Annotated in this window: 53 protein-coding genes, 1 tRNA gene and 1 riboswitch; of the genes, 23 read left to right on the top strand and 31 right to left on the bottom strand. The window is 46.5% G+C overall.

Annotated elements, in window-relative coordinates; translation table 11 throughout:
* Positions 1 to 185 (bottom strand): transposase (locus L5L94_RS21015; RefSeq protein WP_263164954.1); only part of this gene is annotated, 185 nt, incomplete at its 3' end.
* A gap of 371 nt (positions 186 to 556) precedes the next feature.
* Here L5L94_RS21015 and L5L94_RS21010 point away from each other — a divergent pair.
* Positions 557 to 1,726: a GGDEF domain-containing protein gene (locus L5L94_RS21010; RefSeq protein ID WP_263140820.1), complete on the top strand. Its 1,170-nt coding sequence runs from the start codon at positions 557 to 559 to the stop codon at positions 1,724 to 1,726.
* Between the two features lie 26 nt (positions 1,727 to 1,752).
* On the opposite strand, the gene L5L94_RS21005 is transcribed toward L5L94_RS21010, so the two are convergent.
* From L5L94_RS21005 to L5L94_RS20990, 4 genes are read right to left on the bottom strand one after another with little or no spacing between them, the layout of a single operon-like run.
* The gene (locus L5L94_RS21005) at positions 1,753 to 2,445 is read right to left on the bottom strand and encodes a TIGR01621 family pseudouridine synthase (RefSeq protein WP_263164952.1); all 693 of its coding nucleotides are present in this window, start codon (positions 2,443 to 2,445) and stop codon (positions 1,753 to 1,755) included.
* 33 nt (positions 2,446 to 2,478) lie between these two features.
* Positions 2,479 to 3,735, bottom strand: a complete 1,257-nt coding sequence (locus tag L5L94_RS21000) for a sensor histidine kinase (RefSeq protein WP_263164950.1) — start codon at positions 3,733 to 3,735, stop codon at positions 2,479 to 2,481.
* A gap of 49 nt (positions 3,736 to 3,784) precedes the next feature.
* Positions 3,785 to 4,462, bottom strand: coding sequence for a response regulator transcription factor (locus L5L94_RS20995; protein WP_006079763.1), 678 nt, complete (start codon positions 4,460 to 4,462; stop codon positions 3,785 to 3,787).
* Positions 4,463 to 4,522: 60 nt separating this feature from the next.
* Complete coding sequence (locus tag L5L94_RS20990) at positions 4,523 to 5,044, bottom strand: hypothetical protein (RefSeq protein ID WP_131524044.1); 522 nt, start codon at positions 5,042 to 5,044, stop codon at positions 4,523 to 4,525.
* A 484-nt stretch (positions 5,045 to 5,528) separates the two neighbouring features.
* Here L5L94_RS20990 and L5L94_RS20985 point away from each other — a divergent pair, with 484 nt between their 5' ends.
* A complete protein-coding gene (locus L5L94_RS20985) occupies positions 5,529 to 5,690 on the top strand; it encodes a hypothetical protein (RefSeq protein WP_263164948.1) in 162 nt (53 codons plus the stop codon).
* Between the two features lie 14 nt (positions 5,691 to 5,704).
* On the opposite strand, the gene L5L94_RS20980 is transcribed toward L5L94_RS20985, so the two are convergent.
* The 7 genes from L5L94_RS20980 to moaA form a co-directional block, all read right to left on the bottom strand.
* Positions 5,705 to 6,808, bottom strand: coding sequence for an ABC transporter ATP-binding protein (locus L5L94_RS20980; RefSeq protein WP_263164946.1), 1,104 nt, complete (start codon positions 6,806 to 6,808; stop codon positions 5,705 to 5,707).
* Positions 6,789 to 7,469: a molybdate ABC transporter permease subunit gene (modB, locus tag L5L94_RS20975; protein WP_263164944.1), complete on the bottom strand. Its 681-nt coding sequence runs from the start codon at positions 7,467 to 7,469 to the stop codon at positions 6,789 to 6,791. The genes L5L94_RS20980 and modB overlap by 20 nt, the downstream gene beginning before the upstream one ends.
* Before the next feature lie 8 nt (positions 7,470 to 7,477).
* Positions 7,478 to 8,278 (bottom strand): molybdate ABC transporter substrate-binding protein, encoded by an 801-nt coding sequence (gene modA, locus L5L94_RS20970; RefSeq protein ID WP_263164942.1) that lies wholly within the window; start codon positions 8,276 to 8,278, stop codon positions 7,478 to 7,480.
* A 77-nt stretch (positions 8,279 to 8,355) separates the two neighbouring features.
* Positions 8,356 to 8,823 (bottom strand): molybdopterin synthase catalytic subunit MoaE, encoded by a 468-nt coding sequence (gene moaE / locus L5L94_RS20965; RefSeq protein WP_006079757.1) that lies wholly within the window; start codon positions 8,821 to 8,823, stop codon positions 8,356 to 8,358.
* A gap of 1 nt (position 8,824) precedes the next feature.
* Complete coding sequence (gene moaD, locus L5L94_RS20960) at positions 8,825 to 9,076, bottom strand: molybdopterin synthase sulfur carrier subunit (RefSeq protein WP_006079756.1); 252 nt, start codon at positions 9,074 to 9,076, stop codon at positions 8,825 to 8,827.
* Positions 9,077 to 9,192: 116 nt separating this feature from the next.
* On the bottom strand, positions 9,193 to 9,669 hold the full coding sequence (moaC, locus tag L5L94_RS20955; protein WP_006079755.1) for a cyclic pyranopterin monophosphate synthase MoaC: 477 nt from the start codon (positions 9,667 to 9,669) through the stop codon (positions 9,193 to 9,195).
* 96 nt (positions 9,670 to 9,765) lie between these two features.
* Positions 9,766 to 10,746 (bottom strand): GTP 3',8-cyclase MoaA, encoded by a 981-nt coding sequence (gene moaA, locus L5L94_RS20950; protein ID WP_263164940.1) that lies wholly within the window; start codon positions 10,744 to 10,746, stop codon positions 9,766 to 9,768.
* Positions 10,734 to 10,867, bottom strand: a riboswitch (molybdenum cofactor riboswitch). (Overlaps the previous gene by 13 nt.)
* Before the next feature lie 247 nt (positions 10,868 to 11,114).
* Between moaA and L5L94_RS20945 the strand changes: the two genes are divergently transcribed.
* Together L5L94_RS20945 and L5L94_RS20940 are read left to right on the top strand one after the other, a co-directional pair.
* The gene (locus L5L94_RS20945; RefSeq protein ID WP_263164939.1) at positions 11,115 to 12,764 is read left to right on the top strand and encodes an electron transfer flavoprotein-ubiquinone oxidoreductase; all 1,650 of its coding nucleotides are present in this window, start codon (positions 11,115 to 11,117) and stop codon (positions 12,762 to 12,764) included.
* A 347-nt stretch (positions 12,765 to 13,111) separates the two neighbouring features.
* A complete protein-coding gene (locus L5L94_RS20940) occupies positions 13,112 to 15,028 on the top strand; it encodes a methyl-accepting chemotaxis protein (protein WP_105251080.1) in 1,917 nt (638 codons plus the stop codon).
* Positions 15,029 to 15,104: 76 nt separating this feature from the next.
* Here the strand turns inward: L5L94_RS20940 and L5L94_RS20935 are convergent, their stop codons facing one another.
* The 5 genes from L5L94_RS20935 to L5L94_RS20915 form a co-directional block, all read right to left on the bottom strand.
* Complete coding sequence (locus L5L94_RS20935) at positions 15,105 to 15,461, bottom strand: DUF4870 domain-containing protein (RefSeq protein ID WP_105251079.1); 357 nt, start codon at positions 15,459 to 15,461, stop codon at positions 15,105 to 15,107.
* A gap of 36 nt (positions 15,462 to 15,497) precedes the next feature.
* Positions 15,498 to 16,193 carry an MOSC domain-containing protein gene (locus L5L94_RS20930; RefSeq protein ID WP_198572493.1) on the bottom strand — a complete coding sequence of 232 codons (696 nt, stop codon included), beginning with the start codon at positions 16,191 to 16,193 and terminating at the stop codon, positions 15,498 to 15,500.
* A 135-nt stretch (positions 16,194 to 16,328) separates the two neighbouring features.
* Positions 16,329 to 17,789: a diguanylate cyclase gene (locus L5L94_RS20925; protein ID WP_105251077.1), complete on the bottom strand. Its 1,461-nt coding sequence runs from the start codon at positions 17,787 to 17,789 to the stop codon at positions 16,329 to 16,331.
* Between the two features lie 314 nt (positions 17,790 to 18,103).
* Positions 18,104 to 18,955, bottom strand: coding sequence for a PfkB family carbohydrate kinase (locus tag L5L94_RS20920; protein WP_263147868.1), 852 nt, complete (start codon positions 18,953 to 18,955; stop codon positions 18,104 to 18,106).
* Between the two features lie 459 nt (positions 18,956 to 19,414).
* Positions 19,415 to 19,810, bottom strand: coding sequence for a hypothetical protein (locus tag L5L94_RS20915; RefSeq protein WP_105251074.1), 396 nt, complete (start codon positions 19,808 to 19,810; stop codon positions 19,415 to 19,417).
* 365 nt (positions 19,811 to 20,175) lie between these two features.
* Here L5L94_RS20915 and ovoA point away from each other — a divergent pair, with 365 nt between their 5' ends.
* Positions 20,176 to 22,290 (top strand): 5-histidylcysteine sulfoxide synthase, encoded by a 2,115-nt coding sequence (ovoA, locus tag L5L94_RS20910; protein WP_263164937.1) that lies wholly within the window; start codon positions 20,176 to 20,178, stop codon positions 22,288 to 22,290.
* 141 nt (positions 22,291 to 22,431) lie between these two features.
* Here the strand turns inward: ovoA and L5L94_RS20905 are convergent, their stop codons facing one another.
* Positions 22,432 to 24,387, bottom strand: coding sequence for a methyl-accepting chemotaxis protein (locus L5L94_RS20905; RefSeq protein ID WP_263164936.1), 1,956 nt, complete (start codon positions 24,385 to 24,387; stop codon positions 22,432 to 22,434).
* Between the two features lie 358 nt (positions 24,388 to 24,745).
* On the opposite strand from L5L94_RS20905, the gene L5L94_RS20900 reads away from it, so the two are divergent.
* From L5L94_RS20900 to glnG, 8 genes are all read left to right on the top strand, one after another.
* Entirely contained in the window at positions 24,746 to 25,057 is a 312-nt protein-coding gene (locus tag L5L94_RS20900; protein ID WP_219254978.1) for a pyrimidine/purine nucleoside phosphorylase, read from the top strand.
* 279 nt (positions 25,058 to 25,336) lie between these two features.
* Positions 25,337 to 25,933, top strand: coding sequence for a TetR/AcrR family transcriptional regulator (locus tag L5L94_RS20895; RefSeq protein WP_263164934.1), 597 nt, complete (start codon positions 25,337 to 25,339; stop codon positions 25,931 to 25,933).
* A 171-nt stretch (positions 25,934 to 26,104) separates the two neighbouring features.
* A complete protein-coding gene (locus L5L94_RS20890) occupies positions 26,105 to 27,262 on the top strand; it encodes an iron-containing alcohol dehydrogenase (RefSeq protein WP_263164932.1) in 1,158 nt (385 codons plus the stop codon).
* A 59-nt stretch (positions 27,263 to 27,321) separates the two neighbouring features.
* Positions 27,322 to 28,014, top strand: a complete 693-nt coding sequence (locus L5L94_RS20885) for a type 1 glutamine amidotransferase domain-containing protein (RefSeq protein ID WP_263164930.1) — start codon at positions 27,322 to 27,324, stop codon at positions 28,012 to 28,014.
* Between the two features lie 133 nt (positions 28,015 to 28,147).
* Complete coding sequence (locus L5L94_RS20880; RefSeq protein ID WP_168826402.1) at positions 28,148 to 28,774, top strand: glutathione S-transferase family protein; 627 nt, start codon at positions 28,148 to 28,150, stop codon at positions 28,772 to 28,774.
* 204 nt (positions 28,775 to 28,978) lie between these two features.
* Entirely contained in the window at positions 28,979 to 29,485 is a 507-nt protein-coding gene (locus L5L94_RS20875; RefSeq protein ID WP_198572485.1) for a DUF4124 domain-containing protein, read from the top strand.
* 153 nt (positions 29,486 to 29,638) lie between these two features.
* On the top strand, positions 29,639 to 30,685 hold the full coding sequence (gene glnL / locus L5L94_RS20870; protein ID WP_105251067.1) for a nitrogen regulation protein NR(II): 1,047 nt from the start codon (positions 29,639 to 29,641) through the stop codon (positions 30,683 to 30,685).
* A 38-nt stretch (positions 30,686 to 30,723) separates the two neighbouring features.
* The gene (gene glnG / locus L5L94_RS20865) at positions 30,724 to 32,136 is read left to right on the top strand and encodes a nitrogen regulation protein NR(I) (RefSeq protein WP_263164926.1); all 1,413 of its coding nucleotides are present in this window, start codon (positions 30,724 to 30,726) and stop codon (positions 32,134 to 32,136) included.
* Between the two features lie 145 nt (positions 32,137 to 32,281).
* Here the strand turns inward: glnG and L5L94_RS20860 are convergent, their stop codons facing one another.
* The 4 genes from L5L94_RS20860 to L5L94_RS20845 form a co-directional block, all read right to left on the bottom strand.
* Positions 32,282 to 32,839, bottom strand: coding sequence for a porin family protein (locus L5L94_RS20860; RefSeq protein ID WP_263164925.1), 558 nt, complete (start codon positions 32,837 to 32,839; stop codon positions 32,282 to 32,284).
* Positions 32,840 to 33,047: 208 nt separating this feature from the next.
* Complete coding sequence (locus L5L94_RS20855; protein ID WP_263164924.1) at positions 33,048 to 33,500, bottom strand: hypothetical protein; 453 nt, start codon at positions 33,498 to 33,500, stop codon at positions 33,048 to 33,050.
* A 14-nt stretch (positions 33,501 to 33,514) separates the two neighbouring features.
* Positions 33,515 to 34,405: a cation diffusion facilitator family transporter gene (locus L5L94_RS20850; protein ID WP_219251314.1), complete on the bottom strand. Its 891-nt coding sequence runs from the start codon at positions 34,403 to 34,405 to the stop codon at positions 33,515 to 33,517.
* Between the two features lie 51 nt (positions 34,406 to 34,456).
* Positions 34,457 to 34,966: a Spy/CpxP family protein refolding chaperone gene (locus L5L94_RS20845; RefSeq protein WP_113941370.1), complete on the bottom strand. Its 510-nt coding sequence runs from the start codon at positions 34,964 to 34,966 to the stop codon at positions 34,457 to 34,459.
* Positions 34,967 to 35,250: 284 nt separating this feature from the next.
* Between L5L94_RS20845 and L5L94_RS20840 the strand changes: the two genes are divergently transcribed.
* Both L5L94_RS20840 and L5L94_RS20835 read left to right on the top strand, forming a co-directional pair.
* Positions 35,251 to 35,937, top strand: a complete 687-nt coding sequence (locus L5L94_RS20840; protein ID WP_105251061.1) for a response regulator — start codon at positions 35,251 to 35,253, stop codon at positions 35,935 to 35,937.
* 14 nt (positions 35,938 to 35,951) lie between these two features.
* Positions 35,952 to 37,301: an ATP-binding protein gene (locus tag L5L94_RS20835; RefSeq protein ID WP_113941371.1), complete on the top strand. Its 1,350-nt coding sequence runs from the start codon at positions 35,952 to 35,954 to the stop codon at positions 37,299 to 37,301.
* Between the two features lie 93 nt (positions 37,302 to 37,394).
* Here L5L94_RS20835 and L5L94_RS20830 read toward each other — a convergent pair whose 3' ends face one another.
* The 4 genes from L5L94_RS20830 to L5L94_RS20815 all read right to left on the bottom strand — a co-directional run bounded on the left by L5L94_RS20830 (position 37,395) and on the right by L5L94_RS20815 (position 42,937).
* Positions 37,395 to 38,375, bottom strand: a complete 981-nt coding sequence (locus tag L5L94_RS20830; protein ID WP_263164923.1) for an MDR family oxidoreductase — start codon at positions 38,373 to 38,375, stop codon at positions 37,395 to 37,397.
* 173 nt (positions 38,376 to 38,548) lie between these two features.
* Positions 38,549 to 39,055: an ankyrin repeat domain-containing protein gene (locus L5L94_RS20825; protein WP_263164920.1), complete on the bottom strand. Its 507-nt coding sequence runs from the start codon at positions 39,053 to 39,055 to the stop codon at positions 38,549 to 38,551.
* A 177-nt stretch (positions 39,056 to 39,232) separates the two neighbouring features.
* The gene (locus L5L94_RS20820; protein WP_317629655.1) at positions 39,233 to 40,753 is read right to left on the bottom strand and encodes a catalase; all 1,521 of its coding nucleotides are present in this window, start codon (positions 40,751 to 40,753) and stop codon (positions 39,233 to 39,235) included.
* Between the two features lie 282 nt (positions 40,754 to 41,035).
* Positions 41,036 to 42,937, bottom strand: coding sequence for a sigma-54-dependent Fis family transcriptional regulator (locus L5L94_RS20815; protein WP_263164919.1), 1,902 nt, complete (start codon positions 42,935 to 42,937; stop codon positions 41,036 to 41,038).
* 380 nt (positions 42,938 to 43,317) lie between these two features.
* Between L5L94_RS20815 and L5L94_RS20810 the strand changes: the two genes are divergently transcribed.
* Positions 43,318 to 44,838, top strand: coding sequence for an aldehyde dehydrogenase family protein (locus tag L5L94_RS20810; protein ID WP_263164917.1), 1,521 nt, complete (start codon positions 43,318 to 43,320; stop codon positions 44,836 to 44,838).
* Positions 44,839 to 45,004: 166 nt separating this feature from the next.
* Here L5L94_RS20810 and L5L94_RS20805 read toward each other — a convergent pair whose 3' ends face one another.
* Both L5L94_RS20805 and L5L94_RS20800 read right to left on the bottom strand, forming a co-directional pair.
* Positions 45,005 to 45,508, bottom strand: a complete 504-nt coding sequence (locus L5L94_RS20805; RefSeq protein ID WP_263164915.1) for a hypothetical protein — start codon at positions 45,506 to 45,508, stop codon at positions 45,005 to 45,007.
* 84 nt (positions 45,509 to 45,592) lie between these two features.
* Complete coding sequence (locus L5L94_RS20800; protein WP_263164914.1) at positions 45,593 to 46,048, bottom strand: DUF2809 domain-containing protein; 456 nt, start codon at positions 46,046 to 46,048, stop codon at positions 45,593 to 45,595.
* Between the two features lie 216 nt (positions 46,049 to 46,264).
* Here L5L94_RS20800 and L5L94_RS20795 point away from each other — a divergent pair, with 216 nt between their 5' ends.
* The 7 genes from L5L94_RS20795 to L5L94_RS20765 all read left to right on the top strand — a co-directional run bounded on the left by L5L94_RS20795 (position 46,265) and on the right by L5L94_RS20765 (position 50,832).
* A complete protein-coding gene (locus L5L94_RS20795) occupies positions 46,265 to 46,852 on the top strand; it encodes a cytochrome b/b6 domain-containing protein (protein ID WP_263164912.1) in 588 nt (195 codons plus the stop codon).
* A 53-nt stretch (positions 46,853 to 46,905) separates the two neighbouring features.
* Positions 46,906 to 47,352 carry a DUF1924 domain-containing protein gene (locus L5L94_RS20790; protein WP_263164910.1) on the top strand — a complete coding sequence of 149 codons (447 nt, stop codon included), beginning with the start codon at positions 46,906 to 46,908 and terminating at the stop codon, positions 47,350 to 47,352.
* Positions 47,353 to 47,420: 68 nt separating this feature from the next.
* Positions 47,421 to 47,984, top strand: coding sequence for a diheme cytochrome c (locus L5L94_RS20785; RefSeq protein WP_263164908.1), 564 nt, complete (start codon positions 47,421 to 47,423; stop codon positions 47,982 to 47,984).
* Entirely contained in the window at positions 47,977 to 48,243 is a 267-nt protein-coding gene (locus tag L5L94_RS20780) for a PepSY domain-containing protein (protein WP_011787607.1), read from the top strand. Before L5L94_RS20785 ends, L5L94_RS20780 begins: the two co-directional genes overlap by 8 nt.
* Positions 48,243 to 48,902, top strand: coding sequence for a response regulator transcription factor (locus L5L94_RS20775; RefSeq protein WP_263164905.1), 660 nt, complete (start codon positions 48,243 to 48,245; stop codon positions 48,900 to 48,902). Before L5L94_RS20780 ends, L5L94_RS20775 begins: the two co-directional genes overlap by 1 nt.
* 4 nt (positions 48,903 to 48,906) lie before the next feature.
* Positions 48,907 to 50,223, top strand: coding sequence for a sensor histidine kinase (locus L5L94_RS20770; protein ID WP_263164903.1), 1,317 nt, complete (start codon positions 48,907 to 48,909; stop codon positions 50,221 to 50,223).
* A gap of 132 nt (positions 50,224 to 50,355) precedes the next feature.
* Positions 50,356 to 50,832: a GNAT family N-acetyltransferase gene (locus L5L94_RS20765; RefSeq protein ID WP_263164902.1), complete on the top strand. Its 477-nt coding sequence runs from the start codon at positions 50,356 to 50,358 to the stop codon at positions 50,830 to 50,832.
* Positions 50,833 to 50,928: 96 nt separating this feature from the next.
* On the opposite strand, the gene L5L94_RS20760 is transcribed toward L5L94_RS20765, so the two are convergent.
* The 3 genes from L5L94_RS20760 to L5L94_RS20750 form a co-directional block, all read right to left on the bottom strand.
* Positions 50,929 to 51,138, bottom strand: coding sequence for a hypothetical protein (locus L5L94_RS20760; protein WP_105251048.1), 210 nt, complete (start codon positions 51,136 to 51,138; stop codon positions 50,929 to 50,931).
* Between the two features lie 411 nt (positions 51,139 to 51,549).
* On the bottom strand, positions 51,550 to 52,062 hold the full coding sequence (locus L5L94_RS20755; RefSeq protein WP_063885021.1) for a DUF1993 family protein: 513 nt from the start codon (positions 52,060 to 52,062) through the stop codon (positions 51,550 to 51,552).
* A 378-nt stretch (positions 52,063 to 52,440) separates the two neighbouring features.
* Positions 52,441 to 52,517, bottom strand: a tRNA-Asp gene (locus L5L94_RS20750).
* Positions 52,518 to 52,626: the final 109 nt, after the last annotated feature.

Raw genomic sequence — 52,626 nt, 5'->3', positions numbered from 1 at the left:
CTAAAGACCGTGCTCCAATGACCGAACTCTTTAGGTAAATCTCGCCAAGGGATACCTGTTCTAAGGCGGTAAAGAATACCTTCGAATGTTTGTCTATGTTCAGGTTTGTCATAAACACGGCCTGTGCTTTTCATTAAATGAAATAGCTTTTCCCAGCGTGCATCGGTTAGCATAAGTCTTGGCATGGCTTGAGGTTATGGTTACTTTTGGCGAAGCAAATTATAACGTCTTGCCATGCTGTCTAAAAATTACTCTCGAAAGATCAACAGACCCTAAAAGTAGTTTATTTGTATCCATAACAGAACATCCTCAAAACGGAGATTGTAGGCAAATCAACAAGATCTAACTTCGCAGGAAGACTCAGAATTTGCAAACCTTTTAGTTTGCAAAGCGTAAATAATCCCAGTCACAACCTAAATGAAGGCCCTTACCATTCCCTAAAATGAAAAAGGATATTCAACCCATTATCTGTCCAGAGTAGACTAAGATAACCAGTAAACTCCAACCGAAAATCCCTAAAAGCATCTATAGTTAAAGAAAAATATGAAGTAAAAGAATGATATTTGATCCCCAAGCCTTATTACTCATCAAGTTTATTTGCCTGCTTACTAGCACGGCTGCCGTCGCATGGGGACTCATTGCACAACCTTTAAAAATTGCCACTCAAGCCAGTATGCGCTTTTCTCTGGCGAACTTGTTCGTCCTCCTTGGCATAATACTCAACAGCCAACGCACCGAAGCCTCCAGTTACTTTTTTTGGTTCTGCTCGGATATGGCGATTTTATTTGGCTTCATTCTAGCGCGTTGGGGAACGAAGGCGCTTTTTAGACTCAAGCCCAGCGTAAAATCGGATCTTATTCTTTTAGCACTCACCGCTGGTGTGATGCTTTTGGTTCCACCTAATTTCAGCTCCGAACGCATTTTGGCCATCGCATTCTCAGCCTGCGCCGCGCTCATTTTCGCCATGTTAACTCGAGATAACTATCTTGCCATCAAACGCGATACGGGAAATCGAGTTGCCATCGCTATGGCCATGCCCTTAGTCGCCATGGTGGGTATTTTTATCATTCGTATCTTTATCGCCTTACTCTCTCCCGAAGAAAGTCCGATGTTTATCGCCATGCACACGCAAGAAGCCATACCTGTGCTTTGGTTCTATGTATTTCTGGCCCTATTGATCAATATCGTGATGATAGGTAATGCCATGACGCGGCTTGTCAGTAAAATCCGCATGTTAGCGGAGCGGGACCAACTCACAGGCCTGTGGAATCGCCGTGCTATGCATAAGTTTTTAAACAATATCCATCAACGCTGGCTGCGGGATAAAGTACCTTACAGTATGATTTTATTGGATCTTGATCATTTTAAAGATATCAACGATCAATACGGGCACGATGCGGGCGATCTCGCCCTGCTGACGGCGGCGAGACTGTTTGGGTCGGTATTGCGAGAAAATGACGCCCTATGTCGTCACGGTGGAGAGGAGTTTCTGGTGATTTTACCCGCGACTGATGCACCCGCGGCCAGAGTCGTCGCCGAGAAATTGCATCAAGTACTTAAGGACAATTCATTTATCTGGCAAGGTGTTACGATAAAAATTCATGCCAGTTTAGGTTACGCCACGATTTATCAAGGATGCCAACCTGACAAACTACTCATTCAAGCAGACCAAGCTATGTACCGCGCAAAATCTGAGGGTCGAGACCGTATTTGCCAAGCTTGCTAGGCTTTTGCAACATAACGCTGCAAAGATTAATCTCCTTTCGCAGGCCAAGCCAAAGTATCGGGCTCACGCCATGAAACTAGCGCCTCAGTGACACCTTCAGCGTCAAAATGCTCACCTTGAGTCGGCAAATCCCGATAAGCGTAATCACGCCAACCTGTCACGTCATCACCATAGCGAAAATGCAGACAATAGGCATGCAGATAACACCGATCCGCTGCCCCACCGCCGTATAAATCATCCCCTAAAATGGGTACACCTAAACTCGCCAAGGCAACTCTTAATTGATGGGTTTTACCTGAGTGGGGTTTAAGCAAATATAAACGCAACCCCTCACCAACACTCAAGGAGAAAAACTGCGTAATCGCTGGATTCTCTTTAGTCCGCAGTAACTTAAACATGCTACGACGCGACTTTGCCATGTCACCAATCACCCAGCCTTGCTTCTTCTTCGGCTTGCCTTTCGCGAGGGCGAGGTAATATTTCTGCACTTTATGAGCGGTAAACAGCTCAGTAAATTGCTTGGCGGCGACCGCGCTCTTAGCCAGAATCAACAGACCGGACGTGGGTGTATCGAGTCGATGAACAGCAAAAAGCTTAATCCCTAAATCTTGCTCAGCCTGCGCCACCACGCCTGCAGTCCCATCCTGACTGTGGAAATGCACTTTGGCTGATTTGGAAATAACAATAAAATCAGCCTCATCGGCTATGATTCGATACATGGAGTACTCGGCGTTGTAATGCGGATCATCGACTTAAAACTGAATAGTGACGACTAAGCCAGGATGATTATCCGTGAGATTAATTTTGGCATTGTGCCGTGAGAGAATCGCTTTGACCATAGATAATCCTAAACCAGTGCCCTGTAAATGCCGGCTAGGGTCGAGGCGCACTAAACGTTCGAACACTCTTTCTTTACTCTCGTCTGGAATACCAGGGCCATTATCGCGGATCTGAATTTGTGGGCCTGACTGAATAATCTCAATCCGCGCACCTTGGCCAGAATACTTCATCGCATTATCGACAAGATTATATAAGGCTTGGAATAATAAGTATTTGTCCCCAAAAACCTTATGATCTGTCAGTAGCGATAAACTCAAGGTTTGCTCGTTAGATTCAGCCACAGCATCGGCCATATCCAATAAGTCAGTACACAGTTGCGCTAGGCTTAGCTCCTGCAAATCGAGTGTCTGCTGACCTTCTTCGATACGCGTGAGCGATAACATGGCATCAAATGTCGCTAAACAATGATCGAGCTCCTCGGTCAAAATGGCGCAACCTTCGCTAATCTCATTGCTCGACTTACTCGCTAACTCTTCAATACCAATACGGATATGTGACAGTGGAGTACGTAAATCATGGGCGATATTATCGGTCGCACCACGCACTGCCATCAGGTTATTTTCGAGAATATCCAGCACATTATTAAACTGCAGCGCCAACATATCGAACTCATCCTGACGCCAACTCAAGGGTAAGCGGGTGTCATAGTGACCGCGTTCAATCTGTTCACTCAAGCGGTTGTATTGCACTAATCGACGTAAAATCGCCTTAGAAAACAGATAGCCGAGCGCTAAAGTCAACACTACGGTAAGCATGACAGCCGTCGCGGCGGCACTGATAAACTTATCAATTAACGTCGCTAAGTTATCGGTACGGGTCGCAATCAACACTGGGCCGTAGCGGGTCATCACTAGGCCGCCAGTAAGAATATGCAGCTTATCCGGGCCACCGGTTAAGATAGGAAAATCCCGCGTTTGCGGCAGCATGGGCATGCCTTCGGGCATAAAGCTCAAGGCACCGACCATATCGTAGCTATTACGCCAAGCGATCAGGGCCGTTTGTGGATCGGCGGCGCGGATTTGAGCGGCAAAACTACGGCGATCAACCGTTAGGGCAAGTTGCTGATAACGTTGGGTCTCTGACTCTAAATATTGAGTCACTTGATACTGCTGCTCGATGATCAACTGCCGATAGAGGGCAAATAGCAACGCCCCGATGATCACTATCACTAAGGTCGAAAAAACGATTGTGATGCGCCAGGCGCTGCTTTGGTAAGGCTTAATGCCTTTGTCGTAAGCGATAACCCGCTCCCCTCACGGTTTCGATAAGCTCGCCATGGCCTAACTCTTCAAATTTACGGCGTAATTTTGCGATATGCACATCGATGACGTTCGTGCGCGGATCGAAGTGATAATCCCACACTGCTTCGAACAATAAGGTGCGGCTAATAACTTGATTAGCATGTTCCATCAGATACTTAAGTAACTGGAACTCTTTTGGCTGTAGCATCAACTCCTGCCCGTCTAAAGTGACATTACGGGTCAGTAACTCCATCTTCAAACCACCAACAACGAGATCAGTTGTCACAGGCACAGATTGCCCACGGTGCATCAGTTTTTCAGCGCGAACTAATAACTCGGAGAAAGCAAACGGCTTAGTCATATAGTCGTCGCCACCTGCCCGCAAGCCTTTTACTCGCTCATCGACGTGCGCTAAAGCGGATAAAATCAGCACTGGTGTTTGATTACCCGTAGCCCTTAAGGCGGCCAGCAATTTTAAGCCATCGAGTTGAGGTAACATGCGGTCGAGGATCACGAGATCGTACTGACTACTCGTCGCAAGTGACAGGCCTTGATGGCCATCGCTCGCCGTTTCGATATTGTGGCCCTGCTCAAGAAATCCTTTGACGATGTAATCAATCGTCGTCGCATCATCTTCAACTAAAAGTATTTTCATCTGTATGTTGCGCTCCTCAATCTTAAGCACTCGTGTGAGCACTCGATTGACTTAGATATTTCAATCCCACTTGAGTAAAGGTAACGGTCGTAAATTTTCGACATCAAAGGCCAACTTAAACTTACCCGTATCGTCTAACAGCTTAAGTTCTAAGTAACTGATACCTAAGTCGTGGTCTAACTTTGCTTCGGTTAAGAAGGCTTTATGATCTTTAGTGGCCTTAATGATTAGACCTGAAAAGGTTTGATCTTTTGCCGCGATCATACGCGTTGCCTCAACCTCACCCAGATCATCGGCGCTTACTTTACTCGCCTTTTGTTTCAGTAACTTACCATCACGGGCACGATATTCAAACCGCGTTATAGAGTTTGCTAAAGGATTAATCAACTCAAATTGATAGACTAATTCACCCTCTTGCTCTTCCATATGAAATTCGGCAATCACACCGGAGAACCCTTTTTCAATCTGCTGCATAACGCTCAACGGCGGTACATAGTCTCCACCCGCAAACATCGAATACATGCTCTGAGCCGCCGTTGCGACACCAGATACCAACATGAATCCTAGCAACCATAGTCTCATGGCCCCTCCATATAAATCAGCTAAGTTTGTATCTTATGAGACAATCAGTTAGAAGTCGATGGACCTATTGCGCCTGTATGCAATTCCAAGCTAATCCCTCACAATTTACCACTGGATATAGCATCACACTGTGTCAGCGTTAACTCTGGTTCGGCCATCAATTGATCTGAAATCCAACGTCAACAGAACCTAAATCGCTGATAAGCCAAACACTCAATCATTTTGTGGCTAATGTGCTAAGTCTACCTAATACCAACTTAAACGCCGATGGAAACAAGATTAAGCTTTGATCATCTGGGGATTTTTAAACATGACATTTTCAGTGATAACCCTCAATTTCGCCATTTAGAATCAAGAGGATTGAATTTTAGCGGGTATTTTAGTCTATCTGTGTCATTAAAAAGTGGGATTGGCAAATAAATCGCCCTCGACTAAAGTCAGATAACTTAGCGTCAGGTAACGGTATTTTTAAATCGGAGCGAAAATGAAACCAGTCATGCGATGGATAAGCTTAAGCTTGTTATTAATAGCAGCATTAAGCGCTTATGCCTATGGCAGCGCCACCAGTGTATTGGTGTTCATCATCTTAGGCATGCTATTGGAAGGGACATTTTGGATTGGATTGCTGGGTAAAAAACGTCATTAGAGTGCGATATCACGTTATTCCAAAATATGAATTTGTTCGGATTTGAGTGCCACTGTGGTTTGCATTCCTTTTGTGAGTGCAAGTTTTTGGGCAAAATGCAGCGAGACTTCGGTGTTAAGTTGTAACTGAGTACCTGTGATATAGCAGATAAGCCGGACCGATTCGCCCATCACCAGCATAGCGTCGATAGTGACATCTAACTTATTAAAGCTGCGGCATAAACGCCCTTTGGAAATCGAATTAAACCGAATACCTTGGTTGGGGATAACCCAACGAACTCGACTTCCCACAGGGCGATCTTTGCCATAGTCGCAGGCAATTAACTGTTCGCCAAACTTAAGCCAAGTGAGGTCTTTTGTGCTGTCTTGAAACACCACTTCACCGTCGAAAATATTCCTTAGCCCCATCTGCCGCGCCACCGCTTCATTGCGAGGCCGCGACAACACCTCGAAAGGTGCGCCCTGCTGTAGCATCTTCCCTTGGCTGATCAAAATCATCGAATCGGCTAGCAACAAAGCTTCATTTAAGTCATGGGTAACCATGATCACTGGGCAGAGTAACTGCTCTTTGAGGCGCGCCAGTTCGAGATATAAACGCTCGCGGGTTTCCCTGTCTACCGCCGAAAAAGGCTCATCGAGTAATAATACTGAAGGTTCGCGGGCAAGTGCCCGGGCAAGCGCGACCCGCTGACGCTGACCGCCCGATAAATGCGCTGGCAATCTATCGGGTAGGCCTTGTAGGTTGACTCGCTCAAGCCAATCTTTCGCGCGTACAATGCGCTCAGATTTAGGGATATGGTCAAGTCCAGCGACTACGTTTTCCAAGGCAGTGAGATTCGGAAATAAGCCAAAATGCTGCGGCATATAACCGATATGGCGTTGCTGCGGGCTTAAGGCGATGCGCGCTTTATCATCAAACCAAGGCCGTTCGCCAAAATGGATTTGGCCCGTATCGGGATGATTTAATCCAGCGATCATCCGTAGCAAGGTCGTTTTGCCACCGCCAGACGGCCCCACCACAGCGAGCACTTCGCCAGCTTTACAACGAAAATCAGCGTTGAGTTTAATGTATTTATGGTTTTGGATCTGACACTGCAGATCAGCGATGATTTGCGCCACGCTGACCTCCTAAACGCCGTGATAAACTGGTAGTCAGCGCCAAAGCCGTTACCGCAAACAGTAATAACACTAATGACATAGTGCCTGCGGCATTAAAATCGAAGGCTTGCACACTGTCGTAGATAGAAATAGAAATTGTCTTAGTCTCGCCAGCGATATTGCCGCCCATCATCAACACAACGCCAAACTCGCCGAGCACATGGGAGAAACACAACACCAGCGCGGTTAGCACACCCGGCCACACCATAGGCAATTCAATCTTAAGCAATATTTTAAGTCGGCTCATGCCACAACAAGCTGCGGCATCGCGGACATCATTAGGTACAGTTTCAAAGGCGCGTTGTATCGGCTGCACTGCGAAGGGAATATTAACTAAAACGGAGGCGATAACCAGACCAGAAAAGTGAAACACGAGCTGCTGGCCAGTCAGTTGCTCTATCCATTGTCCGAGCCAACTCTGACTACCGAGCCCCACCAGCAAGTAATAGCCAATCACAGTCGGCGGTAACACTAAGGGCACCATGATCAGCGCTTCGACCCAAGATTTACCGACAAATTGGCGGTAGGCCAAAGCTCGCCCCGCGAGTATCGCAAGGGGGATCAGCACCAATACTGTGATGCTGCTGAGTTTGACCGATAACCACAGCGCCTGCCAATCCATTGGAATCCTTAACTTACTGGCAAACCAAAACCGTATTGAGTGAATACGGCGCGGGCGGCGTCTGACTGTAGATATTGGTAGAAACGCTCGGCGGTTGAGCTAGCCTTAGGCATTAACGCCATACGTTGATTCAGCGGACCATGGAGATCTGAGGGCAGAGCTAAATAATGACCGAGGGCCTGAAACTGCGGCGCAATTGCCAGTGATAAAGGAATAATTCCGCCTTGAGTAGAGCCGCTGATCGCAAACTGCGCCGCTTGGGAGGCGTTTTCGCCTAAGATCAACTTAGTTTGTAGCTCATCCCATAAACCGAGTTTTTTCAATAACTCTCGGGCGCGTTCACCGTAGGGTGCATGGTCAGGATTGGCAATCGCAAAACGCTCTAGCTGACCCGCGGCCATTAATGCTTTTAGGCCATTGAGTTCGATATCTAGTGCGAGCGGTGAATTTTTAGGGGCGACTAAGGCTAAACGGCCAACGGCATACTGCACGCCCTCGCCTTGGGTAAAACCGACTTTGTTCAGCTCGGCAATATAACGCTCATCGGCGCTCAGCAGCATTTCAAACGGCGCACCGTGTTGAATTTGCGCGACAAAATTTCCCGATGAACCATAAGAGACCCGTACTTTGAGACCCGTTTCTGCGGTGAAGTTTTTAACAATGTCATCCAAGGCAAACTTGATATTAGCCGCCGCGGCGATGGCAGGAATCGGCGCATTATCCACTGCGCGACTGGTCGATGGTACAACTGCTAAGCAAAACAGTAATACAAAACTAAGGGAGTGGAAGAAACGGGTCAAACTCTGCATTGGGTCACCTCAGTGCCGTGTTCGCGTTCATGTAGAGCTAGCAAGCTGCCTTGCCACTGCGCGTATTTTTGCTGTAATTAATCTTTGTGTTGCCACAGTTTGGCAGCTTGTTCATCGGCATCTTTCGCCTCAACCCAACTTTTACCTTGCTCGCCCGCTTCTAATTTCCAGAATGGCGCCTTGGTTTTTAGGAAGTCGATTAAGAATTCACAGGCCGCGAAGGCGGCTTTGCGATGGGCGCTGGTTACGCCGATAAATACAATTTGCTCACCTAAGGCCATAGTGCCCACGCGGTGAATCACAGTGACTTTGTTCAGTGGCCAGCGACTGCGCGCCTCGACAACGATTTGTTCTAGCACGGCTTCTGTCATGCCAGGATAGTGCTCTAAGGTTAAGTCAGTCACGGCGGCGCCATCATTAAAATCACGCACTTTACCGACGAAAGTGACTACGGCACCATCGCTATCATCTTGAGCCAACTGCCGATATTCGTCGGTCACACTAAAATCGACTTCTTGCACTCGAACTGCGGGTAATAAGCGCATATTAACCTCCGGTAACGGGTGGGAAAAAGGCGACTTCATCACCATCGTTTACAGGCGTATCCCATTGACTGATGGTCTGATTTACCGCTACCAGCAATTTGTCTGAGGTTAATACTTTAGCCCATTTATCGTCGGTGGCGGCCAGCGTCGCACGTAACGCTTCAGCGGTTTGTGTCTGCTCGCTCGCCTCTAGGCTTAATTTAGCTGTGCCCAATAATTCTCGAACTTGAGCAAAAAACAACACGTTAATCATAATCTTCTCTCGTTTTTGATCCGCTTAACTGACTCACCAATAGCGCGTCAGACTTAAGCTTGGACAGCTTCGCTCACTTGGTAATCTGCCGAGTGGCTAAAGCCTATTCTGTCAGGCTAAACCTTAAAATGTCCCGATTTGCCGCCACGTTTTTCTAGCAAACGGACTTGGGAGATCACCATATCTTTTTGCACGGCCTTGCACATGTCATAGATAGTTAACGCCGCCACTGAAGCTGCAGTTAACGCTTCCATCTCTACGCCCGTTTTGCCGGATAACTTGCACAGGCTAGTAATACGCACGCGGTTATGTTCAGGTTGTGCCTCTAAATCGACTTCAACTTTCGTTAGCATCAGCGGATGGCAGAGAGGGATAAGGTCTGAGGTTTTTTTCGCGGCTTGAATGCCCGCAATACGCGCGGTCGCAAACACATCCCCCTTGTGGTGGCTGCCACTCATGATCATCTCGAGTGTCGTGCTCGCCATCTCAATAAAAGCTTCTGCACGGGCTTCGCGCTCAGTAACGGCCTTTTCAGTTACATCGACCATATGGGCATTGCCATCGGCATTAATATGAGTAAATACATTGCTCATCGGAGCGATCCTTTAATTGAGGTCAAAACAGGGTACAAGGGAAATTGAGCTTTTACTCGCGCTAAATTGGCTATAGCCACAGACCTAAAATCAGGTCTAGCCGCCAATAGAGGCAAGATGCTGAGTGACACCTGTGATGCCTTGATGCAAGTAATGGGTTTCTTTCTTCTGGGCTAATTGACCGTGCAGACGCTCAATTAATTCCGCTTGCTGGTTAGAATGCTGTAGCAGATCACGTAAATCGACACCGGATTCCGTAAAGAGGCACAAGTGCAATTTACCCTTAGCAGATACCCGTAAACGGTTACAGGTAGCACAAAAATTATTGGCATAGGGCATGATCAAGCCGATACGGCCCTGATAATCGCTGCGGCTGAAATTTTGGGCTGGACCATCGGAGGCGCTTGGCGTATCTAATTGCCAGCTATCTGCCAGTAACTGCGCTTTGATGTCAGCGCCCGCTAGATGATGTGCTTCAAAATACTCACGACCAAGACCCGTTTCCATCAGCTCGATAAAACGCAGGTCGATTGGCGTGTGTTTAATCCAGTGTAAAAAACGTGGCAAATCTTTATCGTTTAAGCCTTTAAGCAGTACGGCGTTGATTTTTACTCGCTCGAAACCTGCTGACAAGGCGGCATCAATCCCCCGCATCACTTCATCAAACTTATTTTCGCCAGTGATCTGGTAAAACATTTTGGGATCTAAACTATCCACGGACACATTGATACGACGCAAGCCAGCATCGAACCATTCTTTGGCATGCTTTTCGAGTCGATATCCATTAGTGGTCGTCGCAATAGTATGAATGCGCGGGTTATCAGCGACGACACGAATGATGTCGGTAAAGTCTTTACGCAGGGTAGGTTCACCGCCTGTAATGCGGATTTTTTGGGTGCCGACTTGGCTAAATGCGGAGACTAAGTTTTCTATCTCATTGAGAGATAAGAATTTTGGTTTACCTTCAGGATGATAACCATCAGGGAGGCAGTAACTGCATTTGAAGTTACAAACGTCAGTGACTGACATCCGTAAATAGTGAAATTTTCGACCAAAGCTGTCTTGTAATTGAGACATGATCACCTTTCCAAGTGTGGGAGGTGAGAGCATTTCTTATCCCACCCCGGTGGCATTATTACCACGGCTACACCTCCATATCTTTCGACTTAGGCAGGCAAGCTCGGAGAACCGTCGTCGGTGATTATAGGCCGAAAGTACTCACTAGCTATACCCCTAAACAGGTATTTATTAACCTAGATCACGCTAGCGTGAATAATCTGTGACAGTCCTCACCTAAAGATTTGTATTGAATTAGACTAAACAGCAGCTTAATCCACTGTGACCTTATCTTATTTTCAGGTAAGGTGGTGCAAGCAATAAAACGCCCGTTTACAAACTACAACACTCGATAAAAATCGGGGAAACGTGAAGGAAGAGGTGAACTGATGGAACGCGAATCAATGGAATTCGATGTTGTTATCGTCGGTGCTGGTCCAGCTGGCTTGGCCACGGCATGTCGATTAATGCAAATATCACAGGATTCAGGTAAAGAAATTACCGTCTGTGTGGTAGAAAAAGGCTCAGAAGTGGGCGCGCATATTCTGTCAGGCGCTGTGTTCGAGACAAAAGTGCTAGACGAGCTATTCAGTGACTGGCGCGAAAAAGATGCTCCAATAAAAACCGCTGTCACCCACGACGAAATTTACCTACTCAGCTCAGCCACCGACGGCAGAGTCATGCCTAATGCTTTTGTGCCAAAAACCATGCACAACGACGGCAATTTTATTATCAGCGTCGGTAATCTATCCCGCTGGCTTGCCAATCGCGCAGAAGAACTCGGTGTCGAAATATTCCCCGGCTTTGCCACCAGTGAACTACTATTTAACGCCGATAACAGCGTTAAAGGTATTTTGATTGGCGATATGGGAGTGGGTGCCGATGGCGAACCCAAAGACAGCTTTATGCCAGGCATGGAGTTGCACGCTAAATATACCGTTTTCTCCGAGGGTTGCCGCGGCCACTTAGGCAAGCAACTTATCGAAAAATACCATTTAGATAATGGTAAAACACCACAGCATTACGGTTTAGGCTTCAAAGAAATTTGGAAAGTCCCCGCCGAACAACACGAACAAGGCAAAGTCGTTCACACTGGTGGCTGGCCATTAACCGAGGGCGCATCGGGTGGCGGCTTCCTTTATCACATGGAAGATAACCAAATTGCGGTCGGCCTTATTATTGATTTGAACTACAAAAATCCGCATCTGAGCCCATTTGACGAATTCCAGCGCTATAAAACCCACCCTGTGATTGCTAAGTATTTAACGGGTGGCGAACGCCTTAGTTATGGCGCACGCGCGATTACTAAAGGCGGCTTAAACTCGCTACCTAAGATGAGTTTTCCTGGCGGTCTTATCATAGGCTGCAACGCGGGTACGTTGAACTTTGCTAAAATCAAAGGCACTCACACTGCGATGAAGAGCGGGATTGTTGCAGCAGAAACCTTAGGTAAAGCCATGATGGCAGGGGTTGAAGGCGGTAAAGATCTCGACTGTTACCAAACCCACCTTGAAGAAAGCTGGCTATACGAAGAATTGCATAAATCCCGCAACTTTGGTCCAGCGATGCACAAATTTGGTACCTATTTAGGCGGCGCATTCAACTATATAGATCAAAACTGGTTTGGCGGAAAGTTCCCTATCACACTGCGTGATGAGCACCCAGACTATGCGCAAATGGCACCTGTGAGCGCTTACAGCAAGATTGATTATCCAAAACCCGATGGCAAGCTTAGCTTCGATAAACTGTCCTCAGTGTATCTGTCGAGCACTTATCATGAGGAAGATCAGCCCTGCCATTTACGTCTCAAGGACAGCAGCATTCCACTGGGCATTAACTTGACTCAGTTTAATGAGCCAGCACAGCGTTATTGCCCAGCCGGCGTGTATGAAATCGTCGAAGAGGCGGGTCAGCCCAAATTTGTGATCAATGCGCAAAACTGCATTCACTGCAAAACCTGCGACATTAAAGATCCTAGCCAAAATATCACTTGGGTTACGCCAGAAGGCGGTGGTGGTCCTAACTACCCCAATATGTAACTTGTCACCAATAAATGTTAATAGCGGCGCTCAATGGAGCGCCTTTTTTTCACCTTTGAAACAAACATCTCACTTTTTTGCTTGCCCTTATCTACGACATTGGCCACAATTGCCACACATAAAAGAGTTCGTTTTCAATCATCATCCCATTTCCATCTATACTCTACATAATTAGATCTACTGCAAGACCAACGGGTTAGGCCAAATAAATGTTTTATACGCTGTTTTATTCGGCATTCGGCCTAGACTAAGGTTAACTTTTCACATTCCTGTCCGATAATCTTTTACCGTACAAGAGTGCGTTGACCGATAACGCAAAACAGTCCAACACAGGCATATTGATATTTATGATATTTAATAACCTCACCATTAAGCAGAAAATTCTGTTAACAGTGACATTTGCAGTACTGCTGTCGACCATACTCGTCGGCGTATTAAGCCAACGTAGCGCTAAAAATGTCGTACAACAACGGATGTTAGGTTCGGAACTGCCGAGTTTGATGATGCAGATCCGCAATAAGATCGATCTCGACATCTCCACTTTAATGAATGCCGCAGAGCAATTGGCCAGCAGCCGCATGTTACTCCAATGGCTCGAAGATGGCAGACCACAGGCCCAAGAAACCCAAGTGGTTGCCCAACTGAAAGACATCACGCGTCAATATAAGCTAGCGCAAGCCTCCTACGCCGACAGACAAACTGCCGCCTACTACACTCAGGATGGATTTTTGCGCGTGCTAACCCCAGCGCAGGATGGCTGGTTTTTTGGTTACCGAGACAGTGGCCAAGAACGTATGTTAAACGTATTCACTGAGGCCAACGGCGAAGTCAAACTCTTCATCAACTACCAGCAACCTAATGGTCGCGGCTTAGTCGGGCTTGCTAAATCACTCGATGACATGGTGCGTTTGCTGAGCTCGTTTAAGATTGAAGAAACCGGTTTAGTCTACTTAGTGGATGCTAAAGGTGAGGTAAAACTCCACCCAGATACGAGCCAAATTGGTAAGAGCAGCCTAAGCAACTTATACAAGGATGCGAGTTCAAGCTCATTATTAAACCGCAGCGATTTCAATCTGATCAATACCAAAATCAATGGCGAAAACATGCTGGTTGCCAGTAGTTATATCGCATCTATGGATTGGTACTTAGTCGCACAGGTGCCAGAGGCCGAAGTATTCGCACTATTAACCGAAGCGGCTTATCAGATCTTAATCTGGACGCTAATCATTGCAGCGGGCTTTATTGTTCTCGCCATCGTGGTGGCAGGTTCTGTGAGTCGTCCTATTGCACAAGTTGCCGCTATGTTCCACGACATAGGCGAAGGTGAAGGTGACTTACGCCAACGTCTACCTGTCAATGGTGAAGATGAAATTGCGCAACTCGCCAAGGGATTTAACAGCTTTATCAGCAAGATACAGGAATCTGTCATCGAAGTGGCACAAACCAGCGAACAGCTCGGTTTCTCGGCTAAGGATGTGTCGAATCAGGCACAGCAAACCTTAGAAGACAGCCACGAGCAGAAAGATCGCACTATGATGGTGGTAACGGCCATTAATGAAATGGGCGCGACGGTTAACGAAATTGCCAGTAATGCCGCCCAAGCTGCGGTTGCCGCCAGAGATGCAGATACTGAAGCCAGCAGCGGCCAAGTTGTGGTAACCCGTGCCCGCGATACCATTAACCAATTGTCGAAAGACGTTGGCCAAGTGGGTGAAGTGATTGAGTCCCTCGCGACCCACACTAAATCCATCGGTGGTATTTTAGATGTGATCCGCGCTATCTCTGAGCAGACTAACTTGTTAGCCCTCAACGCGGCCATTGAAGCAGCACGTGCCGGCGAAGCTGGACGCGGATTTGCTGTCGTAGCCGATGAAGTGCGTAACTTAGCCTCACGCACAGCAGCATCGACCAATGAAGTGCAAGGCATGATCGACAAGCTGCAATCGGAAGCCAGCCGCGCGGTTAATGCGATGGCCCAGAGTCGTACCCGCTCCCACGAAGGCGTTGTGGCCGTCGATGAAGCCAGTAAATCGTTAATTGGCATTAGCGATCGCATTGGTCTTATCAGCGACATGAACATCCAAGTTGCTGCGGCAACGGAAGAACAATCCACAGTTGTGGAGGACATCAACCGTAACGTCACTGAAATCAATGACATTACTCAACGTACTGCCAATACTGCACAAGCGGCGGCACAGGCGAGTTTAGCCTTGAATCAACTGTCACACCGCTTAGATACCTTAGTGGCCAAGTTTAAGGTGTAAAACCTTAAAACTTACGCCATAAAAAACGCCTTAGATGTTTCCATCTAAGGCGTTTTTCTTTAACTCGCAGAGGTAATTAATCCATAGCAATAAATTTAATCGTTAATGGATAGCGATACACTTTACCTTCGCTGGCCTTAATAATCGCCAGCACAGTGCACACCAAATCGAATATGCCGAGTATGGCTAAAAAGATGAAACCAATGCCGACCAAAGCTAATACGCCACTGATAATCACATAAATCAACAGGCTCAATTTAAAGTTCAAACAACTACGGCCACATTGATCGACAAATGCGGACTCTTCACGCTTCATCAGCCAAATGATCAAAGGACCAAGAATAGAGCCCAACGGCACTAAGTATCCAATAAAACTTGAGGCGTATACCAGTAAGCCAAAATCTTTATCACTTTTTGTAACGGGTTCAATCATAGGTCATCCCTGTTTTATCATTTTGAATATAAAGCCTTATTTTCCACTCGGCCCATATAAACGCATTTGCCAATCTTCTACTGTCTGTAATGCTAAGCGGCGTTGTAGGCTATTAACCCAACTCAGCGCTAATCCCTCGCAGGAAGCTAAACGATCATAGGCACTGGCATTAAACGTTGGCGAGAAATAGAGTGACATGGCCTCGGCAACACTGATATCAGTACGACGCTCAACTAATTCAATCCTATCGTTTAACTGAATAATCCCTGGGGTTAAGATTCTATAAAACCAACCACATAATTGGCTTTGCTGCATGGCGAGTGCGAATTCTCTGTGGCCAAATTGCAGATTCAATTTAAAACAAGGTGAACGCGGCTGAGTCACTTGCACTTTTACTGCGCCAATTTGCAAGATATCGCCAATATTGACTTGAGTTTCGTTCAGTCCAACTGTGCTAATGTTCTCTCCCATGCTGGGCGCATCTTCGAGCTGGGTGATTAAGTCCCAACGACGATATTGGCCGTAGTGCTCGCGGGGGAAATGATGTAGCACGCGATCAAGGCCGCCATGGTGTTTTGGATCGGCCTGCGCGTCCCCTTCAACATGGTCGATATGCACTAACAGTTGTTGAGCCGCTTGCTTACCATCAATCCCCGTAGCAACACCGGACATTTCTTGAAGATGGGTTCCTAAGTACAATCCAGACAATTTATTAATCAACAACTTTGACATCTGCAACTCCAAATCAATGACCTATCGCGCATTACTGTCAGAGTGTAAACCGCGATACGCCAATAACACAATCAACCCGCGCCATAACCCACAAAGGTAGGCTAAACATTGCTGCCAAGAAGAACCGAGTAAAGTCTATGAATGATTTAACACCACTTGATTTCGGCCCGCTTCTTTTGCCTGATACAAGGCCAGATCGGCACGTTTGATAAGGTCCTCCGCAGGCTCTTGCACTTGATGCTCAGCAACACCAATACTGGCAGTAATAGAAATGTGTAATCCATTCACTTTAATTTCCCGCTGGGAAATGAGGTCACGGATCTGTTCTGCCAGTTCTGCCGCTCGGGATAAATCCATCTCAGGAAGTAAAATTAAAAACTCCTCACCGCCCCAGCGACATAAAATATCCTGTTGTTGTAGTAAGCCACGCAGCATATTAGTCATGGTTTTTAATACTAAGTCACCAATCCCATGCCCATAACTGTCGTTCACTTTTTTAAAGTGGTCGATATCCAGCAAGAGTATTGAAATCGGCGATTGTGTCAGCTTAGCTTTATCTAACGCCTGCCTAAAGTACTCATCAAACACCTGACGGTTAGCGGCGCCAGTGAGCTTATCAGTAGACGCCATAATTTCTAGTTTGCGCTGATAACGACCTAAGGTCATGTTGGAGATGAATAAAATACCTAGGGTCACCATTAGGCTTAACGCCAAATTACCCCAAAACGTATTTAACAGTTCCCGCTCTTGTGGCGCATCCTCCTGCTCAACAATCAAATACCACTTAAACTCAGGAACTAAGCGACTATTGAGATAAACCGTTTTCCCGTTTTTCTGATAGCTGAAGGCGGCACTTGGGCTGGTTAAAATACGCGTAGCCAAATTATCAAGCCCTACGTTCGTTTGCAGCGAATCCGTACCGTCATATTGATCGCCATGCAAAGTGACATTACCTTGCCGATCGGTAAAGAACACTCGGCGGTTATAACGCTTTTGATATAACTCAATTAAGGCTTTAACCTTTTCAACCGCCAACCCCACACCGGTAACACCAATAAATTTCCCTTCAAAATCAAAAACTTTATAGTTAACAAATACGGTTGTCTTACTGCGGTCTGCCGTATCGGCATCAATATTGACCTCATAATGTTCAGATTCAGGTAAAGAACGCACTCGAAAATACCAAGCATCGTCAGGCTCTACATCTTGGATTTGTTTTAAAATGCCCGTGGAATGGTAATAATTTCGACTTTTCTCAGACACAAAAAAGCTAGTGACTGTACCGTATTTCTCTTGGATTTCCTTAAGGTAACGAATGAGTTTTTCGGGCTCTTGCTCATGACTTAAGGTCCAATCCCGAACAAAGGTATCCTGCGCCATCAAGGATGAAATAAAGATGGGTCGTAACAAATCCTGTTGAATTTCTGAATAAATATTGTCACTTGTGAGCGGTAAGGTATTGCTCTCTATTTGCTGGCTCAGTGAATCATGAGCCACTTTGTAACTGATACCGCTGGTCACTAAAAAGGCGACCAAAAGCAAAACAGACAGAAGCCAAATAAATTTATTTTTATCATTCCAAGCGTTATTGCCCATTCTCAACTCCAAAGACTACAGAACACCTTGAGTGGCTTATTATTTTAATTTAACGATAACTATTTTAGTTGAATAAATGTTAACGCAATTGTGCCATGGCCGCACAAGATTTCTGTCGTATTGGCGTTCTACGATGGAATAACTTTATTTTGAGCAAAAAAATGCCTCGTTGGGGAAACGAGGCAAAAAACATACTAACCAATAAATGGGAGAAAAGTACAAGAAAACGTTAAGGGACAAGCTATGCGCCACAAGACATACTCTAGCAAGGACGTATGACAAAAAGATGACTCAAACTGGTCGCCCGCAGATTTTCATGCGATTTGCTTCGCCTCTAAATACTGTTTTAGTGCCTCACCCGGAATAGAACTATCAGTTGCCACCGCAAATGCCGCCCAAATCGCCCCTTCTGCCATGGCCTCAGTAATCGACTGGCCGATGCAGAGACTGTGGATCAACCCTGCCGCATAGGCATCACCCGCGCCTGTGGTATCAACAACTGTGGCAGGGATAGCAGCAACATGCTGCACTTGATCATGCGTGTAAACCTTAGCCCCATTGATACCATCGGTGACAATAAAGTAACGCAGACAATCGCCACCAATGCTTTTGCCATATTCCCAAGATGCGCCATCACAACGCCCCTGAATATCACTCATGGAGGCCAATAAAATATGACAAGGTCTCTGTCTGTCGTCCTTGGCTAATTGCGCGACCACAAGACAATGTTCTAAAGCTGTTTTTGCCCAGCTGACAGAGCCTTCAGCGGAAGTATTAAAATACAACGCGTCCCATGGCTGCCATTTCGGCGGTACAGATAATTCAAATATGGGTCTTTGTGGCCGAATAATGGTGCGCTCGCCGTCTGGCGTCATTACAAGCAGCATTTCGCATGTATTGCCGGTGCGGCGCTGCACTAAGCGACAATCGAGCCCTTGCGTACTGGCTTCTGCAATGAGCCAATCCCCCATGTCATCACGGCCCACTTGACTCACCAGCGCGACGCTATGCCCAGCCCAGACTAAACCTAATCCGGTATTTGCCCCACCGCCGCCGAGCCTTTGGCCGCCATCTTGATAATGGAAACGTCCACCTGTTTTTAAAGGTTTATCAAGCAGTAAGATCCGATCACAGTTGAGATTGGCAACTAACAGAATATTAGCCATTACAAGGCTCCAAAGGGCAAAAAAGCATCAAGGCCAGAAGATAAAAACAAAGAAATATCAATCTAGAGCAAAATGCTCACAGGCACAATCCAATCATCGAGATAGAAACACTATAAGGATATGGCAGCGCCTTGATGTAAGCATTTGTCCCGAAGAAGATGAGGAAAACAGTTATCCACTCATACGGTATAACATAGCTGTGAACTCTAACACTTTGTTTAAAATCGATTTATAGAAAAGATAACGTCTCAGGACAAAAAGAAGCGTAACCATTTTGAAGCCGACTCGATTAATTATCAGTAGACATAGTTAAAATGCATGCTGGATACATATATTAAATTTATGAATGGAATCAAACAAGAATACCAATAACTTGCTGAACAAGTAAAAGTGCAGTCAACCTCGGATCCCGAGCGCTAACTGCACTTTGCCATCTAGTTACTCACGATAAACCTTCAATTACTTTATTGGCGTCAATGGTGATAAAGACGCAAATTGTACTGCTAATGTCCAATCTGTAATGACCATATCTGAAGGCTGCCAACTGTCATCAACCCACTCATAAACCAAGCCAGGGTTTTCCTCTGCGTTGACTAACAAACGCCGTCCATCTTGCAACACAAGCGTATAATCGAGCCCCTGCGCATCGACACTTTCAATGTCCCCCAAGACATTGTGCTTAATGGCCGAAATAGTTCCGGTTGCCTTAACGGCATCGTTTTCCTTTGCACCGCTGTAAAACTTTAACGCCTCGTTTGCGGCAGTCTTGTGAAAAACAAACTCCTCAGTCACACCCACTACGATCGACGGATCAAGCTCATACCAGGCGGGTATCCATAATGCGTTAATTGTCATCCCGTTATATCCTGCATAATAATTTTACGGACGGGATCATTCTGCCTTAACCCCGACAGAGAAAATACTCTTCAGGGATAAAATAATTTTAATCCCTGTAAGGGATAGCATCACTAAATTGAGCGCATCACTTTCTTTGTAAGATAATTCCAAACCAAAGGGTCATACCTGAGATGCTTTAAGCTCCAGCACTGATGTTGGACCCAATTGGTCTTTCTGTTAGTTTGTAAAACACTTTGCCTCAAACCGACACATTAAGCTGACAAAGTGATCCTGAGCTCAGTAATCGCGTATAGAGTCACACACGATAGATTAATCTTCCCATGCTTGCACCGCAGGCCGATAAATACGGAGTTTACTTGTCTATGGATAAGCCCATAACGCAACCCCCTCAAACCCTTAAGCTCATTGGTGAAACTGAGGCCGGAAAGCGTCAAGAGCTTAAGCAATACTTTAATCAGACATGGGCTTTATACGAGTCTCTGTTTGATTTGATCCAAGAAGATAGCGCCTATTACCTCAAAGCTGAGCCGCTGCGCCATCCGTTAATATTTTACTTTGGCCATACGGCCACTTTCTATATCAACAAACTCAAACTCGGTAAATTTCTCGATGAACGAGTAAACGACAACTTCGAATCCATGTTCGCCATTGGTGTCGATGAGATGTCTTGGGATGATTTGAACGAACAACATTATCCGTGGCCGGATGTGGCAGAGGTGCGCAGCTATCGCCAACAAGTTAATGCTGTCGTCAATCGTGTTATCGATGAAATGCCTCTAGCGTTACCTATCACTCAAAATAGCCCAGCTTGGATCATTTTGATGGGCATTGAACATGAGCGTATTCATTTAGAAACCTCATCGGTGATCATCCGCCAACTGCCGCTGGAATATGTCGCGCCCAACCACCTCTGGCCCGCGTGCCAAGACACCGCCCCTGCCGAGACCAACAGTTTATTGGCTGTAAAAGGGCAAAAAGTGACCTTAGGCAAAACTGAACAAGACCAAACCTACGGTTGGGATAATGAATACGGCCATAAAATATTTAACGTTAACGACTTTAAGGCTGCTAAATTCTTAGTCTCGAATCAAGAGTATCTCGCATTCGTCGAGGCTGGCGGCTATCGCTCACCCCAATTTTGGAATGAAGAAGGCCAAGCTTGGCTTGCCTATACCCAAGCACAAATGCCGCGTTTTTGGCGCTTAAGACAAGATAAATGGTGGCAACGTAACTTAGCAGAAGAAATCCCGCTGCCATTAAACTGGCCTGTTGAAGTGAATCAACTCGAAGCTAAGGCCTTCTGTAATTGGAAAGCCGAACAAAAGCAAAGCAATATACGTCTATTAACTGAAGCTGAGTGGTACATCTTACGTGAGAATGTGCCCGCCGATGCGCCCGATTGGCATGAAGTGCCGGGCAATATTGCTTTGGCTTATTACGCCTCTTCTTGCCCAGTGAATCGCTTCGAACATAATGGCTTTTTCGATATTGTCGGTAATGTTTGGCAATGGACAGAAACCGCAATCGACGGTTTTGACGGCTTCGCCGTACACCCACTTTACGATGATTTCTCCACCCCAACCTTCGATGGCAAACATAATCTCATCAAAGGCGGCTCGTGGATCTCTACGGGTAATGAGGCAATTGCTTCATCACGCTATGCGTTTCGTCGACATTTTTATCAACACGCGGGCTTTCGCTATGTGGAATCCACCCAAAATCCAGCTCAAATGGCCGAGGTCAATGTGTACGAAACGGATGAACTGATTTCCCAATACCTTGAATTCCACTATGGCGCCGAATATTTCGGGGTTGCTAACTTCTGCGTCAATGGTGTGCAGCAAGCGCTGAGTGAAATTCAATTGACTCATACAGCTAAAGCCCTCGATATCGGCTGCTCCGTTGGTCGCGCGAGTTTCGAACTGGCAAAAATGTTTGATCATGTTGATGGTATCGACTTCTCGGCGCGCTTTATTCAACAGGCCTATGCGCTGACAGAACAAGGTGAAAAACGTTACACCATACGTACCGAAGGCGACTTACAGGAATTTAAGAGTGCGAGTCTCGCGAAACTGGGATATGAGCTTGAGGCGAAAAAGGTCAACTTTATGCAAGGTGATGCCTGTAATTTAAAGCCCATCTACACAGGTTATGATTTGGTTTATGCCTCAAATCTTATCGACAGGTTAAACGAGCCTAAGCACTTTTTAACCAGTATTGCCCAGCGGATTAATCAAGGTGGATACCTTGTGGTTGCCTCGCCATACACTTGGCTTGAAGATTATACGCCCAAGGATAAATGGTTAGGTGGCGTTAAAGTCAAAGGAGAGAACTTCACCACCTTAGATGGCTTGACCGAAACCTTGATCGGCCAATTTGAGCTGGTCGCAGTGAAAGAAATTCCCTTCGTGATCCGCGAGACTAAACGTAAATTCCAACATTCCATCTCAGAAATGACAATTTGGCGTAAACGTTAATGCTCACTCATGGGATAACCAACTGAAGTCCTGATAAAAATATCCGCCAGAAATCCATTTCTGGCGGATGTGTAACATCCAGCTCAGTCACATTTACAGCACCAACTAAGGTGAGAACACTGTAAATGCAGCGAAAAATATCTACACCTTAAACTGTGCCGTTGTTAAACCAAGCTGATTTGCTAACCCCAACAGACTCCGCGTACTTGCTGCTACTTGGCTGATAGCCGCACTATTTTCCTCCGCCGCCACGCTTAAGCCAGCAATCCCCTGTGCAATCGTCGCCGAAACCGTTGTTTGTTCTTCCGCAGCGGTTGCAGTTTGAATCATTAATGCCTTTAAGGTTTCTAAGCGCAAAGCAATATCATCCACCGCGGTCTGCATTCCATCGGCATCTTCTGCGGTTTTAGAGGCTTCAGTGGAACAAGTCACACTATGCAACGCCAGCACACCTGACTGTTGCTGAATACCTTTTAACACTTGCCCAATATCCTGAGTCGCTAATTGAACCTTCACCGCTAACTGACGCACCTCATCGGCAACCACAGCAAATCCACGACCATGCTCGCCAGCTCTCGCTGCTTCAATCGCCGCATTAAGAGACAAGAGATTAGTTTGTTCCGCAATCGCATTTATCACAGCTAATACTGAGCCGATTTTCTGACTATCCGCCTCAAGACTGCCCACCTGTTGATGAATAGTTGCAAAACTGCTCAAGGTCACTTTTAAGCTTTTACGAGTACTGGCCAAGTTTTGCGAAAGAATTTCACTCGAATGGGTACAGGCGGACACTTCATCGGAGGATCTCATCGTATTCGTGCTGATTTCAGCTGCGGCATAACTCATTTCTTCAACTGCAGTGGCCAACATATCGGTTTCTTTGGCCTGCATCTGAATACTGCAATCGGCTTGGGTCATGGCGGCAGAGTTTTGTTCGGCGGCAGATTCAAGTTCATGCCCAACGCCCACCAGTTGACTGATGATTTCTTTGAGCTTAGTTTGCATCCGCGCCAACCAACTCATCAGGTGATTATCCGTTTGAACATGCGGTAAATTATGAGTTAAATCGCCAGAGGCGATCATACTGGTCAAGTTACACATGTCCTCAGGCTCACCGCCGAGCGGCTTTAATACAAACCCTGTAACTAACTTAGCGGCAGCGAACGCCAACACTAAGGCTACTGCACAAACAGATAAGCCGATAAACATCATACGGTAGGCGGGAGCAGCAATTTCACTCACATCAATTTCAGCCATCAAACCCCAACGCAAACCAAGCTCAACGACAGGAGAATAAGCGGATAAAACGGGATTATTGTTATAGTCATTCACTTGCATCACACCCGATTTACCTGCCAGCGCCTCCTTCACCGCCAGCGTATCAACACCATTCTGAGCTACCGTTCCCGCAAACGAAGCCGTAACAGTGCGATTAATGGGGTCAAGAAAAGAATCAGAACGCATGCGATTATTTGGGCCAATGAGATAAGTTTCACCACTTTGCCCCATACCCTCACGAATTTGCATAACTCTGTTAATGCGATCGATTGATACTTGAGCCGCCACCACCAATCTTTGTTGATTAAACTGAATCGACTGGCCAATAAATGCCGCCGGTTGACCATTTGAAGGCGCGTATGCGGAAAAATCTTGTAGTAATACTGTGCCCGCCGATCCCAATGCCTTATTGAATAACTGTGCTAATCCCGAATCATGGAAGGGTCCAGTACGCAAATTGGTACCGAAATCAGACTCCTTCGCCACTGTATATAAAACGGTGCCATCGTCACTAATAATAAATAGGTCATAAAAACCGAGGGATTTATTTAATGACTGCAAGATTTGATCTATGTCAGTAAGAGTATCGAGGCTTTTTTGGCTGGCAATTACGGCGCTGACGGCCTGCAGGTTATCGGAAAAGTCCTGAAACATACCAACAATCTGCCGTTGCTTGATCTCACGCACAGCTACTAAACGAGACTGAGCCTCGGCAAACAATTCATCCCGAGCAATGTAAGTCACTATTGCGGTGGCAAATATGAGGGGTAATAGGACAATCAATAAACTGATAAGCTGAATTTTACGAGTAAAACCCATGGTGAGACTCCTTGTCGCGCGTCGAATTCCATTCCTTCAATCTTTGCAGAATTAAACCTGCCTTAAAACTATAGGAGAAGAATCTCAGCTAAACAAAGCGGTGCCGACTATTTTCATCAAAAGTTCACTAAAATTCCGACAACTCATTATTTTTAAGTAGAAAAATGATTAATAACTTTAAATGACAGCCAAGCCATACCGACCATTTCAAACAAAATGATATAGTGGGAAATAAGCAATAAACCGAACGTTAGCATCAACTTATATTGAATGCGCACATCCATGCGACAAATGATGCATTGAAATTTATTAAATATGCATATAAATTCATCTCAAGCCAATTTATAGAGGATTAATAATGAGTTTACTCGAGCAAGTGTCAGTATCTAAAAAAGCCAACATCTACTTTGATGGCAAAGTGGCTAGCCGTAGCGTATTTTTTGCCGATGGCAGCAAGCAGACCTTAGGTGTTGTATTACCAGGGGAATATGAGTTCTCAACCTCCCAAGGCGAAATAATGGAAGTCACCAGTGGCCGTTTTGAGGTGTTGTTACCGGAGAGCTCTGTATGGCAGGAGTTTAGCGAAGGCACTCAATTTGAGCTGGCTGCGAATGTTAGCTTTAAAATCCGCAATACTGCCATTGCCGAATATTGCTGTAGCTACCTCTAATCATCTCGATTGAGTGGCAGTACGATTAATATTTCACATCAATCGTGAATCGAATGCTCACAGTGACGGTTTATCTCAGCACTGTGAGTATGTTGTCCACCCGACCATTTCACCATCAGAATGCCTTATCCGTCTGACATTTATCAATTTGGCAATTTTATTAACCTGGCTCAAGGCAGCGTAAAACTTACAATGCAAAGCATACTAAATCGAATGTATTGAAATCGCCGATAAAAACAACACTAGACGACCGGTCTAATTTGATTTATCCTAAACCCCATGAAAATTGAAACTCAATCCACTCGCCAGCACATTCTCGACATCGGCTACAAGCTGATCGTACGCAAAGGCTTCTCCAGCGTCGGCTTATCCCTACTGCTGCAGGCGGCCGAAGTGCCAAAAGGCTCGTTTTATCACTACTTCAAATCCAAAGAACAATTTGGCGAAGCGCTTATTACTGATTATTTTGAAAAATATCAATTAGATTTAGACGCATTATTCAATGACTCGACACTGACAGGACATCAACGCTTGATGCAATACTGGCAACAATGGTTGCACGTACAAGCCGATGGCTGCGTAGATCAAAAGTGTCTGGTCGTGAAACTCAGCGCCGAAGTGGCCGATTTATCCGAAGCCATGCGTGTTGCCTTATTGAAAGGTTCCGCCGGCATCATAGAGAGGTTAACGACTTGTGTTCAAGTGGGCATAACCGATAGATCAATCGCCCAGCAAGATCCGCAATCAACCGCTGAAATGTTGTATCACATGTGGTTAGGCGCCAGCTTAATGAACAAGTTGGGCCACAGCCCTGCGGCACTCGAACGTGCACTCGTAACGACTAAAGCCATTTTAACACCCAAAACGGTTCCTTAATTTAAACCGACTCAAAACTAATATTTGCTGATATCGATCAGCCCAGATTTTTAAAGAATACATTTTCACGCCCCAAAATTAGACGACTGGTCTACTAATTTAACGGGCGATTAATTAATGCAGCTCAATTAACGCTGCTCATTTAAAGTAATAATAGGAATAACATCATCCATGCTAAATTTTAACTATTACAACCCGACCCGCATCCGTTTTGGTAAAGACACTATCGCCGAAATTGATTCTCTAGTACCGAGCGATGCTAAAGTGATGATCCTCTTTGGCGGCAGCAGTGCTAGAAAAACAGGCACGTTAGACGAAGTTAAACAATCATTGGGCAATCGTTTCGTTGTCGAGTTCGATGGCATTGAGCCAAACCCAACCTATGAAACCTTAATGAAAGCCGTCGCCCAAGTGCGTGAGCAGAATATCGACTTCCTCCTCGCGGTTGGCGGTGGTTCGGTTATCGATGGCACTAAATTTGTTGCCGCTGCAGCGGTATTTGAAGGTGAACCTTGGGACATTCTCACTAGCTGGGGCGCCAATGTGACTCAAGCTATGCCTTTTGGCTCAGTCTTAACCTTACCTGCTACCGGTTCCGAAATGAACAACGCCAGCGTAGTGACCCGTAAATCACTACAGGCTAAACTGCCATTCCGTAATGATTTGGTTTATCCACAATTCTCAATACTCGATCCGACGAAAACCTTCACTCTGCCAGAACGCCAAGTGGCCAACGGTGTTGTCGATGCTTTTGTACATATCACAGAGCAATACCTCACTTACCCAGTTAACGCCGCCGTGCAGGACAGATTTGCCGAAGGTCTTTTACAAACCTTGATTGAGCTTGGTCCACAAGTGCTAGTTCAACCCGAAGATTACGACATTCGCGCTAACTTAATGTGGGTTGCCACTATGGCACTCAACGGCACGATTGGCGTCGGTGTTCCCCACGACTGGGCAACCCATATGATTGGCCATGAACTAACTGCACTTTACGATATCGACCATGCGCGCACATTGGCAATCGTACTGCCTGCTCTGTTGAAATGTACAAAAGAGGCTAAGCGCGAAAAGTTACTCCAATACGCAGACCGCGTGTGGCATATCAACACAGGTACAGATGACGAGCGCATCGATGCCGCTATTGCAAAAACCAAGGCTTTCTTCGAAGCCATGGGCATACCGACACATTTATCTGCCTATGATCTCGATGCCAGCCATGTTGATACCGTAGTGAAGCAGCTTGAACTGCACGGCATGGTGGCACTAGGCGAACATGGCAACATTGACCCAGCCATGAGCCGTAACATTTTGACCTTAGCCCTATAACGTCAAATGAACTAAACCCAAAGCTCACACGTATTGATGTGAGCAACTTAGGTAAAGGTATGAAAATGAATATATTAATGGTACTCACGTCGCATGATAAACTCGGTGATACCGGTTTAAAAACCGGCTTTTGGCTAGAAGAATTCGCCTCACCTTTTTATGTTTTTAAAGATAAAGGTTTTGACATTACCTTAGCCTCACCACTGGGCGGTCAACCACCACTCGATCCAAAAAGTGATGAGCCAGACTTTCAGACCGAAGCTACTGCGCGCTTTAGCAAAGATCCTGAGGCGCAAGCACTGCTAGCGAATACCACTCGCTTAAGTGAAATCAATGCAGCCGATTATGATGCGGTTTTCTATCCGGGCGGTCACGGCCCACTGTGGGATCTTGCCGAAGATAAACATTCTATCGTCTTGATTGAACAGTTTTATCAAGCCAATAAACCCCTAGGGCTCGTCTGTCATGCGCCTGCTGCATTGCTGCACCCTAAAACCAGTGATGGCAAGCCATTGGTCGGCGGCAAGCGTGTTACCGGTTTCAGCAACTCTGAAGAAGAAGCCGTGCAACTCACTCATGTCGTGCCATTTTTGGTTGAAGACATGCTGAAGAAAAATGGTGGCAATTATGTCAAAGGTGATGACTGGACAAGCTTTGTCGTCGCAGATGGCCATTTGATCACAGGCCAAAATCCGGGATCATCCGAAGCCGTAGCCGAAACCATAGTTGCGCAATTGAACGCGAGAGGCTAAGCGATAAATACGCGACGCTCAGCTTGAAATGAACAAAGACAGGCGCACAAGTGTGCTAAATACGTTAGAAAGAGCTGTCGCACCATAATAGTGCGACAGCCAAAATGTACTCTCACTGTCCAAAGGAAAGCCCATGATCACCTTGCACCATCTCAATAAATCACGCTCTAAACGTATCATCTGGTTGCTAGAGGAACTCGGTCAACCCTATGAAATTAAGAGTTATCAACGTGATAGCCAGACTTTTCTCGCGCCACCCGAACTTAAACAAATTCATCCGTTAGGCAAATCACCCGTTATCGAAATGGACGGTCAAGTGATAGCCGAATCGGGTGCGATCACCGAATATCTTATTGAAAAATATGCGGCGGATACCTTAGCCCCCGCCAGAGACAGCGCAGACTATGTCAGTTATCTGCAATGGCTACACTTTGCCGAAAGCTCAGCCATGCTGCCTTTGTTACTGCGTATGTTCGTGCAAAAGGACGGTTGTAAAACCAATTTCCTTGAAGGTTATGCTGCTATAGAAGTCAGTAAGATAAGCCATTACTTCAATGATATGTTGGCCGATAAAACCTATCTTGTTGCAGACAAGCTCACGGGTGCGGATATCATGATGTCCTTCGTGGTAGAGCTACTGGCGAACAGTGGCGATCTCGCGAAATTTGAACACATTGAACGCTATGCCACTCAATTATCCCAACATGCCGCTTGGGTCAAAGCGAGTGAGATCGAGAAACAACTCGATGCAAGCCTTTAATTGATGGATAGAATTCGGGCACATGTTAGTGCCCGAGCTTAACCCACTTTAACTAACCCCTGTTTCTGCCTCCCCATTTTCTATCGACTTTATACCTTCTCTGTGGTGACGTCCTTAACCACTTAGCGCAACAAACACCATGATTTTTGATGTAAAAGAGACTAATCTTGATTAACTCTATCTCAAGGCTACAGGGACTTTAGCATGCGTTCACTCACACTCATCGGCTTAGTGCTATTTAGCATGTTAGCGCAAGCGACTGTTTATAAATGGGTCGATAAAGATGGCAAAGTCCATTACTCCGATGAGCCGCAGCCAAATGCCCAAGTCGTTGAGCTAAAAGATAAGACCTTAAATCAAATTGCCCTTCCTCTACCCAAAACAGACTTAAACAGCTCAAATCAAGCAATTGAATCTATTCAATATCAAGTCAATATTACCTCTCCGACCGAAGAGGAAACCGTCAGAGATAACAATGGCGATTTCGACGTCGTTGCGACTATCACCCCAGAGCTAAAAAGTCAGTATTTGATGGCCCTAAAGCTCGATGGCAACCCCGTCGGTCAGCCGCAAATTGGCGGTACCTTCAAACTCAAAAACATCGACAGAGGTGAACATACCTTAGTCGTTGACGCTTTGACTCAAAACGGCAAAGTCTTTGCATCAAGTTCACCAAGAAAGATATTTCTTCATCAAGCAGCTAAGCGTTAATGTCACTATTTGTATAGTAAAAGTTAGTATAAAAACTTTAAATACATAAAGTTAGATTAACTCCTCCTGACTAAACCGTTTGATGAAGACAAGTTGCAGCTTGCACCAGATTGGTGCACCATAGTGGTGCAACCCTATTTCTAGGAACGGTCGATGGATAAAGAGACACTGCTCAATCATTTAGTTACCGCTGTACTTGTCATAGATAAGGATCTCAAGCCTTGTTATGCCAACGCAGCAGCAGAGCAATTATTAGGTGTTGGTAGCCATAGACTCGTAGAACAAACTTTGCCTGAGCACTATCAAATCCTCGGTGTCGACGCCAAGCTATTAATGGATGCAGTAACAGCCGGCCAAGGCTTAACGGTCAATACGGCAGCACTAGTCACGCTCGATGGCCAACATCATACCGTTGATTTAACCCTTATTCCCCTCGATGACGAGGCTGAACTCAGCCTGCTCGAACTGCGCCAAGTTGACCAACAAAGACGCATTCATCAGCAACTGAGTCAAGATGCACAGCAACAAGCGGCGCAGTTTTTGGTGCGCAACTTAGCCCATGAAATCAAGAATCCTTTAGGCGGCCTTCGCGGTGCGGCACAGCTATTATCGCGGGAGCTGGATGATCCGGCGCTGAAGGAATTCACTACGCTCATCATAGAGCAGGCCGATCGGCTGCGTAATTTAGTGGACCGTCTGCTCGGCCCCCAAAGGCCGACACAGCACAGTCTGCACAACATCCATCAAGTGGTGCAAAAGGTCTATAAGTTAGTTGAAATGGCGCTGCCCGCTAACATCCAGCTCAAACGGGATTACGATCCATCCATTCCCGATATCGAGATGGATCCTGACCAAATGCAGCAAGCTGTGCTGAACATTTTACAAAATGCGGTGCAGGCGCTTGAACATACGGGCGGCGAAATTTTGATCCGCACTCGCACTCAACACCAAGTCACCATAGGCTCACAGCGCCACAAGCTAGTGTTAACCCTATCGATTATCGACAACGGCCCCGGTATACCGCCTGAGCTAATGGACACATTATTTTATCCCATGGTGACAAGCCGTGAGCAAGGTTCAGGTTTAGGCCTCTCGATTGCCCATAATATTGCCCGTTTACACTCGGGAAGGATCGATTGCCTCTCCAGCGCAGGGCACACAGAATTTATCATTTCATTACCGATTTTAAGCGCTAAATAATTTCGACAGTACCTACCCATACCGTATGAGGAAGCAAGATGCGAATTAGTGAACAAGTGTGGATCCTCGACGATGACAGCTCGATACGCTGGGTACTCGAAAAGGCACTGCAAGGTGCTAAGCTCAGCACCGCCAGCTTTGCCGCCGCCGAATCCCTGTGGCAGGCATTAGAAATATCGCAACCGCACGTGATAGTGTCGGATATCCGTATGCCCGGCACGGATGGTTTAAGCCTACTCGAACGATTGCAGGTGCATTATCCCCATATTCCCGTGATCATTATGACAGCGCACTCAGACTTAGACAGTGCAGTGAGTGCCTATCAAGCGGGCGCATTTGAGTATCTGCCTAAACCCTTCGACATCGATGAGGCTATCTCTCTGGTTGAGCGCGCACTTACCCATGCCACTGAACAGAGCCCTGCACCCGCGCAAGAAACCCAAGTCAAAACACCCGAAATCATAGGTGAAGCGCCAGCGATGCAGGAAGTGTTTCGCGCCATAGGCAGACTTTCACGCTCATCCATCAGCGTGCTGATCAATGGGCAATCGGGTACGGGAAAAGAGTTAGTGGCAGGTGCGTTACACAAACACAGCCCACGTAAAGACAAGCCATTTATCGCGCTGAACATGGCTGCGATCCCTAAGGATTTAATCGAATCTGAGCTATTCGGCCACGAAAAAGGTGCCTTCACTGGCGCAGCCAATGTGCGCCAAGGTCGCTTCGAACAAGCAAACGGTGGCACGCTCTTTTTAGATGAAATCGGCGATATGCCATTAGACGTACAAACACGGTTACTCAGAGTGCTCGCCGATGGCCAGTTCTACCGCGTCGGAGGTCATAATGCGGTACAAGTCGATGTGCGTATCATAGCGGCGACCCACCAAGATCTTGAATTATTAGTACAAAAAGGTGGCTTTAGAGAGGACTTGTTCCATCGCCTCAACGTGATCCGTGTGCACTTGCCGCCACTATCACAAAGACGGGAAGACATTCCCCAGCTCGCTACCCATTTTCTCGCCTCTGCAGCAAAGGAAATTGGCGTGGAAACTAAGATCATGACCAAGGAGACTGCGGTAAAACTCTCCCAATTACCTTGGCCCGGTAATGTCCGACAACTCGAAAACACCTGTCGTTGGTTAACCGTAATGGCATCGGGGCAAGAAATTTTACCCCAAGATTTACCGCCAGAATTACTGAAAGACCCTGTGAGTGTCACCCACACGGCGAAAGGCAGCCAAGATTGGCAATCGGCACTGACTGAGTGGATAGACAAAAAACTCTCGGAAGGAAACAGCGATCTGTTAACTGAGGTGCAGCCCGCGTTCGAACGCATACTGCTAGAAACTGCGCTGCGCCATACCCAAGGCCATAAACAGGAAGCGGCGAAACGTTTAGGCTGGGGACGAAATACCTTAACGCGGAAATTAAAAGAACTGTCGATGGATTGAGTAGATAAAATAACGTTACTACTCGTTATATCAATACAAGCTTATTCATAATCAAACAATAAAAAGGGATATCTTCACATCCCTTTTTATTTGAAATTCATTTCATTTTCATTGGCATGAATTAAATATGCCAAATCTAAAAAAATTAGAATTGATAATGCATACCTACAGCGAATTGCTTAATATCAGTGTCAATATCTTTTAATCCTAAATAGCTACGGTCTGCATCTAAATCACCCGTAGTGACATCATAGCTTACACGGATATTTAAGTGTTCTGTTACGGCGGCATTAACACCTACACCATAAGTCCAACCAAAACCAGTAAAGTCTTCATCGTAACCATAGCCATCAACATTCACAGCCATAGATGCGATACCCACTTTGGCATAGGCAGAAAAAATATCATTAATTTGTGCAGTAAATTTAGGTGTGAAGCTTAATGCACCTGCACTAATATCAACATCCTTATCGCCTAAGTCACCAGTGGCAAACAGGTTAGCTTCTAAACCAAACCACTCATTGAAGTTATAGCCACCGTATACGCCTACACCAGTACCAGTTTCTGAACCATCAAAAGCATCAGCTGTGACTCTATTTAATGCACCACCCACATAAAATCCAGTAGTGTCGGTTGCTGCAGAGACTTGAGTGGCCGCTAATGCTGATAATAAAGAGATAGCAACAATTGATAATTTATTCATCATAATTCCCTAATGATTTAACGAAAGTATTAGACGGCGCGGATATTACAATAAGCAATTCAGAAGTGTCATGGTTTAAATTATCAAAATACAAATCATACAGCATTGATTCAGCTTGAGTTGGAAAATGGAAGTTATAGTTATTCGTTATGTAACAAAACCATATTTACTGTAAGTATTATTTTTTAAATTTAAACAACTAACGATTTTAACTTAGCACCCGCAACAATCCTATAAAACTTGCATATAGCCAACGGATGAGGGAACGACGCCTTATCACATCCAAACATTCGGATACGACAACTCTGCCAGATGCCACACAAGTAATACGTGTACGCCAAAGAAATAATGGCCAGACATGGACTCGATAAGCTTGGTTAGCAATGTCGAGATCAATTTTCTGCGGTAAGTAATAAAGATGTTTACGCAGGACTAACTGACTCCAAGCCCCCGCTATCACAGGAGATACGGTACTATCCGCTTGATTTACTATCGAAGGTTTCTGTTCCATCAGGAGCGTGATTTCTGTACTCATAGGAATGCTAATGTCAGAAATCACAGATTCGGCTATCAACTCAAAGCGAGTCGATAGCCTATGATAGCGGCATATCAATCGAGTGGAATGATCCCATCTGTGACTTTGCTTCTGCATCCATGCCATAGCTTGCCCTTAATTTATGTTTCGTTTACATCAGGTTTAACCGGATCTTGGTGAATAATCACCTCAGCATCTTCGAAGGCGGCTTTGACTCTTATCCCTGTTGTATCGGCAATATTGTGGGCTTCATTCAAACTCAAATTGCCATCGAGTTCTAAATGAAATTGAATAAAAACAGTTTTGCCTGCTTGACGAGTGCGTAAATCATGCAGCCCTTGCACCCGTGGATCTTCCATCGCGATTTGCGTGATTTGCTGGCGAGTTTCTTCGTCTAGCTCTCTGTCTAACAAGGCTTGAATTGAGCGATAACCTAAGCCAAAGGCTTGATGACCAATATAAAATGCAATCATTACCGCAAATAAACCGTCAGCCCACCACCAACCGTATTGCGCTAATACTAGTGCCAACAATACCGCACCATTAAGGAATAAATCTGATTTATAGTGCAGCGAATCAGCTTCAACCACAGTACTTTTTGTCGCCGCTAATGCGCGTTTCTGCAACATGACTAAAGCTAACGTCATCACAATCGCTATGATAGAAACAACTACACCTATGGTGGCATTTTCAACCGGAACAGGTGTTAATAGACGCTCGCCACCATAGAAAAGTAATAAAAATGCGGAGCCCATAATAAAGGCGGATTGCGCTAGAGACGCTAACGGCTCAGCCTTACCATGGCCATATCTGTGGTCATGATCCGGCGGCACAAGCGCGTAACGAATGGCAATAAAATTGATAATAGAAGCGAGAGCATCGGCAAAGGAATCCGTCAAAGATGCCAACATACTGGCAGAGCCGGAATAAAGCCAAGCGAACATCTTGATAAGAATAAGGATCAAAGCGGTAGCCACGGAAGCGCGGCTAGCCAGTTTGACCCAAAAATCGTATTGGGAAGTTTGAGTCATAAGGGATCTATCTTGGGAAGCTATGACCCTATTGTATATCAGCTAAGACGCTTAACCGCGAGGTTCTTTACCAGCTTGTGCTTCAAATCGCGCTTTAAACTTAGCTTGCTGCTCTGGTGTCAGCAGATTAAATATTTGATTATGCAGCTTCATACGCTCAATGGCTTGAGTTTGACGCTGCTCTTGCTGCGCACTCATCAGTGCCTTTGCTTGTGTTTCATCAAAACTTGGCGCGGTAATTAAGGCCTGCATCTCTGTGCGATGTGCCAAGCGTTCCTCTTTTGTTGGACGATTATCAGCGCGCGTAGCTTTCTGATCGGCAAACAACTTTTTGACGTCAGCTTTCTGGGCATCCGTTAAATCGAGCCCTTCAAACATACGATGCATGCCACCATGGTCCATATGTCGGCCGCCATGTTCCATGCGGTCGCCTTTATGGAATTCAGATTTAGAGAAGTCGCAGCCAGCATCCTTAGGTGCTGCATTAACTGCCGTCGCGAAAACCGCAGAACTCGCTAGAATGGCAAACAGGCTCGCTTTCAAAGGTGATAATGTTTTCATAGTGTTAACCTCGATGGTTCAACTTTAATATGGCAAGTAATAAGACACAGTGACGACCCTTTTAAGCCGAGTCACTTTCGACCCTGCCAGTCTAAACCCCTATATGTAAGTGAGGACGTTGCCTGAGTAAATCACTGTAAAGTTGCGGCAATAACTCTATTCTTTACTTTGGCTTACATTGCTACACAGCAATTGACATCAAAACAGGTATACTCAGCCAAAGCGCTAAAAGTGCCTATGATAAACTGGCACACGAGGCCACATTACAGAGATTAAGGAACAGTATGAGTCGGATATTATTAATCGATGACGATCTGGGTTTATCTGAGCTACTAGGGCAACTGCTCGAGTTAGAAGGGTTTCAATTAACCTTGGCCTACGACGGTAAACAAGGTTTAGATCTGGCACTGACTGCAGATTACGATCTGATCCTACTCGATGTAATGCTACCTAAATTAAACGGTTTTGAAGTGCTACGCGCACTGCGCCAACATAAACAAACCCCAGTATTAATGTTGACCGCCCGCGGCGATGAAATCGATCGCGTAGTTGGGCTTGAGATAGGCGCCGACGATTACCTGCCAAAACCATTTAATGACAGAGAATTAATTGCCCGTATCCGCGCCATTATTCGTCGTTCGAACTTAACAACCCAAGAAATCCATGCCGCGCCCGCCCAAGAGTTTGGCGATCTGCGCTTAGATCCATCGCGCCAAGAAGCTTACTGTAATGAGCAATTAATCATACTCACAGGCACTGAATTCACTCTACTGCACACCCTAGCACTACACGCTGGAGAGTTGATGAACAAGGAAGAGCTAAACGAGAAAGTGCTCGGCAAAAAACTCATGCCCTTCGATCGCAGCTTGGACATGCATTTATCGAATCTACGTAAAAAACTCCCCGAGCGTAGCGATGGTCGGCCAAGGGTGAAAACCATCCGTGGCAAAGGTTATATTTGGCTTCCATAACGGCGGTATCGACTGTGCCTAATCGTTTATTTATCAAATTATTGCTCGGATTTTGGCTTTGCAGCTCGCTAATAATTGCCTTAGTGGGTCTGCTACCATTGCTGCAACAAAATCACGACCGTGCGCCACTGCCACCTCACCTTGAAAAAGTCCTATCGACGATAGCTAAGCGCATTCAAGAAAACCCCGCCCTACTGGAATCCGATTTTCTTCGGCGCTGGGAAAGACACAGAGACATGGAAGGCAAACCTCTGCGGGTCTATCTTGTCAACAGCCAAGGCCAAGTGATCAACACCCATAGGGTGAGTCGCGGTGTACGCAGCTTTATGCTGATGGCAGATGAAGAAAAACAACCGATTAGCCATCAGTTTAAAGATGAGCTGGTGTTTGGTCCCTATCAATTTAATCTGGGCGCTGAAACCTATTCACTTTATGGTCGCCTACCAGATAACCATCCACGGCCTTGGTTCTTCTTCTTCGCCGAAAATAAGTTATTAACCTTAAGCCTAGCGATTTTCCTTTCGGGATTATTATGTGGCTTGCTCGCGTGGCATTTAGGTAAGGCATTAAATTCACTTAAAAAGAGTGCTAATGCCCTCGCAGAGGGCGACTTAAGTCACCGAGTCGATAAGTCCACCACTCAGCGCAACGATGAAATTGGTCAGCTCGCCACGGCTTTTAACAGCATGGCCGACTCCATCGAAGCTATGGTTAATAATCAGCAGCGGCTCATGGGGGATATTTCCCATGAACTACGCACCCCATTGACGCGGCTACAGTTATCCCTTGCCCTCGCCCGTAAAAAAGGTCAGCAGACCACCGAAACGGAACGCATAGGTTATGAAGCTGAGCAACTCGAAAAACTTATCAGTGAATTGTTAGAGCTCTCGCGGGTCAAGCTCAGTACTAACGAAACTAAAGTACATTTAGGCTTGGCCGAATCCCTGAGCCAAGTATTGGACGATGCGGAATTTGAAGCAGAACAGCAAGGTAAAAGCATTACTATCGATATCGATGAAGAAATTGAGTTAGCGCATTTTCCTAAATCACTTTCCCGCGCGATTGAAAACCTGCTGCGTAACGCGATCCGTTATGCCGCAAGCGATATTCACCTGCAGGCGAGTGCGACGGCTGATCAAGTACAAATTACCATAAAAGACGATGGACCTGGCATAGATGCCGCCGAACTCGATGCCATTTTTAAACCTTTCTACCGCCCCGACTCGGCAAGACAGAGAGAAAGTGGCGGCTGGGGACTTGGGCTGGCAATCACTGAAGCGGCGATTACCGCCCACAAAGGTAAGATTAAAGCCGAGAACCGTATACCAACGGGCCTTAAAGTGACGATTACACTGCCGAAATAGCCGATATGAAGAACAAGTACAGGAGGCAGAACTAATTAGTCGTAATTGGCAACACCTCAGTGTTGCCATCGTGTTAAAACGTAGGAAACGGGATTACAGCTTAACTAATACACGTCCAGTGACTTGGCCTTGGATAATTTTATTCGCGAAATCAGGCACCTCTGCCAGTGATATCTGCTGACAAGCTTGCTGATAAAAATGTTCGGGTAGTGCTTTAATCACAGCTTCCCACGCCGCTTTTCGCTTCTCAAATGGACAAGAAACGGAGTCGATTCCCAGTAGGCTAACACCCCGTAAAATAAACGGCATAACGGTTGTAGGTAATGCAAAACCGCCCGCTAAACCACAGATAGCGGCTGCACCACCGTATTGCATTTGCGCTAATGCTTTGGCGAGGATCTTGTTGCCAACGGTATCGACCACACCCGCCCAGCGCTGCGCCTCAAGCGGCTTAGCATCTTGTTCAAGCTCACTGCGATCAATCACTTCTGCGGCGCCAAGCTCCTTCAATAAAGGCGCATTCTGTTCAACTCGACCACTGCAGGCGACCACACGATAGCCAGCATTGGCGAGCAAAGTCACCGCCACAGAACCCACACCACCACTGGCACCTGTGACAAGAATATCCCCACTTTGCGGTGTTATCCCAGCCTGTTGCAGCGCTTGCACGCACAACATAGCCGTAAGCCCGGCCGTACCTATCATCATGGATTTAGCGGCATCACAACCTTGCGGCATGGGCACTAGCCAGTCGGCTTTAACTCGCGCTTTTTGCGCCATACCACCCCAGTGGTTTTCGCCCACGCCCCAGCCCGTCAAAATCACCTGATCGCCAACTTGGTATCTTGCATCCGTCGATTCGCGCACCACGCCCGCAAAATCGATGCCTGGTACCATAGGAAACTGACGAATGATTTTGCCAGCACCAGTAACAGCTAAACCATCTTTATAATTCAGCGAGGAATAGGCGACATCAACCAAGACTTCCCCTTCTGGCAAATCAGCTTCTGTGATTTGTGAAACTTGAGCAAACGTACGTTTATCTTCTTGCGTCAGTAGTAAGGCATCAAACATAAATCGCTCTCCGAAGGCCAAACCGTATTAAACGATATTCAAAAAGTTACCATAAAAGGCATAGACATCATTAACAAGCAGACTTATTGCTAATAGTAAATGCTGAGATCTAAACAGATTAAAGATAATGACCAAGAGTGATCGAGCGCAAGAGATGGCAAGATCTAGCGTCTTTATTGCTTTAAACTCGCCTGCTGTAAAGCGCCGCTTTGACCCCAGTAGCGGGCAAACTCAGTCAAGGTCATTCCGGCATTATTCGTTAGGTTCGCATCGCATTCTTTCGCGTATAGCCGCTTTACGATAGTGAATTCGGCCTTAATCACAGCGCCCATCATTGCCGTATTACCACGCTTATCTTGCAAACAAGCATTAGCACCATGCTCAAGCAATAAATCCGTTGCAGCCTCTTGGCCGTTATAAGCCGCCACCATTAGCGCGGTATAGGTTTGACTATTTCTCTGGTCAATAGGGAAGCCCGCATCGAGAAAATGCTCAAGCACTGTGATATCGCCGGTACGCGCTGCAGCAAAAAAGTAGTCCACCAGCAATTGTACTTGTGCGGTATCGGGCTCGTCCGTTTGACTCACAGTTGCGGGTGTCTGAGCCGAACCGGCCCCCATTGCCACCGACATACTCAGGGCCACAATAATCAATAATAAGATAGCAATAGTGTGTTTCATCAATGGCTTCCAGCACAGCTAAAATAGAGATTTAAACAATAAGAGGTGACGAAATGCCCGCAAGACGCCCTCTTAAACTGGGCAGAAAAGAGCTTGTTTACGTCTTGCGGGACTTACTGGGTTCGGACTGTTAACGCGCAAATCTCTGCGACCCAAACTGTCCTAAAAATAACGACATCAGATTGAACGCTGTTTAACCTCGGCCAGATCACCCTTTACGGCCTTGGTTAAACGCTCGCCAAACTCTGGGTCTGCACGATAAAAGTGACTGAGCATCTGATGTTTCACATTGGTATCGTTCACTTTGCCTAAGTCACCGGCCAAGTTAGTGATCAGATCTGCTCTATCTTGCTTGCTCAAGCTGCGATAAAATACGCCCGCTTGGCTAAAGTTATCCTGCTTGCTAATAGCCGTTTGTTGCACAGTCCCCGTCAGCGCAGTTGTTACCGCACGATAACGATTATCTTCGGCCAAGGCTAAATGTACGCTCGGTTGATAGTTCACATCGGACTGGGTATGCCCCATATTGCCCGCACCTTCTTGGTTGTGGTTTGCCACCGCCACTAAGGGTTTATTAATCGGCAATTGCGACAAATTCGCGCCGAGTCGATACAGCTGAGTATCGGCGTAGGAGAACATGCGGCCTTGCAGTAATCTGTCTTCCGAAGGCTCAATCCCTGGGATCAAATTCGATGGTGCAAATGCCGCTTGCTCAGTCTCTTGGAAGAAGTTTGCAGGCATGCGGTTCAGCGTCATAGTGCCCACTTTTTGTTCTGGCACATCTAGCCACACCTTAGTGGCATCTAACGGGTTGTAATCAAACTTATTAAGCTCAGTCGGGTCGAGTAATTGAACGTACAGATCCCACTTAGGATAGTTACCCTTGTTGATCTCACTATAAAGATCATCGGTTAAATGGTTAAAGTTTTGCCCTTGGACTTTAACCACTTCATCGGGACGTAAGCCTTTAACACCTTGCAGACTCTTCCAGTTAAATTTCACGTATTTAACTTGGTTATCTCGATTCACAAATTTGTACGCATGCACACCGAAACCGTCCATTTCACGATAACTGGCAGGTACACCTAAGTTACTGTAAACCTGAGTCAACATATGGGTTGAACCCGCTTCGTGACTGAAAAAATCGAAGAAACGATTCGGATCTTGCATATTGGTCACTGGCGATGGTTTGAGTGAATGCACCATGTCAGGAAACTTGACCGCATCGCGAATGAAGAATACGGGTAAGTTATTACCTACTAAGTCCCAGTTACCTTGGTCCGAATAAAATTTGGTCGCAAACCCACGGGGATCACGCAGCGTTTCTGGCGAACCTTTCGAGTGGATCACGGTAGAAAAGCGCACAAATACGGGCGTCACTTTACCTTTTTGTGCAAAGGGTGCCGCTTGGGTTAGGTTACTAAAATCACCACTCGATACAAACTCACCATGAACACCTGTGCCTCTGGCGTGGACGACACGCTCAGGAATACGTTCACGGGCAAAGCGTTGTAGCTTCTGGATAAGCTGCACATCTTGCAATAACACGCTGCCATTACTGCCCGCTGTGGCCGAGTTTTGGTTATCACCCACAGGTGCACCATTGTCACGTGTCAGGGTATTTGTTGGTAAAGTTTGAGCCTGTACATTCAATGTCAGACCCATAGAAATAATTAAAAGGCTTTTAGTAAGATGCATAACAGTTCCTCTTCTATGCATAACGCCAAGCTCTTTTCTGCCTGCCCGCAGTATAGTTCTGAATTTGTAATTAGAAGAAACGATCTTTATCGATTATACGAATCAATAAAACCTATTAGACATAAATTGGCAACAACAAAAAGTCACATTGTCAGATACTGAAGCTAGAGATTGTTGACTAAAACCCCTCGGTTTTAGTCTATTGCGAAGTGGATAAACGTGGGGTGATTAAGAGATATTTAGCGATTGATTGAGCTTCACAACAAGAGCCGTAAGCTAGCATTAATCCTTAAGCCCCATCTGTTTTAATCGACGGTACAAGGCATTACGGCTGATCCCTAAGCGTTTAGCGCATTGGCTCACATTGCCATTACAGGCCTGAAATGCCTGCAGCACATTGCTATAAATCGCCTCATTTAGGGAATCCGATTGAACCTGTGTGACATTCGGCTCCACTGCGAACTTACCACTTGGCAGGGGTGATGCAGAAGGTTGACCACTTACCTCTTTAAATTCTTCACATAAAGATGCAGCTTGTAACAGGTCTCCTTTTAACGGCTCGCATGTGAGTTTGGCCGCCAGATAATCGGGTAAATGTTGCCAATTGAGGGTATTGTCCCCTTCTGCCATCAAGCAAGCGACTTGCATGAGGTTATCCAGCTCACGCAAATTCCCCGGCCAGTCGTATTGCATCATTTTCCCTAACAGTTCTGGGCAGATATCCTGCGCGGCGATACGATGTTTACGGTGTAATTTGTGGATAATACGCTCGATATCCAGCCGCTCCCGCAGCGCAGGCAAGCGCACTTGCAAGCCATTGAGTCGGTAGAACAGATCCTGTCGAAACAGCCCTTGAGCCACCTGTTGTTCTAATTCCATATGGGTTGCGGCAATGATTTGGATATCGACTTTAAAGCTTTGATTACTGCCAACGGGTACCACTTCGCGCTCTTGCAATACTCTGAGTAAACGACTCTGGGCCGCCAGCGGCATTTCACCGATCTCATCTAAAAATAAAAAGCCGCCGTGGGCTTGGCGAATTTTACCGATAAATCCAGTGCGGTTTGCCCCAGTAAAAGCGCCTGCCTGATAACCAAAAAGTTCAGATTCGACTAATTCAGCGGGCAATGCGGCGCAGTTCACTGCCACTAAAGGCTCGGTGCGACGCGCACTCTGGGCATGGAGCTTTTTAACAAACTGCTCTTTACCGACGCCCGTTTCTCCGAGCACTAACAGCGGAATTTGCTTGGTGATCACCTTATTGGCATGTTGCCATGCGCGCTCAAGTTGAGGATCGCGAAACCGCACCCCCAATTGATTGAGCGATTTATTGCTAATCGCAACTCGACCCTTAGCGCTGGGAATATTTAAGGATTGAGTCTGTAAATGCAAAGCTAAATGTTGATTAAAGCCACCCGCACGGCTCCAATTATCGCCTAAGTACTGTTCGACGGCATCGCCCACCTTGGCATGATTAAGCAATTGTTTCGCCATGGGATTACAACCCACGATGCGACCATCACTATCGGCAATCACTATGCCCTGCCAACCCGAATTCAACAGATTTGGCTGCGCCGCTAAATCGATTCGATAATGACTATCGGGCAGATGGCACAAAAGCGCGGTCTCGACCTGCTGCGCCAAACTGGACACTAACATCAGCGTCTGCTGGGTGTGCCTTTGCTGCTCGCTGGTGATATCAATCACCCCGAGCATCTCACCTTGGGGGGAAAATATAGGGCAAGCAGTGCAACTCATAAAACGATTCTGGCGAATAAAATGTTGCTCACCCACTACAGATACGGCTTGTTTGGCGGTAAGTGCCGTCCCTATCGCATTGGTGCCCTTGTGCTGCTCAAGCCAATTCACCCCAATATCCAGAGCTACATTCGCCAGTTTTGTGGAGTAACGGCTCACGCCCCAATGCCTGAGCACATAACCCTCGGCATCGCTGAGCAAGAGTCGGCTATTAGAATGCGCCATCAACTGATTGAACAAGGGCAAGGCATGAGATTGTACTAATGCTATGAGCATCTGATATTGCTCATGTTTCTGCTTTAGTTCGCAGGCATCGAGCCTTAGCTCCTGGGGTAACTGAAATTCTGACAAGCCAGCGCCAATGCTGCGCTGCCACGAATCGGCCAACCACGCCTGTGTCGATGGTAAATGCGGTTTAACTGCCATAGCCGTGCTCCCCAGAGCTGTGTTCCGTTTCGGCACAATTGCTGTGTGCCACTCAATGACAAAGTAACCACAGGACACACTTCTCTCCCTGAGTGCCCATACTTATTCAAATCTGCAAAATTAGCTTTTCATCATACTGTTAGCACAACAAGTGTACAACTCCTGCCAGTTTGGCACTCTCCTTGCGATGCACCCTTGGTATGCAAGCCTCAGGTGTTGCATAAGAGAACACTAAGTCAATCAATAGGATTGGCTTAAAGCAAAACGAAAATATTTAAAAAGGCATCCAGCAGAGATGCATCAACAAGACTCCCTTGCTGAAGCCAAGAGCGTAAAAATCGCCAACGCCCAGCATGCCATCCACAAGAAGGAATGATTCTATGATTTATGCTCAACCCGGAACCGCAGGCGCAATCGTTAACTTCAAAGAAAAATACGCCAACTTTATCGGCGGAAAATGGGTCGCCCCAGTCAATGGCAAATACTTCGACAATCGCTCCCCCGTGAATGGCCAAAATTTTTGCCAAATCCCACGCTCCGATGCCCAAGATATTGAATTAGCATTAGATGCAGCCCACGCAGCGAAAGAAGCATGGGGTAAAACCTCAGTCACCGAGCGCTCAAACCTGTTACTGCGCATTGCCGATCGGGTCGAACAAAATCTCGAATACTTAGCCGTCGCCGAAACCTGGGAAAACGGTAAAGCGGTGCGTGAAACCTTAAATGCCGATTTGCCCTTATTCGTCGATCACTTCCGCTACTTTGCCGGTTGCATCCGCGCACAGGAAGGCAGCGCCGCCGATATCGACGGCAACACAGTCAGCTATCACTTCCCAGAGCCTTTGGGCGTGGTCGGGCAGATCATTCCTTGGAACTTCCCGCTCTTGATGGCGGCATGGAAAATCGCTCCTGCGCTGGCGGCGGGTAACTGTGTGGTACTCAAGCCTGCGGAGCAGACGCCAGTCTCGATTCTGGTCTTGCTCGAGCTGATTGAAGACCTATTACCCGCGGGTATTCTTAACGTAGTCAACGGCTTTGGCGCCGAAGCAGGACAAGCTTTGGCCACCAGCAAACGCATCGCTAAATTGGCCTTTACGGGCTCCACCGAAATTGGCTATCACATTTTAAAATGCGCCGCCGAATCCTTAATTCCATCGACCGTTGAGCTTGGCGGTAAGTCGCCTAACGTGTTTTTTGCCGATGTGATGGACCATGAGGACGAATATTTAAATAAAGCCGTCGAAGGTATGTTGTTGGCCTTCTTTAACCAAGGTGAAGTCTGTACCTGCCCATCTCGGGTGCTAGTCCAAGAATCGATTTTCGAGCGCTTTATCGAAAAAGTGCTCGCCCGTGCGCAAACCATTAAGCAAGGCGATCCCTTGGATACCGACACTCAAGTTGGCGCTCAAGCCTCTAAAGAACAGTTCGATAAAATCTTAAGTTACTTAGCCATAGGTAAGGCTGAAGGTGCAGAAGTGCTACTGGGCGGCACACTTTGCCAACTCGATGGAGGCCAAAGCGAAGGTTATTACATCAGCCCGACGATTATGAAAGGCCACAATAAGATGCGTATCTTCCAAGAGGAGATCTTCGGCCCCGTCATTTCGGTCACCACCTTTAAAGATGAAGCCGAAGCCTTAGCGATCGCGAACGATACTGAGTACGGCCTAGGTGCTGGTGTGTGGACACGGGACATGAACACGGCTCAACGTATGGGACGTGGCATTCAAGCTGGCCGCGTGTGGATTAACTGTTACCACGCCTATCCTGCCCATGCCGCCTTTGGTGGATACAAAAAATCCGGCATTGGCCGCGAAACCCATAAAATGATGCTCAACCACTATCAAAATACCAAGAATCTCTTGGTGAGTTACGATGTTAATCCTTTAGGTTTCTTCTAAGGTTTTTGGGGCTCAAACAAGCTGATGTGAGGAAGCTTTTATTAGGTTTTTAAACGTCTTTGCAAGCAAGCTTATAAAACTTTCCGCATGAGTAATCGATACAAGTGATAAACATGAAAGGGCGAATAGCCCTTTCTTTTTTAACTGAATTTAATTCAAACCTCACTCAGTTTATATTATCAATCCGCGCTAAACGCTGAGCTAATTCAGCAAGAGATGAGGCTGTTTGTGGATCGCTTTGGGGATCGACAACTTCAACCAGTTTAAGTTTTGGCTGAAAAGGTAACCAAGAACTGCCCGTTGTCATCACTAAATCCAGCACAAACTGACCGTAATAGTGCAATCTCAGTCGGTTATCCGTCATAGGCCAATGGGCATAAAGCAGAAAAGAATCGTACATTTGCGCCAAAGAGGTTGTCGCAATGAGCTGAAACCCTTCATCAAGCAGACTAAACTCGGTCGATTCTTCGAAGGGACAATCGAAAGAAGTGATGACCAAATACCCCAAGGTTTTATTGGGTAAAACGCAGCGGTATTGGCCTTCAATCACTAGGCCTGCAATAAAAGTGTGAGTAGGTTTACCATTGAAATACAAGGGTATTTTCAGTGGATTAGGCTCAAACCCATCGGCATGCTCTGTTAGCAGTGAAAACCCCGTTATCGGCTGCATCCCTTACCCCACTTAGCTCGCCTACCTATCTCGCCTACCTATCCGCGAAAACACACGTCACGCGGCTCTTGCGGATTCAAATCACTAGGACTGACGGCTTTTCCAATAACAGCCCAGTAAGATCAAATAGCCGACAAAATACGCCACGAGATCAAGTGGATCAAAATGGCTACCTATCACTATTCGCGCCAAGCGATTTCCGCCCAAGCCCAGCTTATCGACTAAGCCCCAATATTGGCCAAACTCGATGGCAAAGGCAAACAGCAATACCGCCAACGCCAGCCAAGGCGTTTGAAAAAAGCGTTTAATACCCTCGTCTTTACTATTGGCTACCAGATTGACTACTGGGGGTACAACAACGCGCACCATGCAAAACAGTAAGATCACCACCAATACATCGCCCACAAAACCACGGATAAAACCCGCAGGTGCATATAAGGCGATTAAGACTTCGGTCAAAAATAATAAAACGGCATAAATACAAAAGGATTTACGACTCGAATTGCGGCTGATGAAAGCGCGCATAACGGCGGTAGACATAAATAAGTTAATCCCTTCACTCAGTTGAGATGGCAGAATTTACCGTAATACCAATAGGTTAACAAGTGAGTTTTCGTTGACATTTAAGACTCGCCACACGAGCAAGCGCACCACTCACCCCCATCAATTAGATAAATGTTTGCGCCTCAAAATTTAAGCGAGGTTTAAGTTTGGGTTAAGTAGCCTACACCTAAACCCACTTAGGAGCGTCACACCATGTCATCAAACACACTGCAAACCATCAAAGTCTGGGACCTGTTGATCCGCATATTCCATTGGTCACTCGTCGGCTTTTTTACCTTAGCCTACCTCACTGAAGGCGAAGACGAGTGGATGACCATCCACAGTTACGCAGGTTATAGCATCTTAATTTTACTGGTGTTTCGCCTGCTGTGGGGCGTGATGGGTACCCACAATGCGCGCTTTAGCAACTTTATCACTCGCCCTAAAGAAGTACTGGTGTACCTCAAAGGACTCGTCACAGGCAAAGCCAAAGACTACATAGGCCATAACCCCGCAGGGGCAATGATGATAGTGGCCTTGATTGCTAGCATCGCCATCACGGGATTCTCGGGCATGGCGCTGTACGCCACCGACGGACACGGCCCATTAGCCACGAGCTTTTTCGCCACTTGGCCCGAAGGCGCCATAAAAGAAGTCCATGAATTCTTTGCCAACTTCACCGTGTTCCTTGTGGTCATCCATGTTGGCGGCGTCATCGTCAGCAGCCTGTTACACAAAGAAAACTTAGTCAGAGCCATGGTCACGGGCAAGAAACAACGCCCAGTGAAACAAGAAGATTAATCCATTAGCCATTTTGCTTAGCAACAAGATATCCAGCCCAAAAGGAATACCCTATGAACAGATTCACCAGACACACGAATAAAAGTCGCCTTGCTATCGTCGCGATTTCCACCTTGCTGCTGACTAGCCTTAGCGTTAGCGCCGCCAATAGTAAAGTGCAAAGCCTACCACTGAGCGCCGAGCGCATCGGCACGCAGTTGCAACGCTATCAAGCCCAAGGCGCTGGACCCTTTACCGCCGCCGCAGGACAAAAGCTTTGGCTACAGGACATGGACGGTCGCAGCTGCGCCAGTTGCCATACCGCCAAAGTCACCGACATGGGGATGCACCAAAATACCCGTAAACCCATTGACCCTATGGCGCCGTCGATTACCGCAGATCGGTTAACCGACTCAGCCAAAATCGAGAAATGGTTTAGCCGTAACTGTAACTGGACCTTTAAACGCGACTGCACGCCACAGGAAAAAGGCGATGCCTTACTCTGGTTAAGCCTGCAATAACTCATGTAATTAGAACGATTAATTTCAATACCTTCCATAGAAGGTAACGGTACAAAAAGGAAGATATTATGACTCAACAAGCACACCCTATTAGCTGGTTCTTAGGTTCATCACTCACAGCTGCGGCATTAGCCATTGGCGTTATCGGCATCAGCCTAACCTTAACCGGTACAGGCTATGCGGACGACGGCCATGAACTCAGCCGCGCCATTCCACAAAATGCGGAATATACAGCAGAATGTGGTAGCTGCCACATGGCCTATCCCGCGAACTTACTCCCCGCCGACAAGTGGCGCGCCATTACCGCCAATCTTGAAAACCACTTTGGTGACAACGCCAGCCTAGATCCTCAAGTCACTGCCAGAATTGAGGAATATCTGGTTCAACATGCGGCGCAAAATGGTAAGGTGATGAAAAACAGCACACCGCTGCTCGCAGGCGCAGGGCCGCAGAAGATCACAGAACAGGCATTTTTTATCCACGAACACGATGAGATCCCAAGGCGTATGGTGCAAGATAACGCTAAGGTCGGCTCATTCAGCCAATGCAGCAATTGTCACAACCTCGCAGAGAAGGGCATATTCGATGAAGATACCGTTAATATTCCTGGCTTTGGCCGTTGGGATGATTAGCAGTCCAAGCACTGATGCCCACGACGATGATCTTTCCAGCAAGGTGGTCGAGTGGGTTAAGGAGGGCAAGGTTTTGCCCTTCGACACCATAATGCAACGCTACGAATCACGCCTGCAGGGGCGACTGTTGGACTTAGAAGTCGAGCAGAAACATGGCCGTATCATCTACGAGCTCGAAATCCTCCGCGACGATGGCATAGTGTATGAAATCAAGATTGACGCCAAAACCGGCGAGTGGCTAAAGGAAAAGGTCGACTGATGCGTTTGCTATTGATTGAAGATGATACCGATCTGGTCGCGCGCCTCATTCCCGCCCTTAACAAGGCGGGTTATACCGTCGAGCACGCCGATAACGGTATCGACGGCGCCTTTTTAGGCGAAGAAGAAAACTTCGAAGCCGTGATCCTCGATCTCGGCTTGCCCGGCAAACCCGGTTTACAAGTCCTCGGCCAATGGCGACAAAAGGGCTTGGCTATGCCAGTGCTGATCCTCACCGCCCGCGATGCGTGGCACGAACGGGTCGACGGCCTCAAGGCGGGTGCCGATGATTACCTCGGCAAGCCTTTTCACATTCAAGAACTACTCGCAAGGCTCGAAGTGTTGATCCGCCGCCACTTTGGCCGTGCCGACAATGTGTTGCAGCATGCAGGCGTCTCCCTCGATGTCGACAAACAAGCCGTCACCAATGTTGATGGTGAAGTGATAGAACTGACTAAGATTGAATATCGTCTGCTGCATTACTTAATGGTCAATCCCAGCAAGATCGTCTCTAAGTCCGAGCTCAGTGAACGCATTTACGAAGAAGATCAAATCAAAGACAGCAATGTCATCGAAGTGTACGTCAACCGCCTGCGCCAACGCCTAGGCAAGGATTATATCGAAACCCGCCGCGGCCAAGGTTATCGACTCAAGGAGTAAAGGCGTGTATTCACTCAAGAGTTATCTGACGCGCAATCTGCTGATCACGCTCACCTTTGCCATGGTGCTGTTGCTGTATTTTCTGTACCAAGGCATCCAAGTATTAACCCAAGACTTTGTCGCTTCGCGTCTACAACACGATGCCGACAGCCTGATCTCCGCCCTGAATCACAATCCCGATGGCACCTGGGCGCTCACCACCGACCGTTTACCCAATGTGTACCACAGGGTTAATTCTGGGCATTATTTTGCGATTCAAATCGGCGAGCAAACCCTGCGCTCACGCTCCCTATTCGACCAAGACATGAATATTCCTCAGCTAAAAGCGGGCGAACAACATCAAGCCACTGAATTTGTTGGTAAAGAACATTGGTTGATGTTCAGTCAAGCCGTTATCAAAGAAGATCAGTTAGTTACCCTGTGGGTGACGGAAGATATTAGCTCGCTTGAACAAACCCAAATCCACTTTTTAGCCTTTGCCAGCGCAGCCGTGTTGCTCACGATTGTCATTCTATTAATAGCACAGTATCAATTACTTAAACGCGGTTTTAAACCCTTAGAGCAAATGCCTGAAGCCATACGGCAGATGCGCACCCAAGGGCAAGAAATCAATCCAGACCAAATGCCGAGCGAAATCATCCCGCTGATTGAGGAGATAGATCGTTTAGTCAATCAATTAGGCCAAAGAGTCCAACGCTCCCGTAATGCCTTGGGTAACTTAGCCCACGAAATGAAACGTCCGTTACAAGGGCTGCAGTCCTACCTAGAAAGCCTGCCACCTGAACAGCGGAGTGAGGGCAGCAAGGTGCTCGCAAACCTGCACCACATCATCGAGAGAGAGCTTAAGCGCACTAAGATTGTCGGCCTGTCCACTCCAGGGCGTTATACCGTGCTCGATGACGATCTTGCGCCGCTAATCAAAGTAATGCAGCGTATTTACCCAGACCGCATTATTCACAGCGATTACGCGAGCGGCTTAGTGATGCCGTTTGATCGCGATGACTTACTCGAACTCTTAGGCAACTTGCTGGATAATGCCTGCAAGCATGGCCGCAAGAACATTGAGATCCGTATAGTGCATCAAACGGCTCCCACCGCAGGTTATGGGATCATAGTCAGCGATGATGGCGAAGGCGTCTCTGATGCCGCATTGTCGATTATCATCGAGCGCGGCATTAGGCTAGATGAAAGCATTCAAGGCAACGGCTTAGGATTATCAATCTGTAAAGATATCGTCGACAGTTATCAGGGCGAACTCAGCTTTAGCCACGCACAACAAGGTGGACTCGAAGCCAGCGTATTTCTGCCGATCCCAAGTTAAGCGGTATACTCAGCCAAACCGTGCTTAATTAATCCTGCCGCCAAATCATTCAGACCAGCGAACGGACTTAATTATTCGTGCCACTATGTCGCACCATTAAGCCCTTTGCATAACACAAGTCCAGAGATTTATATGAAAGTTATCGACCTAAAATCGGCCCCGCAGCACATTCCACAGCTGGCACAATGGCATCATCAAGAATGGGCACATTTAAGTTCTGCGGACGCCACAGTCACCACACTCATTGAGCAGATGAGCGAGTACCTTACTGACGCCGCCATCCCCAAGATGTTTATCTGCGAACAGGCAAATCAAGTGATGGGATCATCTTCATTAATCGTCGCAGATATGGACAGCCGAACTGACTTAAGCCCGTGGCTCGCCAATGTGTATGTGAATGCAGACCATCGAAATAAAGGATTAGGTAAGTTGCTCGTCAATGCCGTCATTGAGCACGCTAGAGCGATTGGTTTACAGAAAATCTATTTATTTACTGCAGATAAAGCCGATTTTTATCGAGCGCTGGATTGGTCAATGATTTCACTGGAAGATTATAAAGGCGAGATGGTCACGATAATGGAGTATGAATTAAGTCAGCAAAGTTACTAAGTAAAAGAGCAAGCTCCACGACGGACGTCGTGAAGCTGTACATGCGGGCTAAATATCTAAATGTGATATCCAATACTTAGCGACAAGCCAATGGCTTTAGTCAATTTCAATATCCACACCGAAACGATTGGATAGTTGGCGTTGCTCGTGCAGAATTTCAATTCGGCGGCGAGTGTCTTGGGTCAACTTGTCTTTGAGACGCAAACCACTGGTAATGGCGGCTTTTTTGGCTTTCTTGCTCTTCATCGGTAAATCAGTTGTCGTTGCATCAGTTGGACTCTCGACGGCTTGAGATTCGATAGACATAGCTAACTCCTTTAATTAGAACCTTAAATAGGCTCTTCCAGTAAATCCCTGCTCAAAACGAACAAACAGGTCATCTTTATAATGAGTCAATTCGCCATTCACTATTTAAGTAATAGATAATTTGGCGACTCATAAACTTACGGCCCATATCATTTACCTAAGCCAACAAAATTAAATCACATGCTAACAGGATAAAAATAATCGAGACGTAAGGTCGAAATGAAAAACTGAGTATTGATTGACTTCATCGGCGTAACAGAACCCTAACGAGTCCTAAATTTCCAGCGACAAAGCGGCATAACATAGGTAGAGAAAGAACAGGTGGTAATGCAGAAAGGTTGGTAAGCTCAAGCGGCAAAGCGCTGCTGCGCAACAATTAGGCTACGCAACAGTACTACATCTAGCCTAGATTTACGACTTATATGGCATAGCGCCGAGGTAATCTTTCTTGCCAATTTCAACACCGTTGTGGCGCAAAATCGCGTAGGCTGTTGTTACATGGAAGTAAATGTTCGGAATAGCATGCTCAATGGCAAACTCATAACCTGTAAGATATTTTCCTTCCCATCGTGGTTGTGAGACATGGATCGTGGCCGCATTAGCAAAATCATCCGCTTTAAACGTTGCTAAATAATCCAAAACTGAGCTAATACGCGCTTGCAACTCAGCAAGCGTCGTCTCACTATCATCATGCTTTGGCACTGTATCTAAGTTATCAGTCAAACGTGCTACGCCAATTTTGGCAGTATCGCAGGCAATTTGAACTTGGCGAATAAGATTGAATTGATCCGGCGCTAAACGTGAGTTTAAAAGAACCGCCATATCAACTTTCTTGAGGTTTGCGAAGCATTCGCCTTTTTCAAGAATAACGCTTAAATTTTTCAGCATCTTGCTAAATTGTACAACCGTTAAATCATAAAGCATGGCATAGACCTCATTGATGGACGCTACAAAACTGCAGCACTTAAGACGATCTTGGGGCAAATTACTCAATTTCAATCATTCTTGGAATTTAAGTATCTGCTTAATAATAAATACTTCAATATAAACAATATTAAGTCAATTAGGACGAGAAAAGATAGACGTTACCAGTAGGGGTAGAGCGTCAGCTACAAGCCGAGAGATTAAAATTATCTCGGACTGATCCGAATAACAATAACGTACACTCGTAGGAATTGGGATGGTCGGCTATGACGATAACCACATGCTTCGAGCCCGAAGCGTTAGCGTTACTGGGATGAATTATCCGCGACGCCATAACGAAAAAAGCCTCATCTTTCGATGAGGCTTATCTCTTAATGTTGGCGGAGCGGACGGGACTCGAACCCGCGACCCCCGGCGTGACAGGCCGGTATTCTAACCAACTGAACTACCGCTCCTTTAGCTTAACGTCTACACGTTAACCTAAATTAGGCGCTTGGCGATGACCTACTCTCACATGGGGAGACCCCACACTACCATCAGCGCGTTTGCGTTTCACTTCTGAGT

The sequence above is a fragment of the Shewanella sp. SM21 genome (genome assembly GCF_025654335.1).
In the GTDB taxonomy this organism is placed as follows: domain Bacteria; phylum Pseudomonadota; class Gammaproteobacteria; order Enterobacterales; family Shewanellaceae; genus Shewanella; species Shewanella oncorhynchi.
This window is presented reverse-complemented; position numbering and strand designations above follow the sequence as displayed.

Bases quoted from the DNA above. Each gene is read 5' to 3' on its own strand.
- L5L94_RS20765 (WP_263164902.1), top strand. From the start codon at position 50,356: ATGAAAGTTATCGACCTAAAATCGGCCCCGCAGCACATTCCACAGCTG.
- L5L94_RS20805 (WP_263164915.1), bottom strand. From the start codon at position 45,508: ATGCAGCCGATAACGGGGTTTTCACTGCTAACAGAGCATGCCGATGGG.
- L5L94_RS20780 (WP_011787607.1), top strand. From the start codon at position 47,977: ATGATTAGCAGTCCAAGCACTGATGCCCACGACGATGATCTTTCCAGC.
- L5L94_RS20885 (WP_263164930.1), top strand. From the start codon at position 27,322: ATGAAAATGAATATATTAATGGTACTCACGTCGCATGATAAACTCGGT.
- L5L94_RS20895 (WP_263164934.1), top strand. From the start codon at position 25,337: ATGAAAATTGAAACTCAATCCACTCGCCAGCACATTCTCGACATCGGC.
- L5L94_RS20945 (WP_263164939.1), top strand. From the start codon at position 11,115: ATGGAACGCGAATCAATGGAATTCGATGTTGTTATCGTCGGTGCTGGT.
- L5L94_RS20800 (WP_263164914.1), bottom strand. From the start codon at position 46,048: ATGTCTACCGCCGTTATGCGCGCTTTCATCAGCCGCAATTCGAGTCGT.
- L5L94_RS20790 (WP_263164910.1), top strand. From the start codon at position 46,906: ATGAACAGATTCACCAGACACACGAATAAAAGTCGCCTTGCTATCGTC.
- moaE (WP_006079757.1), bottom strand. From the start codon at position 8,823: ATGCGCTTATTACCCGCAGTTCGAGTGCAAGAAGTCGATTTTAGTGTG.
- moaA (WP_263164940.1), bottom strand. From the start codon at position 10,746: ATGTCTCAATTACAAGACAGCTTTGGTCGAAAATTTCACTATTTACGG.
- L5L94_RS20760 (WP_105251048.1), bottom strand. From the start codon at position 51,138: ATGTCTATCGAATCTCAAGCCGTCGAGAGTCCAACTGATGCAACGACA.
- L5L94_RS20795 (WP_263164912.1), top strand. From the start codon at position 46,265: ATGTCATCAAACACACTGCAAACCATCAAAGTCTGGGACCTGTTGATC.
- modA (WP_263164942.1), bottom strand. From the start codon at position 8,278: ATGCAGAGTTTGACCCGTTTCTTCCACTCCCTTAGTTTTGTATTACTG.
- L5L94_RS20925 (WP_105251077.1), bottom strand. From the start codon at position 17,789: ATGGGCAATAACGCTTGGAATGATAAAAATAAATTTATTTGGCTTCTG.
- L5L94_RS20830 (WP_263164923.1), bottom strand. From the start codon at position 38,375: ATGTTTGATGCCTTACTACTGACGCAAGAAGATAAACGTACGTTTGCT.
- L5L94_RS20915 (WP_105251074.1), bottom strand. From the start codon at position 19,810: ATGACAATTAACGCATTATGGATACCCGCCTGGTATGAGCTTGATCCG.
- L5L94_RS20995 (WP_006079763.1), bottom strand. From the start codon at position 4,462: ATGAAAATACTTTTAGTTGAAGATGATGCGACGACGATTGATTACATC.
- modB (WP_263164944.1), bottom strand. From the start codon at position 7,469: ATGGATTGGCAGGCGCTGTGGTTATCGGTCAAACTCAGCAGCATCACA.
- L5L94_RS21010 (WP_263140820.1), top strand. From the start codon at position 557: ATGATATTTGATCCCCAAGCCTTATTACTCATCAAGTTTATTTGCCTG.
- L5L94_RS20775 (WP_263164905.1), top strand. From the start codon at position 48,243: ATGCGTTTGCTATTGATTGAAGATGATACCGATCTGGTCGCGCGCCTC.
- L5L94_RS20855 (WP_263164924.1), bottom strand. From the start codon at position 33,500: ATGGCATGGATGCAGAAGCAAAGTCACAGATGGGATCATTCCACTCGA.
- L5L94_RS20940 (WP_105251080.1), top strand. From the start codon at position 13,112: ATGATATTTAATAACCTCACCATTAAGCAGAAAATTCTGTTAACAGTG.
- L5L94_RS20985 (WP_263164948.1), top strand. From the start codon at position 5,529: ATGAAACCAGTCATGCGATGGATAAGCTTAAGCTTGTTATTAATAGCA.
- L5L94_RS20840 (WP_105251061.1), top strand. From the start codon at position 35,251: ATGAGTCGGATATTATTAATCGATGACGATCTGGGTTTATCTGAGCTA.
- L5L94_RS20815 (WP_263164919.1), bottom strand. From the start codon at position 42,937: ATGGCAGTTAAACCGCATTTACCATCGACACAGGCGTGGTTGGCCGAT.
- L5L94_RS20860 (WP_263164925.1), bottom strand. From the start codon at position 32,839: ATGAATAAATTATCAATTGTTGCTATCTCTTTATTATCAGCATTAGCG.
- L5L94_RS20930 (WP_198572493.1), bottom strand. From the start codon at position 16,193: ATGTCAAAGTTGTTGATTAATAAATTGTCTGGATTGTACTTAGGAACC.
- L5L94_RS20890 (WP_263164932.1), top strand. From the start codon at position 26,105: ATGCTAAATTTTAACTATTACAACCCGACCCGCATCCGTTTTGGTAAA.
- ovoA (WP_263164937.1), top strand. From the start codon at position 20,176: ATGGATAAGCCCATAACGCAACCCCCTCAAACCCTTAAGCTCATTGGT.
- L5L94_RS20845 (WP_113941370.1), bottom strand. From the start codon at position 34,966: ATGAAAACATTATCACCTTTGAAAGCGAGCCTGTTTGCCATTCTAGCG.
- L5L94_RS20825 (WP_263164920.1), bottom strand. From the start codon at position 39,055: ATGAAACACACTATTGCTATCTTATTATTGATTATTGTGGCCCTGAGT.
- L5L94_RS20850 (WP_219251314.1), bottom strand. From the start codon at position 34,405: ATGACTCAAACTTCCCAATACGATTTTTGGGTCAAACTGGCTAGCCGC.
- L5L94_RS21005 (WP_263164952.1), bottom strand. From the start codon at position 2,445: ATGTATCGAATCATAGCCGATGAGGCTGATTTTATTGTTATTTCCAAA.
- L5L94_RS20900 (WP_219254978.1), top strand. From the start codon at position 24,746: ATGAGTTTACTCGAGCAAGTGTCAGTATCTAAAAAAGCCAACATCTAC.
- moaD (WP_006079756.1), bottom strand. From the start codon at position 9,076: ATGATTAACGTGTTGTTTTTTGCTCAAGTTCGAGAATTATTGGGCACA.
- L5L94_RS20755 (WP_063885021.1), bottom strand. From the start codon at position 52,062: ATGCTTTATGATTTAACGGTTGTACAATTTAGCAAGATGCTGAAAAAT.
- moaC (WP_006079755.1), bottom strand. From the start codon at position 9,669: ATGAGCAATGTATTTACTCATATTAATGCCGATGGCAATGCCCATATG.
- L5L94_RS20820 (WP_317629655.1), bottom strand. From the start codon at position 40,753: ATGCATCTTACTAAAAGCCTTTTAATTATTTCTATGGGTCTGACATTG.
- L5L94_RS20880 (WP_168826402.1), top strand. From the start codon at position 28,148: ATGATCACCTTGCACCATCTCAATAAATCACGCTCTAAACGTATCATC.
- L5L94_RS20920 (WP_263147868.1), bottom strand. From the start codon at position 18,955: ATGGCTAATATTCTGTTAGTTGCCAATCTCAACTGTGATCGGATCTTA.
- L5L94_RS20935 (WP_105251079.1), bottom strand. From the start codon at position 15,461: ATGATTGAACCCGTTACAAAAAGTGATAAAGATTTTGGCTTACTGGTA.
- L5L94_RS20810 (WP_263164917.1), top strand. From the start codon at position 43,318: ATGATTTATGCTCAACCCGGAACCGCAGGCGCAATCGTTAACTTCAAA.
- L5L94_RS20875 (WP_198572485.1), top strand. From the start codon at position 28,979: ATGCGTTCACTCACACTCATCGGCTTAGTGCTATTTAGCATGTTAGCG.
- glnG (WP_263164926.1), top strand. From the start codon at position 30,724: ATGCGAATTAGTGAACAAGTGTGGATCCTCGACGATGACAGCTCGATA.
- L5L94_RS20785 (WP_263164908.1), top strand. From the start codon at position 47,421: ATGACTCAACAAGCACACCCTATTAGCTGGTTCTTAGGTTCATCACTC.
- glnL (WP_105251067.1), top strand. From the start codon at position 29,639: ATGGATAAAGAGACACTGCTCAATCATTTAGTTACCGCTGTACTTGTC.
- L5L94_RS20905 (WP_263164936.1), bottom strand. From the start codon at position 24,387: ATGGGTTTTACTCGTAAAATTCAGCTTATCAGTTTATTGATTGTCCTA.
- L5L94_RS20990 (WP_131524044.1), bottom strand. From the start codon at position 5,044: ATGAGACTATGGTTGCTAGGATTCATGTTGGTATCTGGTGTCGCAACG.